The sequence below is a fragment of the Streptococcus hyovaginalis DSM 12219 genome (genome assembly GCF_000420785.1).
GTDB classification, from domain to species: Bacteria; Bacillota; Bacilli; order Lactobacillales; family Streptococcaceae; genus Streptococcus; species Streptococcus hyovaginalis.
In genome coordinates this window covers 173,015-215,259 of record NZ_ATVP01000003.1, presented here as the reverse complement: position 1 = coordinate 215,259, position 42,245 = coordinate 173,015, and the positions used below count along the sequence as shown (strand labels likewise).

The window sequence follows — 42,245 nt, the reverse complement described above, 5'->3', positions numbered from 1 at the left end:
ATCGAGAATATGGTCGCTCCTTGAAAGGTCAGTTGATAAAAGGTAAGGTCTCTGGAAGAAGATACCAGCGGATATCTTTAGTTGCAGGTCTCATAAATGGTGAGCTTATAGCTCCGATGACATACAAAGATACTATGACTAGCGACTTTTTTGAAGCTTGGTTCCAAAAATTCTTACTACCCACTTTGGAGACGCCATCAGTTATCATTATGGACAATGCAAAGTTTCATCGAATGAGCAGGCTAAAGGTCTTGTCTAAGGAGCAGGGGCATAGAGTCTTACCACTTCCTCCGTACTCACCTGAGTACAATCCCATCGAGAAAACATGGGCTCATATCAAAAAACACCTCAGAAAAGTATTGCCGAATTGCGATACGTTTCTTGAGGCACTTTTGTCCTGCTCTTGTTTCAATTGACTATAATTGCCCGTTGATAGATATTGATCAAAGCTGTATCATCATCTTCATCAGTGGAATCTCTTAACAAATATTCTCCTAAACTAAGGTTAATAACATCAACATCATCTTTTGCTGCTTGAATGAGCGCTTTGAGAATCCATTGGTCTTGAGCATTCCCTTCATCAAAAACACGATACATTCGTATTTTCATGTCAGGTGCTATCCCTAAATATTCTCCACTTGATGAAATTTGTCCCACAACAGAGGTCCCATGGCCAATTTTATCTACAACATTTTGGTTATCAACTATTCCTGTTTCCAAATCTGATGTGAAATTTTGTACTGAAATAATGTGTGAATAAATATCTGGATTATCATATGTAATACCAGAATCTATTACACCAATTGTTGCTTTACCAGAAGACTTATGTTGAAATTTACTTCCAGTACTAATACTCTTTTGCATATCCCACTGATTTCCCCAAAAATCTAAATTAGTATTTGTATAAACCTTGTCCCCATACAAATAAGTAATATTAGGCTTTACAGTCATAGTATTATCTATAACTATGTCATCAATATAATTAGAGTTTTCTTTTTTTATTGTATCTTCACTTTTTTCGGTAGAAATAGTTAAAAAATTTATTTCAGGTATTTTATCAGTAACTTTAATTCCTTGACTTTGTAAAACATCTTCTATATCCTCAATAGATTTATTTTCACTAACTAAAACATTATAACTAATTTCCTTATTTTCATTAGCACTTACTCCTGATGACACAGAACCGCTAGCTAATATAACAATAAACAATGATATAAAAACATTCGACAATAAGCCTATCTTTTTCATAATATCATCTCCTTAGTTTTTTATTCCTTTTTATCAATTTTATTTCAGAATTTCTTCAGAGTACTCAATATTTGGTATCAATAAATCCGAAAAATGCTATTCTTTCACATTTTTTCACTGTGTTCAAATTTTAGTTCATCCTTGCTTGAGTCTATTTCATTTAAAATTATGACAAACTTTTCCAACCTCCTTATTAAATACTCATAATCATCTATTGACTTATCTAACTTAATTTGATAGATTTCGATTTCTTTCTCAACTTGTTCCAGTTTTATAGCCGCAGTTAGATTCATCTTGGCATAGTCATATTTGGCCAAGCGGCGGTTCTCTATATCGTTATTGTCCAGGTTAAGCAAGACTTCCGCAACCTTGTTGAGATGATCTATGTGTTCCTGAATCTCTGTAATGGTCAAATCTAATTGAGCAATATCCTTAATAATCTCGTCTTTAATATCTTGATAAGACTTATTCTCCGTACCCAACTCAATAAGAAGATTAATCTCTTCAATCTTTTTCTTAAGTGTGTCAATGGTCGGTCTTTTTCTTTTAGAGATAGTCTGGCTATCATTGGTTAACTGACGAATGAGTTCACGCCCTCGCATATAGCGATTGAGTTCGGACGCCTCCTTATTGTAAATGAAAAATTGTGCGGTCTCACGGATAAAGGCATGGTAGTGTTTAGCACTCTCTGTCTCTTTAATATCTAAATGACGGTTTGGGATAAAGACCAAGCCATCTTTTTTAACGCCGTAGTTCATTCTGATAAAGAGACCATCTTTGACTAACTTATCAATCTGATGGTCAGCTAAGACGACCTCAAACTCTTGAACCTGGTCTCTTTTCTCCTTAAATGCCTGATAAGCCTCTTGCAAGTCTTCATAAGCTAGCTTTTCCTTATCTTGTTCCTCACAGTATCCCTCAAAGTCAGAAATAAGTTGCAACTGGTCAATATCAGGAACTTCTCCACGTTTCTCAAAGTAAGTTTCGAAAAATTGAACATCGTAGAGATTTTTGGAACTGACTTTTTGATTATTGACTGTAATGCTCTGACTATTTTTTGTTAGAGTAAACGCCACATTCTTTTGTTTTAGAGACATAGCAAGGTTGAGTTCTCTTGCAAACTCCAAAAGTTGTGAAAGGTCACGAACTCTGGGTAAGAGAAAATCTAAACATTGCTCAATCGCTCGCTTGGCAAAGTGCTCTCGAAAGTATTCCTCGGTATAGGGTTGACGTTTATCTAGTTGCTTGCCTCGAATAACTCGCTTCATGGGCATATCCGTCATCAAAAAACGAGCGTATTTTCTTGAAAAATCAATCTGGACATTCAATGCTTCTGCCTTGGATAAAAAGTCGTCAAAATCCTTACTATTCTCCATCAGAAAATAAAGACGTTGCTTCAATTCAAATTTGTGATTACTTTTGCGATAGGTCACAAACTTCTCATGAGAATAACGGTTCGGTGTGATAATTTTGGCACCTGCTTCTTTGGAAAGACGGTCAGAAATCATCCGTAAATTTCTCTCCTGAGCATAATCCCATTTGAGTTTCTTATGAGAATTGAGGTCAACAGAATTGATGAGGATATGGTTATGAACATGCAACCTATCCGTATGGGTTGTCACAATAAAGCGAAAGTTTCCGCCAGTCAACTCCTTTATCGTCTCATAACCAATACGATTGATTTCTTCAGGTGTAAGATTATCCTCAGGTGAGAATGACTGGATAAGATGATGAGCATGAATTTTATTTTGCTTGATTTGTTGCCGGTCATTTCTCGAATCATAAAGCCTATCATTATTGACAAAGTTTGCCTGATACATCTCAACTATTTCTTCATAATTAGGGAAGTCGAGGTAATTGCTCATTCCAAAATCTGAAACCAATTTGAGTTGGTCAGTCTTAGCTGGATTTAGAATATACTTGATAAGACTTTTACGGTATTTGTTGCCATGAACCGCAAAATGCTTAGTAACTACCATAAAATTCCCTCAACTTTTGACACTTGACATAGAAGTCCTTATCAACTTCCGCAATCAGCTGACCTATGCCCGTTTTCAAATTTTCTCGCTGCTCTACTGTCAGAAGTTTTGTCTGATTGACTGTTTTAGCTATCTGGTTAATGTTATTGCCAATTCGACGTAATTCAAAAACCAAGTCTTGGTAGTTACTGGTATCAATTGTTAAAAAGGTCATATTTGGATTAAGCAAAACCTTTCTGGCATAAGCAGAAAAATTTTGACAAGAACTTTGGCTAATATGATTATTCAGGTTCGCAAGTTCCTGGTCTGTTAAAAAGACTTTTTTGAGATTGGTTCGATAACGATTTTCCATATCTAACCTCCCATATACTTATCTCGAAATTCTGAACTGAGTGGTACTGCCTTCTCTACTTCTGTCATCAGTTCTTGAACACAAGTCAATATAATTCTTAAGTGTTCTGACGTGACCTGATGGCCTCGTTCCGCTAGAGTTGCTACCTGTAAAATATCTCTACTGATTTGTTCTATTTTTTGAGATTGCCACAGAATAAACCAATCTCTGATGTCATCCTTGTTATTGACAATGTCCAATAGTTTTTGTCTGACAAAAGGAGAAAACTGCTCCGCATTCTCCTTTCTCATCAGTAGTTGAATCTGCTCAAATTCCTCAAGCGTCAAGTTGATTTCCTTACGAATTGTCCGATAACTTTCTGTCATGATGATACACTCCTTCTCACATTTCCCTCTAGCGGGTTAGCACCGATACCATATCTGATACGGGGGCTTCCTAAAAGCCTCAAATCTTCCCTTTTCGGCTTTTGCGAGCTCAGATATTGTGTCCACAATATCCCAAAAATCATATCGCCAGCTGACGAAAACCTTTCAGTTTTGACAGCCAACGATAAGATAACTTGGTGGCTTCGCCCCCAAACCCCCATTAGAAAATCGAGACTTGATTTTCTTAGGTATGATTTTAGGATAATAGAGATGATTTGGAAAAGATATCACATCATCAAAAAGAAGGTAAAAAAGAGAGCTAAAAGCTCTCGGTAAACTATCTTAAATATTTAGCAAAATATTCTTTAAAAATATATGGTTCTAAACTCTTTTGTGAAAAACCTTTAGAGAGTTTAATACATTCTTTTACAATACCTTTTCCTGGTCGGAGATAAAATGCTCTAATACCTTGAAGTAACTTACCAGCATGTGAATGATACTCTTGATTTGTCATCTCATCTAAACGAATATCTACTGCTAGTGCGAATTTATTACCATAAAGAATATCATCCTCATATCTATGTCTAGTCATATAATCTTTAATATCATAGAGCATGGAATTCATATTTCTATAATTTGGTGCCCCTACTAATGCTCTACTCGCTCTATTTATACCATCAACATAGCTATATGTATCGTTTAGAGAATTAAAATCCCAAAATCTCTTCGAATCAAAATACTTATATTCCCTATCTAGTTGTGATTTTAGTACCCGTAAAATAGATAATGCAGTAATCTTATCATTATTTTTAATTGCAATATAGGCTTCATTAACCCCATCATTATAAAAATCAATATGTTGATTAATTTCAAAACCCAAAATACCAGTAATATCAAATTTCAGTACATCGTGATGCAAAGTAATCATAAATTCCTTCTTTCTATGAAATTATCAAATGAAAAATTACCATTATTGTTGCATAATAATCTATTTATTTCGCTAACATAGTTTGTCTTGTTATCAATAAGAATTATTTTTGATTTTGCTCTAGTGATTGCAACATAATGGTCCTCGAACTTTAATGTATTTTTATATCTGTCAATCAAATATTCAACAAAAATTATCACCGTATCTGCAGCTAGTCCCTTTGAATTATGTGTTGTCATTAATAAGTTATTTTTCAATGAACTAGTATCAAATAAGATTCTATTCTCTACATCAATTAAAACTTCAAGTAATATTTGACTTTCTAATTTATCACCAAATTGTGTAATGGGTACACCTAGATATGACGCTATATCTTCGATAAGTAATCGCTCAGGATTTTGACGCAAGATTTTCAATTTTTTTAATAATCCTTTCCTAAAATCGTCATTATAATCAGGAAAAAGATTGTTCAACACATCATACTCAGAAAAACTTTCAAGAAAATAATATTGAGCTAAAGATTGTAAAAAACGACCATTGGTACACTCTATAAAAGGATTTTTTCTGACATAATCAAATTCATTTGGGAATATTCCACCTAATTGTGTTACAGTTTCTTCAATATGTTGATTGTTTCCAATTAAAAAATAATTTTTTTCATCTAAATTTATATCACCATTATCTACCAGAGATCTGATAACATCTTCTTTTAAAGCAAATTGCTTAGTCTCTATATATAAAATAGAACCTGTTTCATTAATAGAATCAATTTTTACTTCTGGAGTTAGAGCTAATGAAAAATCTACAATTTTAGGTAAACTCCTAAAATTACCAATAAACCTCTCTTTTTTTAAATCATTTTCGTTTTCCCATAAATTTTTAATATATCTAGGCGAAGCCCCTCTCCATTGATAAATTGATTGTTTATCATCTCCTACAATAAATAATCGAATTCCCAGTTCATCTTTTAAATACATGAATAAATCATTCATAGATTGATCACAATCCTGAAACTCATCGATATAAAGTGAATTGAATTTATACTTTAGATACTCTGATGCAGACACAATATTTTTTAGTATATCTAAAGCAACTTCACATTTAAAATTCTTACCTTGCCGAGCGGTCGGATTATCATAAGTAGCAAAAATACCATTTTGCATTATTTGACTTAGTCCAATGTCGAAATTATTAAACTTGTATTCTTGCTGAAAACTAAACTGTAACGACGTTGCAACTTTATACCTTTGATCAAGGAAAGGGAGAATAATCTCATTATCTAAAAATGAATCAATAGTAGATACAACAACATTTTCTGGAATTTCAACTAATTTCTGTTTTATTTCTTCAGTTGCGTTCCGAGTGAAAGTTATCGCTGCTAGTTTTTGATAATTATCTAGTTTTTTAGAATCGCTTTTTAGCTTTTCAGCTAAAAAAGTTGTTTTTCCCGAACCTGCGTTAGCTAAAATTAGAATGTTTCCTTGATACTCTAATAACTCTTTTTTGATAGTTTCATCTCGTGTAGCAATATCACTCATAGTCTAAAAACTCCGCTAAAACTTTAAAATACTCTGATTTCACAATTTTGTGTGCAATTTCTGGAGTAAGGTCCCCCTCAATATATTCCAACATATTATACTGCTTACTACTTTGTAACCAATTCACAAAATCTGATACATTCATTCCATTTCTCTCACTTTCGGACAGTACCTTAGCTAAATCGTTTTCTAAATCAATCTCTGATATATATAGTCTCTTTGAATTCAATTGAGATACTAAAGAATATTCCATAGTATACAGTTCTTCCTTTTTAGCTTTTATATTCTGATTTCTTTCTTCCTTTGAAGAGAAATCTATACGATAATTATTTAATTTAGCAACGATATTGTCATCAAGAATCTCAATACATCGATTGAACCCTATCGGAGAAAATTCATGTTTATCACCTCTGCTAGCCTTTAAATCATTATCTGTCTTCACAAAAAATTCTATACCTAATTCTCTATACAGCTTTGCATAAGGTTTAAAATTTATACCATTAACTTGTAACAAGTATTTTCCTTCTGCTTCAAAATCAGGGCTAATATATTCAAAAATAGAAGAAAATAAGTAGTATTCTGACGGACCTTCAACCAAAAGAACTCTATCATAGAAGATAGACTGCGCTAATGAAATATTTAATTTTTTCTTTAAATTTGAAAACTCACTTGCGACCTTGTAGTATGAAGAATGTCCTGTTGCTTCCTGTTGATTAGTTATCTTTATGAGCTGAGTATTATTCATTTCATAAAGCACTTCTGCTGAATGAGTTGTTAAGAAGAAGTATTCGTATATATTCTGAATGAAAAGCTATTTAGAAAGTGATACTTGTACTGATCTGTGCAGACTATTCTCTGGTTCCTCTATTAGATAAATTATCACTTTACTACTGTACTGTTTTTCTGAAATCAGATGATTAATAGCAAATGATAAAAGTTTTTTTCGTCCATCCCCAGATGTTGGATAATTTTGAGTGTCTCCATTCCAATTTATATACGGAGTAAGATTATCCAAATAACCCGAAATTGAAATTTCTGATTGGATTTTTATCTCTAAATCTTCTTTACGATAGCTTTTATAGGCATCTGTCAGTTGTGACTGAACACTAGTAATTAAACTTAGATTAGAAATATTTGTATTTAAATCAATAATGCTACTCTCAATCGCTTTCTCAAGTGCTACATCTTCATCAGTTTTAGTATCATCTGAGAACAATAATTTTCTATTTCGCTTAAAAAATACATCCAACTCTATCGCAGGATTTACAGAGACTATTTGGAAAATCTTATCAATATCACTCCTTGTACCATATTGAGGTACTTCCACTAAATCATCTAAAGTAGAGCCCCAACTTAATACCGGATTTCCAAACAACTCTTTCTCATCATACATCGCCTCCAAGGAAATGAGGAATGTATCTAAACTTGCATTTTTTCTTGCTCCAGCAACTGTTGAAATTAATAAACGTGAATGTGAAGACTTTAGTGACTCTTCATCATCCTCTTCCCTATCAGACAAATCAATTTCAAGCTGTATTTTTATAGGTTTACTAATATCATGTTTATGATAATCTGATTTAATAAAACCTTTATTTCTGATACTTCTATCTAACAAATATCTTATTGCAAATAAAAGATTTGTTTTTCCCGAATCGTTCATCCCGAATATCACATTTTTATTTGATAAGTCAATTTCAATAGAACTAAAATTACGAAAGTTTTCAATTACTAACTTTTTAAATTCCATAGTTACTCTCCAGCAAATTCTTATTATTCAGTTTAACTAACCGTTCCCGACCTAACTTCATCATCTCTTCCTCTACTTTACTCCACTCTCCGAAAAGGCAATTTTGAAGAACTTCTGCTGCAGAATCTTTATCAGTTTTAGAATCATAAATACAAGTCCTGTCTCTTTGATAAATCTGAATACAATCAAAGAGTTTCTCTCTTTCTAACTGCCTTAGGTTATCAACTAAGTTCTCTACAATCCCATCATGGTGTTCTTTTGGTGTTGCTCTAGCCTGAGTCGGATCTATGGCATAAAGTTCCTCGTAACGAATTAAGGTGCTGAGATATGACAGTTCTGGTTTGGTGCCAATCACTGCTAAGGAAACTTGGTAACCTTTCGAAGATAATAATTGAGCAGTCTGACGAGGAACTTGAGTAGTTCGTAAGGTTCCCTCAATCAGCAAGTGATAACCCTGCGTACTGAGTTCGTCAACCAGATGCTCTACCATTTTTCCTGCAAATCCCTTGGTATAGTCCACGCTGTCCTTGCCATACTTTTCTTGCAGGGCTAAGTAATTGGGATGCTGAGAACGGTAGCTATCACCATCGATGATAATGATATTACCTTGAAATTCTTTTTGCTTGATACGATGAATAGTCGTCTTACCTGCCCCGCTTTGTCCACCAAGTAAAATGGCTTTAGGTTGTTCTGGGATTGTCTTCCCATGAGTTAGGGCTCGAATGGTTCGCTGCAAAGCCTTCTGAAACTCAGTTTCACTAAATTCTTCCAATCTCATTAAGCCACCACCCGATGATGCACCATGTCTAACATCCGCTCAATACCGTCTAAATAGCCATTGTAACGCTCAATTTCATCGAAAGTATCGACAAGGTAAATTTTCGTATGGATCAATTCAGCCAAATCATCACTCATCAAAATCCAAGGATTCGATTCATCATCAAAAGCAATATCTTGACTATCCTGGTATCTATAAAGCTTTGATAAAATGGCTGCTCCACGTTCTTTTATCACTTCTACTTTTAAAGTCAGTTGGTAATCTTCAACAGGTGTTAGCATCTTGTCCTCTCCTACAATATCGACATAAGAAACGTTAAATTTCTGACAAATGCGGTCAATGAGTTCTGTTGAAACGGTGCTGGTTCCATTTTCGTAGCGACTCAGGCTATTGCGTGAAATCCCGACCATTTTCGCAAATTCTGGTTGTGTTAAATCGTGTGTTCGGCGTAGTGATTTAATATTGTCTCCAATCATAGATAAAGACCTCCTCATATTTGTTTTCATTATACCATAAAAAACGGATAACGCACCAAATATGGTGCATTATCCATTTTTAGGTTTCTTCGATTGCTTAAACTGCTCTATTCGCTTCTCTAACTGCTCAGTATTCAGTTTATTTTTCGCTTCCTGAATCGACTTATCAAGACTTTGTTCCTCAGTGGTTAAAATGTTCCGAGATATTTCTACTCTCTCACTAGACTTGAAACTTTGATCAAAGACAACATCTAGGAGTTGTTCTACTTTGGTTAGTTCAGTATCGGACATCTCTGATAATCGATGAATCAGTCGTTTAAAACGGTCTTGATGCTGTGTTTTCTTTTGAAAGAATTTCATTATCTTCTCCTTAAATTGTAAAAAGGTAGCCTTCATAGGACTACCTGACTTATAAATCATCAATGGCTACTGAAATAGCCTGCAACTTTTTATTTTGGATTTTCTTTTCATCAATCAATTGATGAAGTTCTTCAATTTGCGTCTGACAGGCGGAAATATCCTTGTTATTTTGCGCAATAGTGTCTGCCAAGTGCTGTTTATAATCACTTGTGATATTTGCTTTCTTCAGCTGGCTTTGTTTAACTTTTGATTCAGGCGTCTGTACATCTTTAGATTCTGACTCCTTTTGTTGCTGTTCAAAAGCAGCCACATAATCTACTTCTTCAATCGGTTTTTCATCCTGTTTATGGAAAAGTGCTGCGATTTTAGCTCGTTCTTCATGGGATGATGTTGTTTTCACATCATCTAATGGCTGATCAAAATTCCATGTTTTACTCATTCTGTATCCTCATTTCTGTAATTTGGGTGTAGTGTGGTTTCTTTACCAAAGGCTTGCTCTAGTGCTTCATGAAATGACAACTGACTTGATTGTTGCCGTTTGATAAAGGTGCTATACATTGCAGTTTGTAGTTGGTCACGATAGTTTTCTAATTTCTCAGTCTCACGTGAGACCTTTTCTTCTTGCCTAGCTACTTTTTCAGCTAGACGTTCAATCACACTCATAGGGCGTCCTCCTTGTCACATTCTAGATTATGATAGCGGACTTGATTTTGTTATCACAATTCTAAAGCATGCCCCCATTTAGGTGGAGGATGATACTTATTGACTTGTGCTTGGGCTGTTTGGAAATAATCACTTAAGGATAGTTCACTCTGCTGTTTCACAATATCATTCCAATCTGACTTTGTTTCAAGGCCCTGCAATGGTGGTAAATCTTGAGAAATCGGAAGTCCTTTATCTGACAGTTTCTGACAAAATTCTCTTCCTGCATCATCGTTATCAACAGCAATTGTTATGACGTTTGAATGAGTTTGAAAAAAGGTTGTCGTCTCTTGTATTGCCTGAAGATAATGGCTAAGCCTGCTTGGTTTCACTGTATCTAGAAATGCCAATTTCCCCTGTTCCTCTGCTGCTAGACGCAAGGTCTGATAAGCAATCACAGAAAGTTTTAAACCTTCCATTGAAATCAGGCGAACATCGGATAATTGCTTTAGGTAAAGCTGATAATAACTCATCATATCGATAACTGATTCACAAAAAATGAGTCGCTTAGGATTCCCAATATCGAAACTAATACCGACATAGCCATGAGATCCTTTCATGATTTTTTTGAGATAACCTCGATCGTGTTTTTCTTCATTTTTGACGAGACCTTGAAGGCTTGCTGCCTGTAAGATCCCATTATGGTCATAGCTTTTAAACACTAAAACCGACTCCGCTTGATAAGTAGCTTGAGCAAGCAATCCTTGTCTGCCAAAGGAATTGATAGTCTGATCACTTAGGCCACGGACGACTTGCAAGTAAGTACGTGCTTGCTGAAAGGGTTCTTCATGCAAATAGTATTGAAATGGTTGATAAGTTTCTTCTATCAACTTAGCTTGTTCAAAATCCCCAGTTTCAAGATAGGATACAGCCTCTTTGAAAGAAACACCTGTCACTAATTGAACAAAGTCAATTACATCTCCTTGTATATCTCTTGAAAACCATTTGAAAGTATTGGTATCGGCAAAAATCCGAAAGGAATCATGGTCTGGGTGTTCATAAATGTGTCCTGATAAACGTCTGAAGTAACAGCCCAGACTCTCAGCAACATCTAAAATGGCCTTTTGTTTTACTGCTTTAATTCGTGTCATCTTTCCTCCCTATCAAAAAAAGCAGAAGACTGTCTCCTGCTAGTTGTTCTCGCTTGTCGTAGTTCCTTGGATCGTTGGTATGCTGGAATTTGCACCATCTGTGGCTTCTTTCATGTCCTCTAGTTTTCCATTCCAAATGGTCAACTGATTAACCAGGAGCTTGTCGGAAACTTTGGAGTAGGATAACATAACCGTCTTGGTTTCTGTTTGAGAGGTTCGCTGTTGTTGCTCACTCAAATCAGATACATAGGTCACTTGATAGGTAACTTCCGCAAGTGCAACATTACTTTCTGTATTGACATAGATACTGGCTGATTCAAATCGGTAGTCAAGCATATAGTCTTTATAAACTTGATTGATCGCTTTATCCTGATTTGCTTCCTCTTCTGAAAATGCCGAGTCCGTCATGTAGGGTTTGATACGAGCGTTATTTTCACCCAGCTGGACCTTGGTGAAATATTGAGTGAGAAATTCATTGACAAGCTCATCTGATAGGACTGTCGCTCTTTCCTCCTGCTTTTTCTTTGACACAAGTTTATTGGCTTCTGCTCGTATTTGGTTCTCTGTTTGCTTTGAAATGGTTTGTGAGCCAATCGTGTAGCCAATCATGACCATAAAACTGACTGCGATTAAACCTCCTAATCCAATCAGAAATCGAGCTTTCACTTTATTTAACATGGCTTACTCCTCTATTAGTGATAGCTTCATCATATCAAGATTAGCTTGGAGATTTTATCACAAGAAAAAGGACTACCAGTAGGTAATCCCCATGTTAAACGATTCTATTTCTCCACCACCTCATACTTAAGCTAATAGCAAGAAATAAATTCAATGCAATATAAAATCCAGTGAAACTCCATATGCCATTAGCTGCTAAATCTTCTGAATATAGGTGTCTTTCTGTGAAGAATAGGTAAATTCCATATATTTCAATAAAGACTAATCCACTGATGAGTCCGATAAGAAATAAAGCACCTGAAACTTTCACAATCCGATAAAGGACAAACAACATCAGTCCTATTGCTGCGATAATCAAAAGGCTTTGTAGAATTTGCTCCAACATCTTACACCTCTTTCTAGGCTAATTGCTTGCGATAATAGTCAGCCTGTCTCTTGTCTAAATCATCAAGTTGGGCAACCAAATCAAGGTATTCTGCCTTCGTCACCTCATCTAAGTTTGGAAAATCATTCTCACGACTTGTGATGATGAGTTCCAGCTGTCCAGTGATTTCACGCTTTGAAAAGCTATAATCAAGAGTTTCATCTTCATACTGTTCCTTTAAAGCTTGGTAGTTGGCTCTATCCTCTGGGCTTGTAAAACCTTGTGCCAACCATTGTTCAAGTTGATAACGTATTTCTTCTACTGTTTTGGTCATGGTCTGTGCTCCTTATGTGATTTCTTGACTTCATTTTACCGCGTTCAAAAATATTTGTCAGCCATTTTTCTTATATCTCGAGTACTACTTGTTGCTTCATTTGGGGTGTTGTATCTTCACTAAACTTGGCCAAAGCCGCATCAATCTCCTCTATCTCTGCTTCTTTTTCAACCAAGGGAGCCAAAACATCATACTTAGCCATTACAAGCTGATATTCCTCTTCCTTGGGAAAGATTTTCTCAACTTCTACTTTGGCTACTTGTAGCTTATCTTTTAAATCCTTTACCAGCTCTTGTGTCTTTTCTTGGTCATCTATAATATGGTCAATGGCATTACTGATCCGTTGAATGGTTCCCACGTCTGATTTCAAATCAAGGGCGACTGTATATTGGTTATCGCCTACAATCATCAAAGAAACAGTCTCTGGCAAAGGCTCACTAGGACCTCGTGTAGTCATTTTTAAATCAAATCCTCTAAAGCTGGCAAGTGTTTTGACTTCCTTGGTATCTGAGCGGTTATAGGTAATGAGTTTTCGCAGGTAGTCTCCTGCTTCTGCACGATTATTCATTGCTTGATTGTCAAATCGCATGACAAAATCTTGCGACTTTGTTGCCAAAGATTGGGCAATATCTTTATCATATTGACTCAACCGTTTTTCCATGATAGGGAGGTGCTTCTCGCAATAGGAAACAGTGTGACGGTATTCATCTTTTGAGCGATTAAAAGCTCGTTTTTGATTTTCTAACACTGTCAGTTCATTTTCCAATTCCATTTTGAGTTTGAGATAGGGATTACCAGTGGCTAAAGCCTTAAAGTCTGATGCGGTCATGGTTTGTTCATCAATATCTTCTGCTGATCTCACAGGATCTTTTGAAGTCATAATCTGAGTGATGTATTTGAGCTTATTCTCCTGTGTCTGCCAGAGGTAATTGTCAAAGCTCCCTTTTGTAATATAGTGATAAATATCTACCTCCTGGTGCATGTTTCCCTGACGTATCAGTCGTCCATTTCGCTGTACAATATCAGTCGGTCATTTTTTGCGGACAGTTCATACATGCTATCCTTTTCTGTTCTCTGCTCCTGCGTTTGCTCTCGTTTGATTTCTCCCTCCGTATCTTCTTGGCACAAGCAGGACAATACCTTGATGCACCAGAGCCCGGGACATATTCAACGCCGCACACCGTACAATTTTTAGCGGGCATTGCTGCCCACCGTTTTGTAGGTATGATATGTAATTCATCGACAAAGCCGATGAATTTATAGTAAATCTTGATTTCCTGCTTCACTGTTCCGTCTGCCATCTTCTCACGCTCCGAAACAAGTATCTTGTCTATGAGTGCGTTTATAACTGTTGCATCCAGTTCTTTTAAGCCTTGATAATTTCGGATAAGGGCGAGGAAGTCACGGATTCCCCGTGATTTCTCGTAGCTTTCATTAAGAGTTTCCGTCACCTCTTTCAGCCTTGCTTCAATTTCAAGCTGCTCTTTCTGGTATTTCCCCGACATCATCTCAAAATTCCGCTCGGTAATACGCTCCATGACCTTATCCTCGTAGAGAGAGGAAAACAGCCTGTCCAGTTCCGCAAGGCGTTTGTTCAGCTTCTTACGTTCTTTCTCTAATGCTTTCGCCCTGCTCTGGTCTGTTTCCGTGAGCCGCTTTTCTATGGCCCTGACCGCCTTTTCATCATTCACTGCCATATCCGCAAAACAGTTGATGTCGGCAAGAACGGCATTGAATAAATCCCTTGCTTCTATATTGTGGGCACTACACTCGCTTCTTCCGTTTCTTGCATAATTATTACATGAATACTGTACACAGTCGATAATCTCTGGGCGTTTCCTCCTGTGTACGTTCATTGCCCGCAGAGCACATCCGCAGTCCACACACTTGATAACGCCTGCAAAAATATTTACAAATCCTCCCTTGTTCTGTGGAAGCCTACGACTTGTAATAAGCTGTTGGACAATATCAAATTCCTCCTGCGTGACTATTCCCTCATGGGTATTGGGTATCACTTCCCATTCTTCGGGCAGCTTAGAGGGGCGTTTCTTGCTTTTCATATTGGCGGCAATCCGTTTGTAGCCTACAAGATTTCCCGCATATATCGGGCTTCTTAAAATGCTCCTCACGCTGTTCCCACTCCAAATATAGCGTTTGTCCTCGTTCCCCTCAAAATGACGTTCAAAGCCTGTTTCGCCACGCTCCGCCGCATAAGCGGCAGGGCGTAGGATATGCTGTTTATTAAGATGTCTGCAAATTTTGGCAACTCCATTCCCTTTTAATGCAAGGTCGAATATCTCTTTTACAACATGTGCCACTTTATCATCTATCAGCAGATGGTTGTGGTCGGCAGGGTCTTTGATATAGCCATAAGGGGCGGTAGTTCCCATGAATTTCCCCTGTTGAAACCTCGCCCGATATGCCGATTTTATCTTAACAGATATGTCAGCGGCATACATTTCGTTTAAAATGTTGCGGAAAGGCGTGATGTCCATAGCAGATTTATTCAAGGTATCTACGCCGTCATTGACCGCTATATACCTCACGTTATGCTCTGGGAAGAAAACTTCCAGATATAACCCACAATCAAGATAGTTTCTCCCCAGACGGGATAAATCTTTCGTAATCACGCAGTTTATCAGACCGCTTTCAATGTCTTTTATCATATTCTGGAAACTTGGTCTTTGGAAATTTGTACCAGAATAACCATCGTCCACATACGTTTTTGCTATGTGCCATCCCTGCTTTTTCACATAATCCGTGAGGATGGATTTCTGTGTCGCAATGCTCGCACTCTCGTTATCCGTACCATCGTCTTTAGATAAGCGGCAATAAATGCCGACTAAATAGATTTTCTTTTCTTCTTTGATTCCTGCCATACTGTAAAACCTCCGTATCTGTCCTATCTGTTTTCATGTCCCATTGCGTACATTCTAAGCGGACAGCCCCTCATTGTCGAAGGTGTCGCCCTCGGCAATCTTCTTCCGAATATCCTCGGAGATAATCGGGACAAACGCTTCTGTAACGGTCTGTGTGCCGACATATTCACGGCTGATTATCATCTGCACTGGTGCTTTTGGCACGATACGCTTTCTCTTTTTATCTGCTTTCTTATCCTCGCCCATACTTAAATCTTCCTTTCCAGACAGGGCAGGGAAGAGTTTGGAAATGTCCCCGCCCTGCCAATCAGATACCATTAATCCTCGCTGTTTAATTCTTTCTGTAATGCTTTAAGGAGTGCCGCCGCTTCATCAGCGTTCAGCGTGATTCCCTTGCCGCACTTTTCACGGTTCGGGGAAAAGCTGCGGATGTCATACTTCGGCTCTTTCCCATTCCATGAAATGAGATTGATTTCCTTTGTGTAGCCACTGTCGCCCGTAGACAATACTGCGATTTCCTTTACGATTTCATACTGGATTTCTCTCATTCTCCATACCTCAACTCTCTGTATTTACTTCCCGAAAAAAGAAGATTAGCGGCTGTCACGGTTGCGTTTCCTCTGCAACTCACGCTCCAAAAGTTTGATGATGGTTTCCTCCATCTGCTTCGGCGTTGTGTTCTTCGGAAAGTATTTTTTCAGCTTGCTTGTGTTGATTTTCAAGGTTTCTTTCTGGTTGCCCTTTTCCTCCGTCATAATCGCAAATATCGTATCCATGTCAAGCCGCCCGCTCTGGCTTAACTGTTTCATCCGCTGTGCCTGTGAGAGTGAGGGCGTTGCTTCTTCGCTCTCCATCGTGGCAAAGAGGTTTTCCTGCTCGTCTTTCTTCAAGAAGGACAGTTCCACCGCAGGCGTGAGGGCGATTTTCCCCTCGTCCACCATCTGCAAAATCGGCGGTATCAGTTCCGTCAGGCGGATAAAACGCTGCACGGTCATCCTGCCCACGCCGAAGCCCTGTGCCACCTTGTCGTCCGTCCGCAACTTCGTCACAACTTGTGACGAGGTTAAGTCTGTGCGGAAACCCTGCCGCTTCATGGCTTCGGATTTCATCTTGTAAGCAAACGCCCGCTCCGATGGCAGGATATTCTCACGCTGCAAATTGCTGTCTACAAGGGTGATGATGGCTCGGTCACGGTCTAAGGGCAGGACAAACGCAGGCACGGTATTTATCCCTGCAAGTTCAGAAGCACGGACACGCCGCTGTCCTGCAATCACTTCATAACCGTCCCCGTCCTCTTTCGGGCGTGTGATTATCGGCGTGACAATGCCAAATTCCTTGATGCTTTCCGCTAACTCTGACAGTGTTTCATCTTCTGCCACATGAAACGGATTGTCGGGGAACGGGTACAAGTCTTTGGTCTTTAACACCTTAAAATCCTGTTTCTTCATTCACATATCTACCTTTCTTTCGCTCTGCTTCTATGATTTTTCTGCAATTCTTCCAACACTTCGGGCGGTATTTTTGACAGCAGCCGCCCCATCTGCTCGTTGGTTCTCTGCAATTCAAATATCTTCTGATTCGCTTTCTGCACCTTTAGTTCCTGCTCGTACTTTTCATCACGCATACGCCCCGCATAGTCTGATTCCTGCCCAATTCTCTCTTTCAAACTGTCGATATACGCCTGCTGTTTCCCGATTTCCTTAGAGAATTTCTCCACGTCTGGCAGCCATGCAGAGAGTAAATCTAACGCTTTATCCCTTTTCTTCCCTGCGTTAAAGGCGTTGATGTCGGATAGGGCAGACACGATTTCTTCATACTGTTTATCAAGCCTGCCGCCTAATTTATAGAGCCATGTGGGGACGTGTTTCCGCTTGGTTTCCATTGAGGACTGCCCCCGTTCAAGCTGATTCCACCGTGAGGACATCCGCTCATGGTAGGCGGTCTGCCACTCGGATAATGATTTCTGGTTGCCTAAGATAGCTTTCGCTGACAGCTTATTGTCTGGCGTAATCGGCACAAAGCAGAGGTGCATATGGGGCGTTCTCTCGTCCATATGGACGACAGCGGAGAGGATATTCTGCTTTCCAACACGCTCCGAAATGAAGTCAAGAGCCGTCTGGAAATACGCTTTTTGTTCTTCGGGCGGTAACTGGTTCATAAATTCTGGTGAAGCTGTGATGAGCGTTTCCACCATCATCACGCTGTCTTTCCTTGTCCTGCACCCCGCTTCGGCTACCATGCGGTTAATCTCTTTCTTGTAGGTGTACTTTGGTGGTGCTATGAGATGGTAATTGTTTTTAGAGCGTTCCATATCTATATCTGGGTTGCTTTTGTAGGCTTCTTTCTTCCGCTCGTTGTGGCGTTCACAAGCCGCAACGCCGCCCGCTTTTCGTTTCTGGAAACGCAGGATTGCATAAGGCATAGGCGGATTCCTCCTTTCTTTCGGCGGGTGACCGTCCTTTGGGGTGACAGCGGTGACGGTGGTGACAGCAGTTTTGGGATACCCCCTGCCGACTGCCGCAACTGTCACCCTCACCCCCTGCATGACGGTCATGTCGATGATGACGGTGTTTTTGGGATACCCCCCTCGCAAGAGCCGTCACCGTCATGCCGCCATTCTTTTATCCGAAGCCGTAAGGCGTAGGATAGCAGGGCACAGCCCTGCCTTAAGGGAGTCCAGAGGGAACGTCTGGCACACGACTTTGCAGGGCAAAGTGTAGTGTGTTACACCCTGTAAACGCAGTCGGAAAAATCGGAATGATTTTTCTGACCGCAGGGGTGGTTTTACACGACCGAAAAGGGCGAGTAAATCTCACGCCTGCATTTTGCGTTTACGGGGTGTTCTCCCGTAGGGATGACAGCGGCAGGGTATCCTAAAATCACTGTCACCACCGTCACTGCTGTCACCCGCAGGGCAGAGCCGCCAGCTTTACATGGCTTTAAGCGTCAATGACAGTAACAGGGGGGTATCCTAATATCGCTGTCACCACCATCACCGCTGTCACCCGCCCTCCTTGCAAGGGCAATCCGCCTGCCGTCTTTCCTGCGGCTGTACTGGTAGCAGATACGGTTCTCGCTTAAAAATGTGGTGCGGTATTCATTCAGCCATTTCGTAATCACCGTGGGTATGGTTTCCGTTTCCCCCATAGCGGCTAACAGTTCCGTTGCCGTGCCTATCCATTCTTCCTTATCCCTCATAAAATCCACCAACCGAAAAAGGACATCTGGTATCGTTTCTTTCGCAAGCTGCTCCTGCGTTTTCCGCTCCACAAGCTCCCAACGGCAATCACGGAAACGCAGCGTGTATTCCTGATAAGGCGTGTCCCTGCCCGTCACATACAGCTTGGCGGTGTCAGACGCACGTTTCTCCTTTTCCAGAACAAAGGTAGCGTCCGCACTCCCCGTTAATCCTGTCGTCCCAGACACCTTGTTGAACACGTCGCTGTCATTCTGCTTTCGGATGTGGTGTACGACAATGACCGCCAGAGAGTGCCTGTCGGCAAAGTCTTTGATGAGGGAGATGTCCCCATAGTCGCTTGCATAGGCATTGTCTTTTGAAGCTGTACGGACTTTCTGCAAGGTATCAATGACAATGAGCCTGCTGTCTGGGTAATCTTTCAGATAATCTTCAAGCTGCACGATAAGACCGTCTGACAGCTTGCAGCTTGCCACGGCAAAGTGGAGCCGCCCGCTTGCTTCGTCCGTCAAACGAAATAACCTGTCCTGTATGCGGCAGAACGTGTCCTCAAGGCAGAGGTAAAGCACATCGCCCTCCATTGTCGGCATATCCCATAAAGGGATTCCCTGCGACACGCATAAGCATAGCTTCAGCATGAGCCAGCTTTTGCCTATCTTCTGTGAGCCGCAGAACAGCGATAAGCCTGTCGGGATAAGGCTGTCCACCACAAAGGATGGTTTCTCAAGCGGTTCATAAAGGAGCGTTTCGGCGTTGACTGTCTGTAACTTCTGCATGGCTTTCCTCCTTTCGGGCGGTGTCTTTGTTTTCGTTGCACATAGGCGTTGACCTCCTTAAAAATAGATTTACTCCCACGGAAAAAAGTGAGAGTATGTAATGCCGCCAATCCCACACAAATAAAAAACAGATTTCTTTTTCGGGCGGTGTCGGTCACGGTTGGAGATATTTCTTCAATTTCCGCCTTTACTTTCTCCTTTGCAATCGCAACAGATTTCTGTATTGCCGAAGCGGTGCAATGCTCCATAGCGGCGATTTGGTAAAAATTGAACTCATACTCGTAGTAGAGCAGGAAACGCCGCCTTTGTATCTCTGGAAGGCTCCCAACCGCCTTATAGAGCGTTTCATTCCGTTCTTCCTCAACCATGCGTTCATCAAGGCTCTTAGGCACACGCAACGCCCGTCTGTAAAGGGTTTCGTCCCATACCTCGTTAAACTCCCTGTGCCGCTCGTCCCATTAGAAAAGATTCCTGTTCCTGCGCTCCATCTGCCGAAACTCCATAAAGAACTGTTCCGACACTTCCAACTCGTGGGATTTGCCCTGCCCGTCCTTAAAGCTGATAAAATACCTTGTGCCGCTTTCCGTGGATTCCTCCCGAAGCGTGTATGCCTTAACCCTGTATGCCATCCTGTTGTCCTCCTGCAAAAAATGAGTGAGGGGATTTCCATCCCTCACCCAGTAGCCCGCAGGATGGCAGGCTGTTTTAGAAGCTATAAAATTTTCCGCAGCTTCTTCCGCAGATGGTCTAACCTCGCATAGATGGCACCAGTCGTCAAATGCACAAGCGGGGCAATCTCCTTTGTGGAATACCCCTGCATTTTCAGCAGGACGATTTTCAAGGTACGCCCGTCCACCGTGACTAATACTTGATAGAGATTTTCGCTCTCAATCTCTTCCAGTAACTCCGCAACCGTACCCACTTCCGCCTGCCGCTCCCTGCCTGCCATGTCCTCAAGATATTCCGCAACGTCATTCGTCCATCGGTAAAACCGCCTGTTGGAATTGAAGTCTGCCCTGTCCGCCATGCGTATCTGCTCAATGGTCGCTTCATCAACGCCGCACTCACGCAGCAGCTTTTCCTCCGCTTCTTTCCAGATACGCCATTTCCTGTCCTCCCGTCCGTGGTTGTATGCCATTCTTACTTCCTCCAATCAGAATTGATTGAGAGGGCAGAGAAAAGCCCCCTCATCTTCCCAAAGGAAAAAACAAGGGGGCTGAACGCCTTAAATTTTAATTTTCTATTATCTTTCTTAGTTTTATTAGGATTCTGGCTTTGCGTTTGTTTACAACGCTCTGGGTTATGCCCAACCTCGCCCCGACTTCACGCTCGGAAAGTCCGTCAAAAAAGATTGCCTGTATCAGCTCCTGTTCACTATCCGACAGCAAAGGCAGGGCGGCTTTCAGCCTGTCCACCATGACCGCATTGACAACGGTTTCTGCAATGTCCACCGCTTCATCAGTGATAAAGTCCAGAGGATTCCCCTCGCTGTCCGTAAATCCGTCGAGAGATAGCAGTCTATTCTTTGTATCTAATTTTTGCAGATAACGCCACCGTTCCTTGTCACGGTAGAAGTCTGTGTATTGCTCCCTCACGACTTCAAGCAGACAGCCTTGAATGGGGATAAACAGCTTGTCCATATAGGTCTGGTCGGATTCCCTGCAACGGCAGAACTCCGTGTAGGATAATTCCACATAGCCGCCACTTTCTCTGATATATACCTTTCTTGGTGCATATTTCACCATAAATACCTCCCATCTGAATTTTTGAAATGTAAAAAATCCAGATGGAGAGGCGGAGAACGACACCGCATATCAGAAACAGCCCTACGGCACTTTCCAACAAAAATCGACAAAAGAAAAACCGCAAAGGCTCTGTGACCTTTACGGTTATAGGAAATAGTAATTCTATTGTATGGAGATTGTACTTCTACTTTCAAGGTGAGAAGTACCGTTGCACTGGCAGAAATTTTTTTAACTGGTTTCCTGCCGTTCTCTGATATGCTATGTATTGATAAATTTTGCTTCGTATGAGCAGATAGATAACTGCCCGAAAAAAGGACATAAAAAAATCCCTCCAAATTTAAAAACAAATTCAGAGGGTAATTTAGGGTATAACAAAATAACCCACCCGAATATCGTTTTTTTTATTTGGTGAGTTTGTTCTTTCAAATACGAAACAAAAAGAGCCGATGATTCGTGAATTGTTCCACAATTTCATCGGCTCTGCGTCTTAAGCGTCTGGCTCTTTGATGACAGTTATCTTCAAGTTGTCAACTTTAATCAATCTTTCTTGTCTGCATTTTGGACAATAAAGGGGATAATTCTCCAAAACAGTGTCCTTCCTAATTTTATTACGGGTTTTGCTCCCACAAACAGGACACAATATCCATTCGCATTTCATCATAATTAGTCTCTAATCCTTTCAAATCTCATTTTATATGACTTTTGCAAGCTGTTAAGCTAACTTGTGGAACATATGCCGAACCTTATCTATACGGCTATTCGGGCGGCGGGGTTGGCAAATAAATTTACCAATAGCTGGCTGGTATCCTTTTAACTCTGTCAAGCAGACTCCCTGCCCATTTGTGAAATAAGTTAAATCGTTCCTGTATTCTTGAATACATCTAGCAGGGATTTCTCCTTTCAGAATGACCTCGTCATTCTTTATCTGAGTACTTACAATATCTGCACAATACCTTGGAGCATCATGATACGCCCGTGAGAGATATTCCTGCGGTGCATAAATTTCAAAGTGGAGATATGGCTCTAATAGTTCTGTCCCTGCTTTTTTTAAAGCCTGCTCCAATACGATAGGGGAAAGCAGCCGAAAGTCTGCGGGGGTACTTACAGGACTATAATACAATCCATATTCAAAACAGATTTTACAGTCTGTCACTTTCCATCCATACAGCCCCTGCTCGCAGCCATAAAGAACCCCCTCCATAACCGCATTTTGGAACGATTGATTTAAATATCCAAGTGAAACTCTGCTTTCATACTGCACTCCGCTTCCAATAGGGAGCGGCTCTATGGACAACCCGACAGAAGCCCAGAAAGGATTTGGCGGGACTTCTATGTGGATGGTATATTCTGCTTTTCTAAGCGGTCTTTCCATATATATAACAGTAGGCTCTTTTATTTCTGCCTCCACATGATATTTTTCCTCAAGGATGGCACAAATGACTTCCATCTGCACATTCCCCAAAAAAGAAAGTATAATCTCATGCGTTGTAGTATCCACATAATATTTTAAAAGAGGGTCGCCATCTGAAATTTCTGTAAGTGCCCCAAGCAATATTTCCCGCTGTTCAGATTTCTTTACTGCAATCGTTGTTTGGAGCATAGGGAGAGGATTTTCAATAAATTTTCTCTGCGGCAACAGTATTTCGTTCCCCAAAATACTGTTTAGCTGCAAAACATCATTTGGTAAAATTACAATATCACCAGAGCAGGCTGTATCGGATGAATATAATTCACCGTTTGTCGGAACATACATCTCTGTGATTTTTATTTTCTCTTTTTCAGATATTCTAATAACATCCCTCAAATGCAATGTTCCGCTATATATACGCACATAAACAAAACGCCGCCTTTTCTCTGAATATTCAATCTTAAAAACCTGCCCGCATAGTTCAGATTGACCTTCAGGCGTTGATGAATAAAATTTACTGGCAATTACTTCTATAAGCTGCCGAATCCCCAGATTGTTTTTAGCGCTTCCGTGATAAACGGGAAATAACGTTCCGTTTTGGAATCTCCTGTTTTCTTCCTGTTCCAGTTCTGACATTTTAAACGGTTTCCCTGACATATATTTCTCTAATAGTTCATCGTTTCCCATAATTACCGCATCCCACTGTTCCATATCGTCATTGTCCGTTACATTTATATGGGGATGCTGCCCAACCTTTTGCTTCACTATAATTTCCGAAGAAAGCTTTGCTTTCATTTCCCGATATACCATTGGCAAATCAATCCCCTCTTGGTCAATTTTATTGATGAAAAAAATTGTCGGAATCTTCATTATCTGTAGTGCATGAAACAGTATACGGGTCTGTGCCTGTATGCCATCCTTTGCAGAAACTAATAATACTGCTCCGTCTAATACGGATAAAGAACGGTATACTTCCGCCAAAAAATCCATATGGCCTGGCGTATCTATAATGTTGACTTTTACATCCTCCCACTGAAAAGATGTCACTGCTGTCTGGATAGTGATTCCCCTTTGACGCTCCAAATTCATTGTATCTGTCCTTGTTGTGCCTTCATCTACGCTCCCTAGTTCTGCAATTGCACCACTGGTATACAATAAACTTTCCGTTAATGTTGTCTTTCCTGCGTCAACGTGAGCCAGAATGCCTAAGTTAATTATTTTCATGTGATTTTCCTCCTATCAACACCCAAAAAAGGGCATAAAAATACCCAGTGATAAATACTCCTATCACTGGGTAAATAACTCCAATAGCCCCAAAACACTTATATGTTTTCGGGCATATAAAATTACATGATAAAAGTATTCTTAAACTGGGTACAAAAAACTAAGCCCCATATTAAAAGTGAAACGGGACTGCTACTTTTTGTTCCCACTATCAAATTGACAGTTTATTTAAGAATACCTTGCCGCATATTTATTAACTCCTTGTATAATACTGAATCTAATTATATTCCTTAACCCTTTATTTGTCAAGCTGACAAACTAAAGCAGAAAAAGCGGCAGGATTTCCCCCTGCCACTAATCATCTGTTTATGCAAAAATAATTTCCTTTTCCACAATCTCCCTCGCACAAGCCCTTATGTTATTGAGGCATCCTGTCCATTCTAAGGCGTTTTCTGCCTTTAGCTGTTCCGTTATGCCCTGTGCCTGTTTCATACCCTCTATGAGCCTTTCAAAGCGTTCCTGTGCCTGTCTGTTGATGTCGGCAAGGTAGGCGTTTAGCCTGCCGCTTGTAAGAAGATTGGTGTATGTAACTTTACGGTACTGTTTTAGATAATCTAAATGCCGTTGCCCCCAGATGCCTATTGCCTGTTCTTCTTCGGCGGGTACAGTTAAGCACGGTATCAAATAATCCCCTTGCCTTTCGTATTTGCCGCCCAGTTCCTCAAATAATGATTTTGCCATTGTCTGTTACCTCCACATTCTTTTTTATTTTGAATGTCCGCAAAATCCGTCCTACATCTGAGGGACGCCAAGGAACATCTAAGTGGTGGACAGCTTTCATGCGTGATTGTACGTTTAGACCAGTTCCACCTTTTTCCGTAGAAGCCATGAGAATCCGCACTTCACCACTATTGACCTTTCGTGACAGTGAGTTTTTCTTCTCATCAGTATTGGCATCATGGACAAAGGCAATTTGTTCCTTTGGAATACCTCGATCGACTAGCAAGTCCTTAAGTTCATTGTAGACATCAAAACCCTCTTCCTTACTTTTAGGGGTACCAATATCAGAGAAAATCATCTGTGTGGCTTTGTCTCCAGCTCCTTCACGGTAAATCCGCTCGACATTATCGACCACTTGAAGGATTTTCTGATTATCTGATAAATTATAAGCAGGGTCAATCAACCGCATATCAATGGCTAGTTTTCTGGCTTCACCTGTGATTTTAAGCATGTTATCTCTACTTGGATCAACACTACCTGACTTGATAGCGTCTGAACGCTCTACCAGTTCTTCTAAATAGTATTTCTGAGCTTGCGTTAACTCGCTTTCCACCGCAATAATCTTAGCTTCAGGTACAGGTAAATCAAGCATATCTGAAGTCTGAATATCAGCTGTTTCCTTGTAAATTCGCATGAGTTCAGGAAGGTTGACAAATTTCTTGAACCGTTTCTTAGGTTGGTATTTATCTCCTGTCGGGGCTAGTTCCATAGAGTTTTCGATATTCCCAAAAGCCCCAACCCAGGAGTCAAAATTGGATACCTGGTATCGTTCCAAGACATCGGGTTGAATGTAATTCATCATAGTGAAAAGTTCACTAATGGAGTTTGAGACTGGTGTTCCTGTCGCAAAAACAACATTTCTATCGCCATGCTCTGCCTGAAACTGTCTCACCTTCATTTCCATGTCTACGTTCTTTTTTGAAGTGGTATTGGTGATACCCGCGACATTCCCAAGTCCAGTGATTGGTCGGATATTCTTGAAGTGATGAGCCTCATCCACAAAAAGAAAATCAATGCCAAGGTTTTCAAATTCAATAAAGGTATCCCGCTCCAGTTTTTGGAGTTCTTCTAATTGGTGCTCTAGTCCCTTAATCGAACGCTCTGCTTCTTTCACCGTATAATCAGAGTCACTTCCTAGCTTGATTTCTCTGAGTTGTTCAAGTTTGTCATTGATATAGGTGACCTGTTTTTCACGACTCATCGGTATCTTCTCAAATTGTGAATCTCCAATGACAATGGCATCATAGTCCCCTGTGATAATACGTGATACAAACTGTTTGCGTTTGGCTTTGGCAAAATCTTTCTTGGTGGTCACATAGACTTTCTTGGTTGGGAAGAATTTCATGATTTCTTGACCAAACTGAGCAGTCAGACTAGACGGCACCACATAAAGTGGTTTATGTACCATTCCTAATTCTTTCAACTTGAAGCCAGCTCCAAGCATGGTCAAGGTTTTTCCAGACCCTACCTCATGGGCTAGTAGGGCACGTTTCTCCTCCACAATCCGTTGAATGGCATTTTTTTGGTGAGGACGTAAGGAAATATTCTGGGTAAGTCCATCAATGATTAAATGGCTACCATCATAGACCTTTGATACTGTGCGATTGTAGAGCCCGTTATAGGTGTCTTCAATCATCTGTTGGACTTCTGGATACTTTGCTACAAAACCTTGAAAGAGTTCTTGTAGGTGTGTTTCCTTAGCACGCAGGACTGTTGTTTTCTCCACATCTGTCACATTCTTTTTCTTATCCCCTTCGACAACTTGTTTTGTGATGGTTGGTTGATTGGAATTCAGGAGGTTTTCAAAGATTTTTCGACCACTATCATAGCGTGAAGCAGGGACACCTAAACTCCTATCCGTTGCGTTGGAATAGGTGTAGGCAAACTTAGATTGGTAAGTGATAACCCCGTCAATGGGACTGACTTCAAGGACTGTTGCTACTTCTTGGTCTGACAGTTCATAGGCTTTCCCCATAAAGGTTTCTTGGGCAAATTTTCCAAAAACAGACAAAGGAATCCAGCGGGAACCGATTCGATAATCAATGTCTGCTAAAGTAATGCGTGCTGGTTTGACTGTTTCTAGAAGTCCTGCATAATGCGGCCAGTTAAAGTCCTGATTGTCTTGTTTGACAAATAGGTCCACCACTTCTAACTTGGTAACGACATCCCCTGACAGAAAGTCTTGGCGAGAAACATAGGACAGCTCCCCATTCAAATACTTCTCAGGATCAGGCATAATGAGGTCGCCTAACTCCTCAATCAAAGTCATCTTCGATTCAACCTGATAGATAGACATCATATAAGCGAAATCAACACCACGTCCGTCAGCCAAACTGGAATTTAAGGCATCAAGGGCTGTATGTACCTTTTTAACCTCTTTTTCAGGACGCACTAGAGCCTTTTCAAAGGCAAGGGATTTAGTATAGATAACAGACTTTCCACTTGGATCTAGACTTTCATCTTCCAAACTAGCCAGAAGCGAATACTTATCATCACTATCAAAAAGATTGCGGTTCACAGCACTATTCAAATACCCATAACGTTTGACAAAGCTATCATAAGTACGATTTAGTTTGCCTAACAAGTGGCTAAAGGTCTTCTTATCATAGTCATAATGGCGTTGAATGGCAATGACCTCTTGGTAAGCATTTCGAATGTCCACCATTCCTTTGATTCGTGCCACTTCTTTATCAGACAATGGAGCTTCATAGAAAACTGTCTTTTTATAATACCCCTTAAATTGTCCACGTTTTGCTGCATCATCGGTCACATAGACATCCAGAGCAGTGTTATCAGTCACTTCTAAGGCATTAAAGCGATCAATCTGCTTTTGAGAATGTTTGGTGTCCCATGCTTTGAAGTTGCCCTCTTCATCGACATAGTAACTGATTTCTTCCGTCTTGGTTCCGACTCGAATGCCTTTGTTATCTCGATAGTAAACTGTAGAACCCTGATAACCAAAACTGTACTGACCTAGATTCTCCCTCATTTCAGCTGGAATGGAGGTATCAATGACTTGTTTGGTCAACACATCTGGGTTAATGATGACCTCATTTCTATCAATCTTTCTTGGGGCTTTTACTTGATGTAGAGCTGTTTCAACACTTGCAATCAAGTCATCACTAATCCCTTTAACAGAAAGTGTTCCGCCATTAAAATTTCTGACCTCGTAGGTTCCTAGCACCTGGCTATTGTATTCCCCATCAAAATAAGGATTGAGCCAAATGCGACTATCCTTTTCATAACGAATGGAACCTGAAAAGGCTAAGTCGTCTGACACATATTCCTTGTCTAAGTGTTTCTGGAAGAATAACATATCAGTTGTGACACTCGTTCCTGCAATGGCCTTAAAGGCAGAATCAGGCAGTCGAACCCCACCAAGAAATTCAGTTGTCTCACGAATATCTTGTAAAATATTTTCTGTTCGCTTATCCATAGTTCCTGTGGAAGAGATAATCGCTACTTGGCCACCATCATGGACCAAATCAAGTGACTTTTTGACAAAATAGTCATGAATCATGTAAGGCCTATCGTACCTGTTATCCGCAATTCGTATATTGGCAAAGGGCACATTTGAAATCACCAAATCAAAACTATTGTCGTTAAAAGCTACCGTCTCAAAGCCCTTAATTTCAATGTGACTATTGGGATGAAGGTGTTTGGCAATAGCTCCTGTAATAGTATCTAATTCCACACCATATAACTCACTCTTTTCTCTTAAGTGTTTGGGCATTGCTGCAAAAAAATTCCCTGTTCCCATGGAAGGATCTAGGATTTTGCCACCTGTAAAACCATCTATTTCCAACTTATCCCACATCTGACGGATCAGGGCAGGGTCTGTATAATAGGCTGTCAGAGAGGACTGTTTCATATCCGAATACTCTTTATCTGTGACTAGGCTTTTCAGTTCTTCTCGTTCCTTAGAAAATTTTGGATTATAGTCATCAAAGAAATCATTGGCAAGTCCACCCCAGCCTACATACTTGGCAAGGAGTACTTGTTCACTTGGTGAAGCATTGCGGTGCTCTACTTCTAGATTTTTTACCAAACGAATAGCTGCAATGTTTGTCTCAACCTTATCTCTAGCAGTCTTTGGATAAAAGTCCGTCATATCTTCTGGAAAATAAAAGTCCGTTACTGGAATCTCTGGAATTGTTTCGACTACTACCTCTTCAGGAATTTGATTATCTGTTTCTTCAAGATCAGTATCGTTATGACCTTTTTCTGAACCATCTGGTTCCAATAGTCCAATACTCTGAACTGGCTCCTCTTCCAGAAATGAAAAAAGATTTAGTTCTTGGTCCGCTTCTTCTAATTCTGTTTGTGGTTCTGCCTTTGGCTGATGAAGTGCCTGACTGACTTCTTCCCAGGTCCTCAAATAAAGAACTGGATTTTGTTCAATGATATCCGAAAAGTCATTGACTAACTCAATCCGAATCAAACCGTTCAATCGAGCATCGCTGACCGACATGACATCAAAGTCCTGTCCCTTATAGGAAACCAATGACCCCAGAGGATAAGTGTCCAATACTCTCTGGACTAGTGGATTTTCCGCAAATTCTTCATCAACTACTTCTTTTCTCTCAGCTTTCTCTAGCTTGTTCTTCCAATTTCTAAAGGTCAAATCTGGCTGGTTGCCCTTATCTTTTTCAAAATACTCCGCATCTTCTCTGCTGAGTTCTTGGTGTAAAAAGGCGTAGGCAACTTGTCGCAACTCTTCAATGGAAAGCTGGCTACCAAAGAAAAATTCAACCTTTTCATGACTTAGTCCCATTTGGAGTAGTTCTGTCGCAAGGGCTAGTTGAGTTACCGAGGCTTTGGGATAACCACCTAATAAAGCAAGGTCCGCATTTTTTAAACGAAAACGACCTATTGCATCCAATAAAATACCGACTCGGTCTGGGTCAAACTGAGATAAATCAATCCCTAGCTGAGTCAATTTTTTTTGATTTTCTATCCTAATAGCTTGTCCAATTTTTTCTAATTCCTTTTCTTCGACTGTAGTCAGCGTTCGTTTCAGCTCATAGGGACTACCATTAGCCTCTAGATAGGTTAGTAACTCTTCTCCCTCAAAGACTGGTATCATTTCCATATCAGTATCAAAATCACCTCGTCTAAAACTTGGGACTTTGGAACGTTCATTACGAATTTGGTCAAAATAAGTTAGAATCTCAAATTTACGTCGTAATGACAACTCTTCATAGGCTGGCAGATGACTGGTTTTTCCTGTTTGAACATCTAGTTGAGACAAATCTACATCCAAACTAGCAATGATGAGAGAGCCCTCTTCTCTAAATGATATTCCCTGATGAACACTTGTTTTGTGCTCATCAACAGTTTCTTCATTTTCTAGAACAGTTTCATCAACTCTTGTTTCAAGCTCAGGCTCGTAAGTCAAGAGAAACTGCTCAATATCTCGGCTGATTCGATCCGCTAAATTATTAGCCACACGATACACATTGACCAAATTAGCTCCCCTACTCTTTTGTAAGAGTGAATCTGGTGAAATAGTTTGGTAGTGTCCATTTGAGTCTAATAGTTGAAAACGAGTGGCCAGATTGAACAAGGCCACTTCAATCACCAAGTCTTTTTCAGACGGCGATAGTTTGTCGAGTTTTTGGAGACCAGTTTGGCCGAATACTTGTGTATAGGTCAATAGATCATGAGCAGTATCATAAGGACTAGCCTGGACAAAAGCTGAAACATCTGTCTCAAAGTGAAGTACCTGAACAGATTTCTTAATTTCTTTCCTATTGGATAAAAACTGACGAATAAGACTATCCCACTCCTCATCAAAATGCTCTGCTTGGTAATATAAAAACGCCTCAAGCAAGGCTCTATCACGAGGAATGGTGGCTCTCATCATTTGTAGTAAGACTTCTTGATTCATTTTCCCTCCCATTTTAAAAGGGCTGAGAGTTTTTCTCAGCCCTTTGCGTTAATCTAGGACCAAGGCTCGTTGGTCTCTTTCTTGTGGAATACCTTCCATTACAGTTGCCACATAGTGTTGTAAGAAATGACTTTTCTGGTCTAGTAAATCTTTTTGCAAGGCAAGGTGAACCAAATCTCCAAAATAATCCTGACTGGAAATAGCCAAGTCCTGTTGAATCATGGCCTGTAAGGTTTCAAGGCTAAGTGGTGAATAATCGTCACTATCCAAAACCTCATACTGTTCCAAGGTGTCTGAAAGATTATTTGAGTACATTAAATCCATAATAAAACTAGAGCCTTCACCTGTTCGGTACAACTTTTCCAGAATGTCAGTCATATCTACCTGCACTTCATCCTGATAACTATCAACTTTAACTCGTAGCTCATCACTAATCAAGGATAGGTCATCCTCATCCATATAATCTTGATAAACCTGATTGAGGATTGTTCTATCAGAAATACTTAATTCCAAAGAGAGAAAGGCTTTGATAAACTCTTGGTAATCGACCTTCTCCATTTCAGACAAAGCCTCTTTCATGGTGTCAAAGTTCCAAGCCATCACACAACTCCTTTTGTGGGACTAGTGGTGAATGTCCAGATTGTAGCTCTTCTAAATCAGCTTGACCATCACCATCTGTGTCAACAGACTGCGGATTGGTTCCCAAAGCTATTTCCTGAGCATCTGTCAGACCATCCTGGTCTGAATCCTTTTCATAAATGGTTTTCGAATTCATCTACTTCTCCTCCTTTTTCTTAAGTCCATAAGCCGTACCAAGTAAAATCCCAGCACCAATCAAGCCCAAAAGGGATTCCTGTTCCCCTGTATTTGGCAAAACGCTTGCTGGAACAGGCGGTTCAATAGTCTCAATTGGTGGTTGAGGTGGTGTGGGTTGATTTGGACTTGGTTCTTCAGGTTGAGGTGTATGTGTTACAACTGTATTTGAGCTGATGACATAGCCATTCACTGTATGGAGATAGGTATTCTCAACCTGACCAGCCGTAATCCGTTTCATTTGAAGGTAAACATCTGCCTGAAAGGCTGAATCATCAGAGACAGTCTCTAAGAAGGATTTATCAAATGAAATTGACACTAGGCCATTTTCTGTATCCACTTGTTGCAAGGTATATTTCGTGACTTCCGTTCCTTCTTTTAAGACAGAACCGTCTTTGAGGGTGACATCCGTCATCAGATAGCTGCGGTAAACACCATTGTACTCATCATGCTTTTCATCATAGTTATCTTCAAAACCATATTCAAATAAATCAGTCGCACGATTGCTTGGAATCATCGCTCCAACCAAGCGATAGTTAAAGGTTTGATGCAAGGCCACTTCTTTCCCGTCAAGGCTGTCATCTTTATGAGACAAGTCAATCACCACATCTTTTTGTGGGTCTAGTTTGGGAACATTATTGACCACTGTTTCCGTGACATAGGCCAAGCCAAAATCAATCTGATAGGCTGTATTTTCATACTGACCACCTGTTTTGGTCGACTCATTTTTTACCGTCATCGGAAGCGTGACCACTAAGGTTTGACCAGTCTTCACATAGGTCTCATAAAAGGCTTTTGGATCATCGCTACTAAGAACTTGAATGGCTCCTTTAGGTGTAAACTGACGTTTAGCCATGGCATCTTGAACAACTTTCGGAGCTTCTGACAAACTAGCGTAGGTGCTGACAGAGATACCAGATACACGATTGCCATCCTTATCCAAAACTTGAATGCCATCAGGAATTAGGGTAAGGGCTTCTTCTGGGTAATCATCTACCATGTAAAATCCCTTGGCAAGAACATCATCCGTCACGACCATGTCCTTGTATTGACTGTAATCCAAGACAATTTTGTAATAATTGACTGTATTCGGAAGGACAGTCTTTCCATCAATTGAAATACCTTCTTGATTGGTATTAGACTTATGTGGAGTTACTTTAGGGACAAAATTGGTAACCGTGTTGGTTTCATAGGCTTGCCCAAAGTCCACCTGATAAGCCACGTTTTCATAAGACTTCCCTGAATTAAGCATGGTTTCCAAAACCGTCATCGGAGTAACGATGATAATATTCTCCCCCTTGGTCACATAAGATTCAAAAAAGGCTTGTGGGTCCTTAGGCATGAAAACTTGAAAAGCTCCTTTAGGCTGAATTTTTTGTTTCGAAAGGGCTGCTTGTAAGGAGTTAGGAGCTTCTGATAATCGAGAATAAGCCTTCACCATGATTCCTGAAACTGTTTTACCATCAGATGTGACAAACTGAATAGCTGCTTCATCCGGCAGTAAAGCTTCTTCTGGATAATCATCCACAAAGTAAAAACCTTGTGCAATCTGAGTGTTGTCTGCTTTAATCCCTCGGTATTGGTCCAAGTCCCATGAGAGAGTATAGTGATTTTGAGTTCCCACTAGCATGGGCTTCCCATTGATGTCCACTTTGTCTTTATTGAGGTTCTGTTTCTTGGGTTCTGGAGAAACAAGGGTGTTGGTCACTTCCTTGGTTTCATAGCCATTTCCAAAATCAACTTGATAAGCCTTGTTTGTATAGGTCTTAGTTTGATCATAGAGACTATCTTTCACCATCATTTTGGTCAAAAGAGCTAAAGAAGTTCCTGTTTGAACATACTGGTCATAAAAGGCTTGGTTGTCATCCGGCAAAAAGACTTGAAAGGCACCTGTTGGTGTAATCTTAGCACGAGCCAATTTATCTTGAAGGTCTTTAGGGGCTTCATATAGGGAAGCATAGTTTTTAACCGTAATTCCTGATACCTTCTGACCGTCAAGGGTTGTAATAGCCGTGCCATTTTCCACCACATCAAGCACTTCCTCTGGGTAGTCGTCCACAAAGAAGAAGCCTCGTGCAATTGTGTCTTTAGCAGAACGATCTCCATGATACTGGTCCAAATCCCAAATCAATTGGTAGTGGTTGATTGTGCCAAGGGCTACGACCGTGTCATTAATGAGGACACCATCCGCATTTTCATTGTTTTTATCTGGTGTAATGAGCGTGGTTGTCTCCCCATCACCTGGTGTACGAACCGTTACAACATTTGAAGTGACTGTGTAAGCATTGATTGTACCCTTGTTCAAAAGGAGTTTGTAACTATTGGAATAGGTTGCCCCATCATTTTGAACAGAACCATAGAGTTTTGGAGCGTTCAGTTGATAAACCTTGGTTAAATCTTTATTTACCTCCTGCAACAAGTTTTCCTTTGCGGTCAAGGTCACAAAATTCTTAGTCTCATCAAAGCTAAGGACATAGTTTCCATTCTTTTTTTGTGTTGTTTCCTTATCAAAGAGGTAACCAGCAGGCAAGTAGTCCTCAAAAATGAGACTAGTCGTTTGGGCACGATTGGGCGATAAGACATCAACTGTTAAGGGATAAATCACCGTTGAATCTTTTGCGACAGTTTTCTCATGAAGATTAGCTTGGTCACTATTGACCACTTCTTTCATAATCTCTGGAGTTGTCGTCAAACGGTACGCATGATAATGGACAGTGGGTACTTGTGGTGGCGTTGGAAGTTCTTTTGGAATAAGTTTGACAGGTAAGGTTACTTTGGTCAAGGACAGACTAGGCTGCACTACTTCTTCCAAAGGCTTTGGTGTGAAGGTTACAGGCTTTTCTGGTGTAAATGTTTTTGGTGTATAGATATCTGGTGTTACCGTAATAGGTTCTGGAATGGGTTCAAGTTCCACCGTTACATGAGGTTTGGGACTATATGGTGTTACTGTACGTGCCACTGGTAGGGTATTTAAGGCAAACCAGTAAGACAATCCAACATTCTGTGGCATATCGCCTTGCCCAAAGGTGACTGTATAGGTATTGCCTGATGTGACCGTTGAGACAATAGCTCCTTTATAAGCATAACGACTTGATGTGGTATCCCATTCTTCAGGTAAATTCAAATCGCTTGCACGGTTGGAACCCAACGAACGGGCCAGACCTTCATTAGTCACTTGAACGGTTGAACCATTAATCGGCACAAATTTCCCAGTTGAATCTTTAACATATTCTAAACCAATGTCATTATGATTCAGGGAAGAATGCGTGAAGACACCTGGTTTCTCTTTAGAAAAAGTGACCTGCGTTCCGTCTTCCAAGAAATACTTAGCAACTACACGAAACTCCATCTTGTCTGTTCGCCAGTCACCATTTCCGTCATTTCGATAGGCAATAAAACCCTCTGTGGGATCGTTTGGTACAACCAATTTCACGGCATTGGTTCCAGCTGGTGATACAAGGTTGGTAATATCGTAAGTCACACGACTAATCTTTTTCCCATCAAATCGTGCATTTTGGAGATTTTGATAGTTAAAACTAAGAGTCTCACCTGTTTTGAAGCTGTCATAGACAAAGAATCCTGTTGAATCCAAAATTCTTGAGTAGCCACCCAGCATGGCATCACCAGTTGAAATGATCTGATTAGGATTTCGGGTAATTGCTCCATGTTGTGCTTGTGGCTCACCGTTATTGAGATTGAGGGCTTGAGCAAGGGCTTCAGAAATATAACCTTCTTCACCTTTTGAAATCTCGGCCAAGTCACGTTGATAGCGTTCCATTTCTTTGGCATTATAGGCATCAATCGCTTCATTCTCTTTTCTGGCTGCGGCTTCTTTTTCTTTATTACGTTTGGTAATGGCTTCAATCTCGGCTGCACGATCTGAAACGAATTGTTGTTTCTCCTTATTAGCTTGATCTACTGCGGCTTGACCTGCACGGTTTTCAGCATCAACAGCTGCTTGACCAGCCTGATTACGCCTTTCAATGGCTTCATTATCTGCCTTTGCCTTAGCAAGTCCAGCTTCATTTTCTTTTTGAATGGCCTGATTTTTCGCAACAATATCATCTGCCTTTGTTTTCTTTGTTAGATAATCTGCTACAGCTTGTTCGTTAGTTGATTGAATGGTTTCAACAGCCTTGCCATAGTTTGTATAGTCAAGTACAGATGTCCCATTTCCTGATGAAACTACTTGTTCAATTACTGTCACATCAGCATCTACATACCGACTTTTTAGGTCATTGACTTTGGTATCAACCCAAGCATTTGTCTCTTTACCAGTTTGGTTGGCCCCTTCGTAGGCCTGTGACAGCTCCTTATTTTCTTGTTCAATGCGGGCTTTATTCGATTCGTATGTCGCTTTGTCAGCTTTGTAGGTTTTAGTGACTTCATTGATAGCCTCAACTTGGTTTTGGGCATCTGCTTCAGCTTTTGAAATTTGTTGGTTGGTTTCTGCCGCAGATCTTGTATTTCCCAAATCCATTGGGCTATCTTCAACCGTAGAAACACCTGCAACCTTTGCCTCTTCAACTGCTTTTGTTACCGTATCATGTGGTACGGTGACTGCAATTGCACCGTTAGATTGTCCAGTTAACGCTAAACTTTCAGTTTGTTCAGATACAGGGTTTGGCTGTGCTTCTGGTAAATTTGTGGCTGGATTCTCCGTTCGTTGAATGGCGGTGTCAACTGATGATGTGACTTCATCAGCATGTGCAACCGTACCTCCCCAAGCAACAACACCGGTCACCATAGTTCCAAGGGCAACGGAACATAGAGTGCGATATTTTTTACTCTTGCGAAAGACGTGTTTCTCGCCTTTTTCCTGATTGACAAGAATGTGATGATTACATGTTTTGGTCATAAATAGTCCTTCTTTTCTTTTTTATGTAGCAACAAACTGTCACTCTTTCCTCATCATAAAAAAGAAGGCTTGATTTTGTTATCACAATCAGTTCAGGGAAAAGAAAAAAGCCACCCATAAAAGTGGATGACCTGATTATCAGCATATCAATTTTTACATTAAGACGGCCAATTAACCTTTCTAACTTTAGCAGTCTTAAAGCGTTTCTTGTCAACAAGTTTCAGCTCTATTTCTCTACAATTTGTAATTAAGGTGTCGTTGATTTTAAGACTTCTTGGAAAGTATTGATTTCCTTGTTCATGTGATAATTCAACGGTATAACTAATACCATTACTTAATTTGAAGACCACAAAATAAATATTATCTCTTCTAAATCGTTTACCAACTTTTCTATTCAAAATACCATCCGTTGTATAAAATTTACATTCCATCACATGTAACATTTGATAAAGTAGTAATGTGCCAACGATTTTGAATTTATTTTCACTAAACCATCCATTATCAGCCTTATTTAGACGCTGCAATGTCCAATCATCCTTTAATCCTTCAAAAATACTCCCTGCATTATTAGTTGGTAAATTGACATGATGATCTCTTGATAATCCTAATAGATGGGGAATAGAGGAATTTGGGACGGAGAGAACAATTTCAGGATAGTTCTCCATATTTGTCTGATAAACGTATTTGTACTGAGAAACATATTTCTCAATAGTATTGGCCAAACAAGACATATCGACATTGAGAATATCAATCTCTCCATCAAAGGTCTCGAGCCATTCCAAAGTATATGTCATTTTATTTTTCTCCTAAAAAAGAGAAGGAAGCAGGTGCTTCCTTCTCTTCCACGTATTGAGTTTCACCTCACGCTAGATATGCCCTATCTATTCCTCAAGGGTAGGCAGTCCTGCTATTCTTTTTCTCAACAAACAGTTTGAACTGAGTGCGGAGCCCACAGGCGGGTGCAGACCATATCCACTAGCCCACAAGTAATTTATAATCTTTATTTATCCTTATTATACGGGATAATTCCTTATTTGTCAACACCTATGTTCACGCTTAAAGTTTAGATGAGATGACCACTTTGTCCCCAATATCATACAACATTTGGGACAAGAAGACAAGTATTCTAATATTTTTATTTCGTCGTATAAGCAAAACTCAAGCTACTATCCACTCCAGACAATTTACGGAAGGTATAGTTTGGATTGCCATTATAGTTGGTTTCTGAGATAAGAAATGAACCATCTGGGTAGACTTTCTCCACAAAAGCCACATGTCCGTATTCTGTTGGTGTGCCATGTCCTCCTCCCGCAAAGGAAAGAATAGCTCCTGCTTGTGGACTTGTCCCTGTCTCCCCACCGAGACTTGCGGCTGTTCGTACCCAATCTTGGCCATTGCCCATGGTACTGATAATTGGAATCTTCTCACCATTCTTACCTTTGAGTTTTAGACCTAGTTGATTGATACGGGCTGCAACTCCCCAAGTACATTGGCCGAAAGCGTAACCCATCCCGTCACCACCTCCTGGAATAGAGTTTTCAAAAAGGTCTCCTCGTACAGCTTCAAGTGCTTTTGGATCACTTTGTGCTGTCCCACCGTTAGGTTGACTAAAGCCTTTTTCAATTTGGTAATACCACTCACTTGCCCGTGTTTGACGTTCAAGTAGCTTATCACCACTATTTCCTTCCCAGTAAATGAGAAAGAGTTGGGCAAGACTAGCTGGACTACCTGTATTTTTGAAGAAGTCCTTTAACCAGTAGGTGTAATAAGGACTATCCCCATGCAACATGAAATCCAGTTGTAACCCTAAGTCATACCACTTTTGATGTTTTCCTTTGGCATATTCCAACAATAAAGTATGTCTGCGTGACCCATCCGCGGTATCTGTCCATTGGCCTAAGCCTAAACCACGTTTGAGAATATTTGGGTAACGTCCATTGTATATAGTTGGACCATTAAGTGAGAGCCAGCCCTCATCATCCCACGAACTATCTGTCGCACCAACTGGTGGAGATAAATAGTCGCCTTCAGCTCGTTTTGGATTAATGGAGGATTCTACCGACCAATTTCCTAAAATGGCTGCAATAGCTTGATTTGTCGCACCCTTACTTTTAAGATAATCATAAATAGCCTTGGCTCTCTCGAACTCATCGCCACCAAACTGACCGATAGTTGGAAGAATGGTGGTCTGAACCTGGATCACTTTTGGAAAGTAGAAAGCTGGATTGACATAGACCAACTTATCCGTATCATCATCAACCTTTTGATAGGTGACTTTTAGACCCGTTCCGTCTTTGGTCTGACCAATAATATCTCCTGCCAAGACATGTTGATGTTCACTCACTCGGCCTGAATGAATGCCAAACAAGGTTAGTTTAGTCTTATTCACTCCCTTACCAGATGTCAAAACAACGTTTTCTCCATCAAGAGATACCTTGCCATCCATCGGAGCTACAATGACTTGACCTTCTTTTGCTTCTAAGATGATATGATGATGAAGCGTTGGTTTCTCATCAATGACCTCATACCCATATCGGTAGGTCATGCTTAAGCTATCCTCATCGGTCTGTCCCTGAAAGGGATTGTCCAATTCTTGAAGGGCTAGATAGTTGCCTCCTTCTGTCAACTCCTTTAACTCTTCCTGGTCCTCATCAGACAGCTTGTAAGCAGGTTCCTTATACAAGTCAGACATGGATTTAATAGAATCTCCACCGTTTAAGTCCATCCAGACTTGACTGAGAAACGATTTGTAGGTCACACCACCCGTTTCCATGAAATCGTCAAGCTTATAGTCTTGGTATTGATGATTCATGTAAACCATAACCTCATCAATTTTGGTGTAATAGGTAATCCCTTTTTCGTTGGTTCTTGTATGCTCCGCATCTTCCCACGTCATGTGGGTGTAGCTCTTACTCAATTCTATCTCATCTTGTTGAATGACACTGCTACCTGAGACACTCATGAAAAAGCTCATCATCAAAAGGAGTATCAAGAGAGTGCCTGAGACAATCCAAGTCAAAGGATTTCCCGCAAGTACAGAAAAGAAAGTCATACTTCCCTTAATGGCTTGGACGATTCCTTTGAAACCTGCGACACTTTGTTTTTTGGCAAGCTTTAAAAAGGTTTGGTAGCGTCTTCTTGATTTAAGAGGTTTCTGGCGTGTGAATCCTTTTCCCTTTTTGAAGTTCTGGAATCGTTCCTTTCCATGAGAAAATTTTGTTTTGGTAAACCGCACACCAGTCTGTCCACTTTTTACTGCCACCTTACCTGCTTGATAAGTAAACCTGCCATAGCGTCTGGCTTTCAAACTAGTATCCTTCATGGTTCTAAGTCCATCTAAATCATCATCCTGTGATACCAAGTCAAACGATTCAGATGCAGCTAAGCCTAATCCAACTTTGACTTTGGTAGAGTTTTTCTTAGTCTTTTGGACTTTCTTGAGTTGTTTAACCTCACGCTTGGCAGAACTTACGTCTTTTTCTGCACTGAGTCGATCAAATGATTTTTCTTGGTGAAACTGAAAGCGAGACTTCAGGGAAGAATTTTCTTTTTGGAAAGTAAACTTGGGATTAACCGATTTTGACTTTTCCCTTAGTTTCACTTCTGACAAATGTTTTCTTGCCGTCCGCAAACGTTCTTGAGCTTGCGGAAGTCGATAGTTATTGATTTCCTTTACCTTCAACAGTCTAGGAGAAACATAGGTAATTTCCTTTAGAAACTTCTCTTCTGCTTCCTTTTGTCTACTGAGTAGATTTTCTTTTAACTCTATTTTCTTATCTTGAAACAGAGAATTTTGGGCTGGTTTTCGAAATCGGACTTTTTTAGGAACAGTCTGTCTTAAGGTCCTAACTTCTTTCCGATAATGCATACGGGCTGATTTTAAGTTGCTTCGAAAGTTTTGCCTAGCCTGTTTAACTAGCTTTTTATCCTCTTTCATCTCATGTCCTCATTTTTTCAGGGTCCGTACTCATGATGTCAAAGAGCTTGGTGTGTTGTGGAATCTTATTTTTGAATGGAACAACGGTGGAACCGGCCTTAATTAAGCCTGCCCCTTTTTCAGGATTGACCAAGTATTTCTCCAATTCCTTGGAAAGTCCAAGCATATGTACCAATTCTTCGCGATCGCTCTTAGCCTGTTTTAAAAGAATCATAAACTCGCTATTGGCAATAATGCGTCTGCCATTAGCATCCAAAAGAAGCGTTTCTACATTCTGAGTAATACCTGTCGGTATCGCCCCATACTTACGGACACGACTCCAGAGTTTAAAGAAAAAATCAGAGGCATACTTGTCCAATAAGAGAAGCTGCATTTCATCAAAGTAAATCCAGGTCTTCTTCCCTAGTTTTTGATTCTTCACCACACGATTCCAAATCTGGTCAAAGATAACCATGAGGGCAATCTGTTTTAATTCATCGCCTAACTTTTTGACATTGTAAATCAGGAAATGACTGTCAGTTTTGATATTGGTCCGATGTGAAAATATGTCCAGCGACCCTTCCACATAGAGTTCCATATCCAGTGCCAAGTCCTTAGCTTCCTGTTCAGGTTGTTGAGCTAAGACAAAGACCCATTCGACCAAGGACGGTGTGTCAAAATGCTTATAAGTGAGTCTTGTCACACGATCTATCAAGGATTTTTCACGACCATCCATTTTGCGGTCTAAGAGCTTTCCAATCCAAGACAAGAGAAATTCGGATTTGACCTTAACTGGGTCCTCATCCATATTCTCATCAGATAGATCTAAGACATTTAAGAAGGTGGTAGAATCTGGGGCAATATCAATACTCTCCCCACCAAAGGCTTGACCGATAATACTGTACTCGTTTTCTGAGTCAACAATAATAATTTCAGTATCACTATCTGCTTCCTTGAGCTTTGTAGAGATGATTTCATGTTTTGTCGCCATCCCTTTGCCAGCTCCAGAAGTCCCTAAAATCAAACCTGACGGAGTATTTAACTTGCCACGGTCAATACTGATGATATTACTTGAGATTTGATTGATGCCATAAAATTTCCCACCCTTGTCCTGAATATCAACAGAAGTCCAAGGTGCATTCACGGCAATGTTTGAAGTCAATAGAGACCGAGAAACACCTTCAAGATAGTTCTTCCCAAATGGCAAGAGACTATTAAAGGCAGCTTCTTGCATATAAGTCAAATTATCAATAATCATATCATTAGACCCTGCCACTTGCTTGATAATATCAAGAGATTGTTTGAGTTGATCTTCAGTATCCGCCAGCACGCCAATTAGAAATACGGTGTCAAACAGTTTATCTCCTGTTTGGGTCATGGTTTGAAGAAGAGCTTCAGCTTCATCGATGTTGTTCTCAAGAACATGCCCGACCTTCTCCAAATAGATACCTGTCCGAGCCATCTTTTGTTGTTCCCCAATCTTTTGCGATTCCATCAAGGTTTTCTTGGTTCGCAGCTTGGTCATGGTTTCAGACTTGGTAGAGCCTTTAGCATGTAGGCTAATCATCACTTCCAAATCTGACTGCATGAGGTCACGAATAAATTTATCCCCTAACTCCATGCCATAGTCACGAACATAAACAATCTGTAATAAACGATCGTCCAATTCAATATGATTCTTGTGTTTAAAGGAAAGGTAGGTTGGGGCAATAAAGTGTTTGGTGGATTGACCTGAGAGGGTTAAATCCTTGTAAGAGAACGGTAAATGATTTTCACCTCGTAACATATCCGCAAGGACATTCACTCGCTCCTCTCCACCG

Annotated in this window: 35 protein-coding genes and 3 pseudogenes (1 of these 38 cut by a window edge); 1 reads left to right on the top strand and 37 read right to left on the bottom strand. The window is 40.3% G+C overall.

Going from position 1 to position 42,245, the window contains the following annotated elements; genetic code table 11:
- Positions 1–416: IS630 family transposase (locus G574_RS10735; protein WP_037590633.1), on the top strand; the 416-nt coding region annotated here is incomplete at its 5' end.
- A 4-nt stretch (positions 417–420) separates the two neighbouring features.
- On the opposite strand, the pseudogene G574_RS0103305 reads toward G574_RS10735, so the two are convergent.
- The 37 genes and pseudogenes from G574_RS0103305 to G574_RS0103135 form a co-directional block, all read right to left on the bottom strand.
- Positions 421–1,248: pseudogene (locus tag G574_RS0103305) on the bottom strand (S8 family serine peptidase); the annotation flags it as partial.
- Between the two features lie 104 nt (positions 1,249–1,352).
- Positions 1,353–3,227 carry an SAG1250 family conjugative relaxase gene (locus tag G574_RS0103300; protein WP_029690938.1) on the bottom strand — a complete coding sequence of 625 codons (1,875 nt, stop codon included), beginning with the start codon at positions 3,225–3,227 and terminating at the stop codon, positions 1,353–1,355.
- Positions 3,214–3,579, bottom strand: coding sequence for a MobC family plasmid mobilization relaxosome protein (locus G574_RS0103295; protein WP_029690937.1), 366 nt, complete (start codon positions 3,577–3,579; stop codon positions 3,214–3,216). Before G574_RS0103295 ends, G574_RS0103300 begins: the two co-directional genes overlap by 14 nt.
- A 2-nt stretch (positions 3,580–3,581) precedes the next feature.
- Complete coding sequence (locus G574_RS0103290; protein ID WP_000140674.1) at positions 3,582–3,944, bottom strand: SAG1252 family conjugative relaxosome accessory protein; 363 nt, start codon at positions 3,942–3,944, stop codon at positions 3,582–3,584.
- Between the two features lie 337 nt (positions 3,945–4,281).
- A complete protein-coding gene (locus tag G574_RS0103285) occupies positions 4,282–4,872 on the bottom strand; it encodes a hypothetical protein (protein ID WP_029690936.1) in 591 nt (196 codons plus the stop codon).
- Positions 4,869–6,410 carry a UvrD-helicase domain-containing protein gene (locus G574_RS0103280; protein WP_024383488.1) on the bottom strand — a complete coding sequence of 514 codons (1,542 nt, stop codon included), beginning with the start codon at positions 6,408–6,410 and terminating at the stop codon, positions 4,869–4,871. The genes G574_RS0103285 and G574_RS0103280 overlap by 4 nt, the downstream gene beginning before the upstream one ends.
- The gene (locus G574_RS11780; protein WP_245540395.1) at positions 6,403–7,155 is read right to left on the bottom strand and encodes an ATP-dependent endonuclease; all 753 of its coding nucleotides are present in this window, start codon (positions 7,153–7,155) and stop codon (positions 6,403–6,405) included. Before G574_RS11780 ends, G574_RS0103280 begins: the two co-directional genes overlap by 8 nt.
- 66 nt (positions 7,156–7,221) lie before the next feature.
- A complete protein-coding gene (locus G574_RS11775) occupies positions 7,222–8,157 on the bottom strand; it encodes an AAA family ATPase (protein ID WP_245540394.1) in 936 nt (311 codons plus the stop codon).
- Positions 8,147–8,935, bottom strand: a complete 789-nt coding sequence (gene pezT, locus G574_RS0103270; RefSeq protein WP_029690935.1) for a type II toxin-antitoxin system toxin PezT — start codon at positions 8,933–8,935, stop codon at positions 8,147–8,149. Before pezT ends, G574_RS11775 begins: the two co-directional genes overlap by 11 nt.
- Positions 8,935–9,411, bottom strand: coding sequence for a type II toxin-antitoxin system antitoxin PezA (gene pezA, locus G574_RS0103265; RefSeq protein ID WP_024408870.1), 477 nt, complete (start codon positions 9,409–9,411; stop codon positions 8,935–8,937). The genes pezT and pezA overlap by 1 nt, the downstream gene beginning before the upstream one ends.
- 69 nt (positions 9,412–9,480) lie before the next feature.
- Positions 9,481–9,771 (bottom strand): hypothetical protein, encoded by a 291-nt coding sequence (locus G574_RS0103260; protein WP_000667953.1) that lies wholly within the window; start codon positions 9,769–9,771, stop codon positions 9,481–9,483.
- A gap of 49 nt (positions 9,772–9,820) precedes the next feature.
- A complete protein-coding gene (locus tag G574_RS0103255) occupies positions 9,821–10,210 on the bottom strand; it encodes a DUF5945 family protein (RefSeq protein ID WP_029690934.1) in 390 nt (129 codons plus the stop codon).
- Entirely contained in the window at positions 10,207–10,434 is a 228-nt protein-coding gene (locus tag G574_RS0103250; protein ID WP_000110924.1) for a DUF5965 family protein, read from the bottom strand. Before G574_RS0103250 ends, G574_RS0103255 begins: the two co-directional genes overlap by 4 nt.
- Positions 10,435–10,487: 53 nt before the next feature.
- Complete coding sequence (locus G574_RS0103245) at positions 10,488–11,564, bottom strand: toprim domain-containing protein (RefSeq protein ID WP_029690933.1); 1,077 nt, start codon at positions 11,562–11,564, stop codon at positions 10,488–10,490.
- 39 nt (positions 11,565–11,603) lie between these two features.
- Positions 11,604–12,242 (bottom strand): hypothetical protein, encoded by a 639-nt coding sequence (locus G574_RS0103240; protein WP_029690932.1) that lies wholly within the window; start codon positions 12,240–12,242, stop codon positions 11,604–11,606.
- Positions 12,243–12,336: 94 nt separating this feature from the next.
- Positions 12,337–12,627 carry a DUF5966 family protein gene (locus G574_RS0103235; RefSeq protein ID WP_000893083.1) on the bottom strand — a complete coding sequence of 97 codons (291 nt, stop codon included), beginning with the start codon at positions 12,625–12,627 and terminating at the stop codon, positions 12,337–12,339.
- Positions 12,628–12,640: 13 nt separating this feature from the next.
- Positions 12,641–12,940, bottom strand: coding sequence for a DUF5962 family protein (locus G574_RS0103230; RefSeq protein WP_000169469.1), 300 nt, complete (start codon positions 12,938–12,940; stop codon positions 12,641–12,643).
- A gap of 70 nt (positions 12,941–13,010) precedes the next feature.
- A pseudogene (locus G574_RS0103225) lies at positions 13,011–13,970 on the bottom strand (hypothetical protein); the annotation flags it as partial.
- On the bottom strand, positions 13,963–15,819 hold the full coding sequence (locus G574_RS0103220) for a recombinase family protein (RefSeq protein ID WP_001820670.1): 1,857 nt from the start codon (positions 15,817–15,819) through the stop codon (positions 13,963–13,965). The pseudogene G574_RS0103225 and the gene G574_RS0103220, both read right to left, overlap by 8 nt.
- Positions 15,820–15,873: 54 nt before the next feature.
- Positions 15,874–16,137 carry a hypothetical protein gene (locus G574_RS0103215; RefSeq protein ID WP_000253176.1) on the bottom strand — a complete coding sequence of 88 codons (264 nt, stop codon included), beginning with the start codon at positions 16,135–16,137 and terminating at the stop codon, positions 15,874–15,876.
- Positions 16,137–16,367, bottom strand: a complete 231-nt coding sequence (locus G574_RS0103210) for a YdbC family protein (protein ID WP_001206986.1) — start codon at positions 16,365–16,367, stop codon at positions 16,137–16,139. Before G574_RS0103210 ends, G574_RS0103215 begins: the two co-directional genes overlap by 1 nt.
- 45 nt (positions 16,368–16,412) lie before the next feature.
- Positions 16,413–17,267: a ParB/RepB/Spo0J family partition protein gene (locus G574_RS0103205; protein ID WP_000743700.1), complete on the bottom strand. Its 855-nt coding sequence runs from the start codon at positions 17,265–17,267 to the stop codon at positions 16,413–16,415.
- A gap of 8 nt (positions 17,268–17,275) precedes the next feature.
- Entirely contained in the window at positions 17,276–18,241 is a 966-nt protein-coding gene (mobV, locus tag G574_RS0103200; RefSeq protein WP_001820668.1) for a MobV family relaxase, read from the bottom strand.
- 524 nt (positions 18,242–18,765) lie between these two features.
- On the bottom strand, positions 18,766–19,791 hold the full coding sequence (locus tag G574_RS0103195) for an AAA family ATPase (RefSeq protein WP_001170964.1): 1,026 nt from the start codon (positions 19,789–19,791) through the stop codon (positions 18,766–18,768).
- Positions 19,792–19,945: 154 nt separating this feature from the next.
- Positions 19,946–20,420: pseudogene (locus G574_RS11965) on the bottom strand (RNA polymerase sigma factor).
- An 83-nt stretch (positions 20,421–20,503) separates the two neighbouring features.
- Positions 20,504–20,929 (bottom strand): RNA polymerase sigma factor, encoded by a 426-nt coding sequence (locus G574_RS0103185; protein ID WP_000323895.1) that lies wholly within the window; start codon positions 20,927–20,929, stop codon positions 20,504–20,506.
- 94 nt (positions 20,930–21,023) lie between these two features.
- A complete protein-coding gene (locus G574_RS0103180; RefSeq protein WP_000241709.1) occupies positions 21,024–21,536 on the bottom strand; it encodes a sigma-70 family RNA polymerase sigma factor in 513 nt (170 codons plus the stop codon).
- A gap of 487 nt (positions 21,537–22,023) precedes the next feature.
- Positions 22,024–22,194 carry a cysteine-rich KTR domain-containing protein gene (locus tag G574_RS11250; protein ID WP_004614788.1) on the bottom strand — a complete coding sequence of 57 codons (171 nt, stop codon included), beginning with the start codon at positions 22,192–22,194 and terminating at the stop codon, positions 22,024–22,026.
- A gap of 54 nt (positions 22,195–22,248) precedes the next feature.
- On the bottom strand, positions 22,249–24,168 hold the full coding sequence (gene tet(O), locus G574_RS0103175; RefSeq protein ID WP_005357924.1) for a tetracycline resistance ribosomal protection protein Tet(O): 1,920 nt from the start codon (positions 24,166–24,168) through the stop codon (positions 22,249–22,251).
- Positions 24,169–24,534: 366 nt separating this feature from the next.
- Positions 24,535–24,909 (bottom strand): TnpV protein, encoded by a 375-nt coding sequence (locus tag G574_RS0103170; protein WP_001129922.1) that lies wholly within the window; start codon positions 24,907–24,909, stop codon positions 24,535–24,537.
- Positions 24,890–30,838 (bottom strand): SNF2-related protein, encoded by a 5,949-nt coding sequence (locus G574_RS0103165; RefSeq protein ID WP_029690931.1) that lies wholly within the window; start codon positions 30,836–30,838, stop codon positions 24,890–24,892. Before G574_RS0103165 ends, G574_RS0103170 begins: the two co-directional genes overlap by 20 nt.
- A 48-nt stretch (positions 30,839–30,886) precedes the next feature.
- Positions 30,887–31,438, bottom strand: a complete 552-nt coding sequence (locus G574_RS0103160) for a hypothetical protein (protein WP_029690930.1) — start codon at positions 31,436–31,438, stop codon at positions 30,887–30,889.
- Entirely contained in the window at positions 31,422–31,613 is a 192-nt protein-coding gene (locus G574_RS0103155) for a calcium-binding protein (RefSeq protein WP_029690929.1), read from the bottom strand. Before G574_RS0103155 ends, G574_RS0103160 begins: the two co-directional genes overlap by 17 nt.
- Positions 31,614–36,509 carry an SspB-related isopeptide-forming adhesin gene (locus tag G574_RS0103150; protein WP_029690928.1) on the bottom strand — a complete coding sequence of 1,632 codons (4,896 nt, stop codon included), beginning with the start codon at positions 36,507–36,509 and terminating at the stop codon, positions 31,614–31,616.
- Between the two features lie 158 nt (positions 36,510–36,667).
- The gene (locus G574_RS0103145; protein WP_029690927.1) at positions 36,668–37,303 is read right to left on the bottom strand and encodes a hypothetical protein; all 636 of its coding nucleotides are present in this window, start codon (positions 37,301–37,303) and stop codon (positions 36,668–36,670) included.
- A 341-nt stretch (positions 37,304–37,644) separates the two neighbouring features.
- Positions 37,645–40,446, bottom strand: coding sequence for a phage tail tip lysozyme (locus tag G574_RS0103140; protein ID WP_029690926.1), 2,802 nt, complete (start codon positions 40,444–40,446; stop codon positions 37,645–37,647).
- A 1-nt stretch (position 40,447) separates the two neighbouring features.
- Positions 40,448–42,245 carry the 3' portion of a VirB4-like conjugal transfer ATPase, CD1110 family gene (locus G574_RS0103135; protein ID WP_029690925.1) on the bottom strand. Its footprint extends 554 nt past the window's final position, so only the last 1,798 of its 2,352 coding nucleotides appear in the window; the start codon falls outside the window, past its right edge; its stop codon occupies positions 40,448–40,450.

Excerpts from the sequence above, each read along its gene's own strand:
- G574_RS0103300 (WP_029690938.1), bottom strand. The coding sequence starts at position 3,227 with ATGGTAGTTACTAAGCATTTTGCGGTTCATGGCAACAAATACCGTAAA.
- G574_RS0103295 (WP_029690937.1), bottom strand. The coding sequence starts at position 3,579 with ATGGAAAATCGTTATCGAACCAATCTCAAAAAAGTCTTTTTAACAGAC.
- G574_RS0103290 (WP_000140674.1), bottom strand. The coding sequence starts at position 3,944 with ATGACAGAAAGTTATCGGACAATTCGTAAGGAAATCAACTTGACGCTT.
- G574_RS0103285 (WP_029690936.1), bottom strand. The coding sequence starts at position 4,872 with ATGATTACTTTGCATCACGATGTACTGAAATTTGATATTACTGGTATT.
- G574_RS0103280 (WP_024383488.1), bottom strand. The coding sequence starts at position 6,410 with ATGAGTGATATTGCTACACGAGATGAAACTATCAAAAAAGAGTTATTA.
- G574_RS11780 (WP_245540395.1), bottom strand. The coding sequence starts at position 7,155 with ATGAATAATACTCAGCTCATAAAGATAACTAATCAACAGGAAGCAACA.
- G574_RS11775 (WP_245540394.1), bottom strand. The coding sequence starts at position 8,157 with ATGGAATTTAAAAAGTTAGTAATTGAAAACTTTCGTAATTTTAGTTCT.
- pezT (WP_029690935.1), bottom strand. The coding sequence starts at position 8,935 with ATGAGATTGGAAGAATTTAGTGAAACTGAGTTTCAGAAGGCTTTGCAG.
- pezA (WP_024408870.1), bottom strand. The coding sequence starts at position 9,411 with ATGATTGGAGACAATATTAAATCACTACGCCGAACACACGATTTAACA.
- G574_RS0103260 (WP_000667953.1), bottom strand. The coding sequence starts at position 9,771 with ATGAAATTCTTTCAAAAGAAAACACAGCATCAAGACCGTTTTAAACGA.
- G574_RS0103255 (WP_029690934.1), bottom strand. The coding sequence starts at position 10,210 with ATGAGTAAAACATGGAATTTTGATCAGCCATTAGATGATGTGAAAACA.
- G574_RS0103250 (WP_000110924.1), bottom strand. The coding sequence starts at position 10,434 with ATGAGTGTGATTGAACGTCTAGCTGAAAAAGTAGCTAGGCAAGAAGAA.
- G574_RS0103245 (WP_029690933.1), bottom strand. The coding sequence starts at position 11,564 with ATGACACGAATTAAAGCAGTAAAACAAAAGGCCATTTTAGATGTTGCT.
- G574_RS0103240 (WP_029690932.1), bottom strand. The coding sequence starts at position 12,242 with ATGTTAAATAAAGTGAAAGCTCGATTTCTGATTGGATTAGGAGGTTTA.
- G574_RS0103235 (WP_000893083.1), bottom strand. The coding sequence starts at position 12,627 with ATGTTGGAGCAAATTCTACAAAGCCTTTTGATTATCGCAGCAATAGGA.
- G574_RS0103230 (WP_000169469.1), bottom strand. The coding sequence starts at position 12,940 with ATGACCAAAACAGTAGAAGAAATACGTTATCAACTTGAACAATGGTTG.
- G574_RS0103220 (WP_001820670.1), bottom strand. The coding sequence starts at position 15,819 with ATGGCAGGAATCAAAGAAGAAAAGAAAATCTATTTAGTCGGCATTTAT.
- G574_RS0103215 (WP_000253176.1), bottom strand. The coding sequence starts at position 16,137 with ATGGTATCTGATTGGCAGGGCGGGGACATTTCCAAACTCTTCCCTGCC.
- G574_RS0103210 (WP_001206986.1), bottom strand. The coding sequence starts at position 16,367 with ATGAGAGAAATCCAGTATGAAATCGTAAAGGAAATCGCAGTATTGTCT.
- G574_RS0103205 (WP_000743700.1), bottom strand. The coding sequence starts at position 17,267 with ATGAAGAAACAGGATTTTAAGGTGTTAAAGACCAAAGACTTGTACCCG.
- mobV (WP_001820668.1), bottom strand. The coding sequence starts at position 18,241 with ATGCCTTATGCAATCCTGCGTTTCCAGAAACGAAAAGCGGGCGGCGTT.
- G574_RS0103195 (WP_001170964.1), bottom strand. The coding sequence starts at position 19,791 with ATGCAGAAGTTACAGACAGTCAACGCCGAAACGCTCCTTTATGAACCG.
- G574_RS0103185 (WP_000323895.1), bottom strand. The coding sequence starts at position 20,929 with ATGGCATACAACCACGGACGGGAGGACAGGAAATGGCGTATCTGGAAA.
- G574_RS0103180 (WP_000241709.1), bottom strand. The coding sequence starts at position 21,536 with ATGGTGAAATATGCACCAAGAAAGGTATATATCAGAGAAAGTGGCGGC.
- G574_RS11250 (WP_004614788.1), bottom strand. The coding sequence starts at position 22,194 with ATGAAATGCGAATGGATATTGTGTCCTGTTTGTGGGAGCAAAACCCGT.
- G574_RS0103170 (WP_001129922.1), bottom strand. The coding sequence starts at position 24,909 with ATGGCAAAATCATTATTTGAGGAACTGGGCGGCAAATACGAAAGGCAA.
- G574_RS0103165 (WP_029690931.1), bottom strand. The coding sequence starts at position 30,838 with ATGAATCAAGAAGTCTTACTACAAATGATGAGAGCCACCATTCCTCGT.
- G574_RS0103160 (WP_029690930.1), bottom strand. The coding sequence starts at position 31,438 with ATGGCTTGGAACTTTGACACCATGAAAGAGGCTTTGTCTGAAATGGAG.
- G574_RS0103155 (WP_029690929.1), bottom strand. The coding sequence starts at position 31,613 with ATGAATTCGAAAACCATTTATGAAAAGGATTCAGACCAGGATGGTCTG.
- G574_RS0103150 (WP_029690928.1), bottom strand. The coding sequence starts at position 36,509 with ATGACCAAAACATGTAATCATCACATTCTTGTCAATCAGGAAAAAGGC.
- G574_RS0103145 (WP_029690927.1), bottom strand. The coding sequence starts at position 37,303 with ATGACATATACTTTGGAATGGCTCGAGACCTTTGATGGAGAGATTGAT.
- G574_RS0103140 (WP_029690926.1), bottom strand. The coding sequence starts at position 40,446 with ATGAAAGAGGATAAAAAGCTAGTTAAACAGGCTAGGCAAAACTTTCGA.